Origin of the sequence: Nocardiopsis sp. FR4, assembly GCF_009830945.1 — a bacterium.
Lineage (GTDB): Bacteria > Actinomycetota > Actinomycetes > Streptosporangiales > Streptosporangiaceae > Nocardiopsis.
In genome coordinates this window covers 1-55221 of the sequence record NZ_VWVV01000030.1, presented here as the reverse complement: position 1 = coordinate 55221, position 55221 = coordinate 1, and the positions used below count along the sequence as shown (strand labels likewise).

Here is a 55221-nt window from a genome sequence, read left to right as displayed (position 1 = left end):
CGGTCCGCCGTCACATCATTCCCCGGCTGGGGCGACATCGCATCGATACGGTCACGCCCGAACACATCGAGGACTTCTACCACTGGCTGTCGGACGAGAAAGGACTGGCGCCCCGTACGGTTCTGAAGGTGCACTGGCGGCTCTTAGCCGGATTTCAGGTTGCGGAGGATCGAAACCTCATCACCCGTAATCCGGTCCGACTGGTTAAAGCACCCAGTGGAGGGCCAGTTACCCGATACGAGCCCCTCTCGCGCGCTGAGGCCCGCACAGTACTCAAGGCATGTCGGAACCGGCGTAACGGCGCTCGTTGGTCGGTTGGTCTGGCCCTGGGAGTCCGCCAGTCCGAGGCACTCGGACTGCGCTGGTCGCGCATCAACGGGATCTGTGACGACTGCCGCCTCTTCTACCCGCTCCGGGAGCTCTTCGCCGCCGAAACCGAAGCATGCGAAGCCTGCCGCCGTGCGTTGCGGTTCGAGATGCAGGCCGGATGGCAGATCAAACAGAAGCCCTTCCGCCACGGTTGTGACGACATCGCCGCCTGCACAAGGGATCGCCACCGTCGCCCCTGCCCCAAGAACTGTGGCGGCCACCATGCAGAGCGCTGCAAACCGGGATGCACCCTCAAATCCCACCGCTGCCCCGAGGTGAGACGACCCTGCCCTGAGATGTGTCAGGGCCACGCACGCGAATGTCCGGAGCGCACCGGCGGCGACTACTACTTCGCGAGGCGCAAGGGTGTCAGGGACGACACCGGCCTGGAGGAGTTCGTCCTACCGGTTCCCCGACAGTTGATCAAGGAACTGCGAAACCACTGGAAACACCAGCAGAAGGAGCGGGAGACCGCCGGAGTGGCCTGGGACGATACCTGGGATCTGGTGTTCTGCCGTCCAGACGGCCGCCCCATGGGTAAACGCGCCGACTGGGCGGACTGGAAGAGCGTGCTGCGTGCCGCAGGTGTACGCGACGCCCGTGTCCACGACGGGCGCCACACTGCGGGAACGCTGCTGGCGGCGCTGGGCATCGACCCCAAGACGATCCAGCAGATCCTGGGGCATTCGCAGATGTCGCAGACCGCCCGCTACATCCACGCCAGTAACGAACTCACCCGCGGAGCGGTGGACCGGATGGGAGAAGCACTATGGGCATGACTCGCGAACTGAGACCAGAACTGAGACCAGGCCATTGGCCTGGGGCCTCTCCCGCAGGAGAAACCCCAGGTCAGCAGGGCGGCCCCGGCAGGATTCGAACCTGCGACACCCGCTTTAGGAGAGCGGTGCTCTATCCCCTGAGCTACGGAGCCATGGGTCGTGCGGAGGTATGACTTACCCCGCCACCGGGCCAAGCCTAACCCAGGATGACAGTGGATGGGGTGTTGATCCGGCTCCGGCGGGCATCACTGGGGGACTCTGCGAGCATGGAGCAGTACGCTGACCTACGATTGGTTGTCCTGGTCCGGTGTGATGTTGTTCATGGCACATGTCGGCTTGCTGGCGTATGTGTACCCCCGGAGGGTGTGGAAACCGGGGTGTGGCTTCGGCCCACGCGCCGATGACCAGGTGTTTCGCCGAGGGCGGGAGCAGAGGGCGGTACGGCGGGCCGGGGCCCGCGCGACACCCGCTCCGTCCGGCGGAGCGATCTCGTGTGGCCGCTTGTGGACATGTAGTACGTTGCGTTGCGGCCACGGGTAGGTGTTCGAGGAAAGCAGCCGGAGGATCATTCGTGCCGTTCACTTCTGATGCGGCGCGGCGCAGGTCCCGCGTACCGGGTAGCAGCGGGGTGCTGACCGCCTTCGCGATGTCCTACCGCGTCCGCCTCGCCCAGGCAGTCACGCTGGTGCTGGTCACCGCACTGCTCGTGGCTCCGATCCCTGCCGCCGCGCTGGACCCGGCCGAGGCCAGTCTGGAGGAGCTCCGCGAGAGGGCCCAGGCCGCCGCCGACGAGCTTCAGGAGGCCACCGACGAGCAGGTCGAGCGCCAGGAGGCGCTGGAGGAGGCCCAGGAGGAGCTGGTCGGGACCCTCTACGACCTCCAGCAGACCGAGCTCGAACTCAGGGAGATGCGCGAGCCGCTGGCCCAGCTGGCCAGCACCCTCTACAAGCAGCCCGACGGCGGCATGCTCGCCGTGCTGGCGGCGGGCTCGCTCGACGACGACCTGCAGACGCAGTCCTACGCGGCCAAGATCTCCGAGGACAACCAGCTGCTGATCCAGGACGCCACCGACCTGCGCGAGGAGCAGGTGGAACTGGCCCGTGAGGCGCAGGAGCTGCAGACCAACACCCAGTTGGAGGAGGTCGAGCTGGCCGCGGACATCGAGGCGCTGCGCCAGCGGTCCGAGGAGACCACCAACGAGCTCTACGGCGAACTGGAGGAGCGCGGCATCGACCCGGAGGCCTACCTGGCCGCGGGCAACTGCGACCCCGCCGCCGCCGCCAAGGCCAACGGCGCGCCCAACGGCCTGCTCCCGGGCGAGGCCCTGTGCGACCTCTACGACGACAAGCAGCTGCGTGCCGACGCCGCGGTGGACTTCCTGCAGCTCAACCAGCGCTACGTGGACACCTACGGCGAGAACATCTGCATCACCAGCGCCTACCGCGACCTGCCCAACCAGCACCGGGTCTACGCCCAGGTGGCGCCCGGCTTCGCCGCGGTCCCCGGGACGAGCAACCACGGTCTGGGGCAGGCGATCGACCTGGGCTGCGGCATCCAGAACTACAGGTCCGAGCGCTGGCTGTGGATGGAGGCCAACGGCGCCGACTTCGGATGGATACACCCGGCCTGGGCCAAGTCCAGTCCCTTCGAACCCTGGCACTGGGAGTACACCGGCTGACACCGCCCCGGGGCGTCTCAGACGGTCTCGGGCACGACCTCGCTGGTGCAGTTCGGGCACCGGGTCGCCTTCTTGGCGATATCGCTGAAGCAGTGCGGGCACGCGCGGGTGGTGGCCTCCTCGGCCTTGACGAACCCTTCCACGACCTTGGCCACGGGCAGCACCACGAGGAAGTACAGCACCGTGGCGGTGATGAGGAACGAGATCAGCGCGTCCACGAACGCGCCGTACATGAAGCGGCTGCCGTTGATCTCGAAGTAGAGCTCTCCGAAGGTGGGGACGCCGCCGAAGATCCCGAGCAGCGGGGTGATGAACCCCTCGGTGAACGCGGTGATGAGGTTGGCGAAGACCGAGCCGATCACGACCGCGACCGCCAGCTGCACCAGGTTGCCCTGGAGCAGGAACTTCTTGAAGCCTTGCATGGAACAGCCCTATCGAACTCGGTGGCGCGGGGAACCCGGGTGCGGGCGACCGGGACGCCTGATTACTGTGCGTGGTGATGATGTCACCGGGTCGCGCGCGTCGTGTCCGTGGGGAACGCGGCGCCGGCACCCTCGGTGCCCGGCCAGCTTGGCCGACCGGGGATGCGCGGTCAACCGCGAATGGTGATGGACAGCCGGGCCGAGACGGCGTGGCCCGCCAGGGCCCTGGCCTCGGCCGGGGTGGCGGCGAGGAGGAGGAGCGCCCCGCCCTCCCCGCCGTGCTCCGCCTCGCGCGGGAGGGCGAGCACGGGACGGTCGGTGACCACCTCCACGGCGGGCCCCGCGCGGGCGGGGGCGAGGTCGTCGTGGCCCCGGGCGGCGAGGACGTCCACCCTGCTGCCGGGGGAGAGCAGGCCCACGGCGCCGGGGTCGGCCACGCGCACCGGGACGGCGACCAGGTCGGGGCCGTAGGGCCGTGCGGGCGGGTCGGACAGGCGGGCGTCGGTGATCACCTCGCCGCGGCGCACCGGGGCGTTGAGGAGCAGGCCGGCCGTGTCGGTGCCCGGGGGCACCGCGCCCTCGGGGACGGCCCCGGCGGGCAGGGAGAGCGCGGTGAGGTCGTGCTCGCCGAGGGGGGCCGCGGCGTCCAGGTCACGGGAGGCGGCGAGGACCGGTGTGGTGGACACCGGGGGAGGGCGCAGGGCCCAGGCGGCGCTGACCAGGGCCGCCGCGGCCAGCAGGGCGGCGACGGCGCGCCGGTGCCGGTTGAGGAGGCGGACGGCCGCCCGGTGGTGCCGGTAGGGGGGCGTGGCTTGGGTCATACGTCAACGCTAGGCCGCGCGGGGGGCCTCGGGGCGTTGTCCACAGGCCCGGTTCGGCCGGGGCGGGCGGAGCCGGACACGCGGCGCGCCGCCGAGGGGTCGGCGGCGCGGTGATCGGTCAACGGCCCCGCGGCTCAGCTGGCCGCGGCGGTGCTGCCGGCCGTGCTGGCGGCGGCCGGGGCGCTCGTGCCGCTGGTCTCGGAGGAGGAGCTCTTGGCGTCCGATCCGGAGGAGTCGCCGGAGGACGCGGAGGCGCCGCCGTCCTTGCCCTCGCCGGAGTTGGAGCCGGTCAGGACGGAGCTGTTGGAGCTCTTGCCGCTGTCGGTGCGGTAGAAGCCGGAACCCTTGAACACGATGCCGACGGCGGAGTACACCTTGCGCAGGCGTCCCTCGCACTCGGGGCAGACGGTCAGCGCGTCGTCGCTGAAGCTCTGCACGACCTCCATCTGGGCTCCGCACTCGGTGCACGCGTACTGGTACGTAGGCACTGTTCGGGTCCTCCTTGCTGGCACTCTCGCCCGTTGACTGCTAAATAGTACGCGCTCGCCGACCGGAGCGGTGACAGGGACCCGTACCGAGGGCGGACGCCGGGGCCCGGGGACCCGGCCGTGGGCGTCGCCGCGCGACCGCCAGCGTCAACGCTTCCGGGGGCCCCGTTAATCCCCACGGGGGTTCCGCGGGCGTCCGGGGGGCTCTGCGCGCTTCCCCCTCCGGGCTCAGGCGCGGGCCCCGCCCGGCCACACACCGGCGTCGAACACCCGCACCCCGCCCCCGGGGGTGACCACGGCGTCCACCGGCCGGTCGTGCGGCTCGGCGGGCAGGGACTCCACGAACTCCTCGTCGTGGACCAGGGCGATCGCCGGGGTGTGCGGACCCCTGCGGTCCAGGGCCCGGTCGTAGCACCCGGCGCCCCGGCCCAGGCGGTTGCCCCGCCGGTCCACGGCCAGCGCCGGGCACACCACCGCGTCCGCCGACCCCAGCGCACCGGGTCCGTAGCGGTGCCCGACCGGCTCCAGCAGGCCGTGCCCGGCCGGGGCCAGGCTGTCCGGCCCCTCGAAGGCCGCCCAGTCGAGGTCGCCCCCGGGCAGGAACACCGGGAGCAGCACGTACGTGCCCCGCTTCCACAGCGCCGTCACCAGCCGGCGGGTGTCGGGTTCCGTGCCGACGGAGTAGTAGCAGGCGACCGTTCCGCCCATGGCCAGCCACGGCAGGTCCATGAGCGCGTCGCGCAGCGCCGACCCGGCCCGCGCGCGCTCCCCGGCGCCGCGTGCGCGCCGCCGCTCCAGGATGTCCTCGCGCAGCCGCCGCTTGGCCCCGCGCCGCTCGCTCTCGTCCATGGCCTCAGTGTGGCACCGGCGGGGCGCCCCCCGCCCGGCGGACTACCGCGCGCGGTGAACACCGCGTGGCGCCCGGTCTTCCACCACGCGAAACCATCGGGACTTCTCGCGTCCGACCGTGTGTGCGTACGCCGAGTCGGCGGGGGACTGGCCTAGAGTGCCGACATGAACGACTCCACCGACCAGAGGCGGTCCTCCGGCCCCGTGCCCGTCACGAAGGCGGTCGTACCCGCGGCGGGCCTCGGCACGCGGTTCCTGCCCGCGACCAAGGCCACGCCCAAGGAGATGCTGCCGATCGTGGACAAGCCCGCGATCCAGTACGTCGTGGAGGAGGCGGTCGCCGCCCGCCTCAACGACGTCCTGATGATCACGGGCCGCAGCAAGCGCTCCATCGAGGACCACTTCGACCGGGCCTACGAGCTGGAGGAGGCGTTGGAGGCCAAGGGCGACGACGCCCGCCTGCGCTCGGTGCGCGAGTCCAGCGACCTCGCCCAGGTGCACTACGTCCGCCAGGGCGAGCCCCGGGGCCTGGGCCACGCGGTGCTGTGCGCGGAGGCGCACGTGGGAGACAACCCGTTCGCCGTGCTGCTGGGTGACGACCTCATCGAGTCGGCCGACCTGCTGCGCCGCATGATCGAGGTCCGTGAGAGGCGCGGCGGCAGCGTGGTCGCGCTCATGGAGGTGGAGCCCGAGCAGGTGTCCCTGTACGGGTGCGCGGGCATCGAGCCCACCGACGAGGACGACGTCGTCACCGTCACCGACCTGGTGGAGAAACCCGCCCCCGACCAGGCGCCGAGCCGCTGGGCGATCATCGGCCGCTACGTCTGCGACCCCACGATCTTCCCCGTGCTGCACGAGACCCCGCCCGGCCGCGGCGGAGAGATCCAGCTCACCGACGCCCTGCTGGAACTGACCCGGCGCAAGCCCGAGGACGGCGGCACGGTGTACGGGGTGCTGTTCCGCGGCCGCCGGTACGACACCGGGAACAAGGCCGACTACATCCGCACGGTGGTGGACTTCGCCTGCCGCCGCCCCGACCTCGCCGAGGAGCTGCTTCCCTGGCTGCGTGACTTCGTCGGCTGCGGCGGCCACGGGGTCTCCTGAGGGACGCGGACCGGTGGTCCCGCCGCCGGGGGCCGGTCGCGGCGAGAATGGGGCGCAGGACGTCTCCCGGGGCGCGGGAGACGGACGCACCACAGGAACCGCGAACCGGGAGGGAACCCAGTGAAGAGCGTCGAACAGCACGTCGCCGATGTCCTGGCTCTGATCAACGACCCCGAGCCGACCCAGCTGGATCTGCTCCAGGCACACGGCGCCGTGCTGGCCGAGGCCGTCACCTCACCCGTGTCCCTGCCGGGCTTCGACAACTCCTCCATGGACGGCTACGCCGTGCACGCCGCCGACCTGGCGTCGGCCTCCCCGGACGCGCCGGTGCGGCTCCCGGTGGTCGCCGACATCCCGGCGGGCGACCCCTCACCGGTCGCCGTCCTGCCGGGCATGTGCGCCCGCATCATGACCGGGGCGCCCATGCCCTCCGGGGCGGACGCGGTGGTCCCGGTCGAGTGGACCGACGGCGGCACGGCCAGAATGACCGTCGACCGGCCGGTCAAGCCGGGCAACGCGGTGCGCCGCGCCGGGGACGACGTCGTGGAGGGAACCACCGTCCTGCGGCCGGGCGTGCGCATCGGCCCGGGGGAGATGGGCGTCCTGGCGGCCGTCGGCCGCCGCTCGGTTCCGGTCTACCCGCGTCCGCGCGTGGTGGTGCTCTCCACCGGTGAGGAGCTGGTCGAGCCCGGGCGCCCGCTCGGCCCCGGCCAGATCTGGGAGTCCAACAGCTTCATGGTCGCGGCGGCGGCGCTGGAGGCCGGCTGCGAGGTCCACCGCCACGGTTTCGTCGGCGACGATCCGGCGACGGTGCTCGACACGCTGGAGGGCCTGCTCGTGCGCGCCGACGTCGTCGTGACCACCGGAGGGGTGAGCATGGGCGCCCACGACGTGGTCAAGGAGGTGCTCACCCGGCAGGGCACCGTGGAGTTCACCCAGGTGGCGATGCAGCCGGGCAAACCGCAGGGCTTCGGGACGGTCGGCCCCGACCGGACCCCGATCATCACGCTGCCGGGCAACCCGGTGAGCGCCTTCGTGTCCTTCCAGATCTTCGTCCGCCCCGCGCTGCGCAAGCTGCGCGGCCTGGCCCCCGATCCGCTGCCGTGGACGCGGGCCGTCCTCACCAGTCCCGTGACCTCGCCCAAGGGGCGCCGCTCCTACCTGCGCGGGGTGCTGGAGGAGTCCCCGCACGGCCGGGCCGCCGAGGCCACCGTGGCCCCGGCCTCGCACCAGGGGTCGCACCAGCTGTCCGCGCTGGCCGGAGCGAACGCGTTCGTGGTGGTGCCCGAGGAGGTGACCGAGGTGGCCGCCGGTACCCTCGTCCAGGTTCTGCGCCTGCCCGACCTCCCCTAGGGGCCGGCACGGCCGTGGCCGCGACGTGCCGCCACGGTCCGAAACCGAGGGGTGACTCGAAAGTCGGCGGTTGGCGGGCTGACCGGAAACGTTACGGGTGTGACCTGTGTGACGCGCGGAGTATGTTTCTCTCCTTGCCGGCGGACGGTGGCCAGCGGCGAACGGTGACGGTGGGAGACCCGGCCGTTCCGGTGCGCGGCGACGAGCGCTTTTCGGTCGCTCTGGAGGTCCGTCCCGGCACGGGGCGCGGCGGCGGTCTCCCCGGGCCGTCCGGGCCCGTCCCCGGCACCGCGCGCACCGGGCACGGACCGCCCCTCCGGTGCCGTACGGTCGTGGTGGCGCGCCCTCCCGCGCGCCCGGGCGCGGTCGCCGGCCGCGTCCCCGTCCGTGTGCGATCCGAGAGGCGGCGCCATGACCCACACCCCACCGCCGGAAGGGGCCGAGCACCCGTCCGGGTTCACCCACCTGGACGAGACGGGTGCCGCGCGTATGGTCGACGTCTCCCAGAAGCGGGTGAGCGCGCGCACCGCCACCGCCACCGGCCGGGTGCTGCTCAGCGGGGAGGCCGTCGCCGCGCTGCGCGGGGGGACGGTACCCAAGGGGGACGCCCTGGCGGTCGCGCGGATCGCCGGGATCCAGGGCGCCAAGCGCACCCCCGACCTCGTGCCGCTGTGCCACCCCATCGCGGTGCACGGCGTGGACGTCGGCCTCACCGTCGTCGACGAGGGCGTGGACATCAGCGCCACGGTGCGCACCGCCGACCGCACCGGGGTGGAGATGGAGGCGCTCACCTGCGTCATGACCGCCGCCCTCGGCCTGGTCGACATGGTCAAGGCGATCGACCCCTCGGCCGAGGTCACGCGCGTGCGGGTCGAGGAGAAGACCGGCGGCAAGAAGGGCGACTGGAGGCGCGGTGAGTGAGACGCCGGGGAACGGGACCCCTGACGGAGCGACGCGGCGCCCGCTCCGCGTCGCGGTCGTGACCGCCTCCAACCGCGCGGCGGCGGGCGTCTACCCGGACCGCTCCGGGCCGGTGGTCGCCGATCGCCTGCGCGCCATGGGCTGCGAGGTCGCGGGGCCCTGGGTGGTGCCCGACGGTGAGCCGGTGGCGGAGGCGATCGGCCGCGCCCTGGACGAGCGCGCCGACGCGGTCCTCACCACGGGAGGGACCGGCCTGACCCCGCAGGACCACACGCCGGAGGTGACGCGCCGGCTGCTGTCCTTCGAGGTCCCCGGGATCGCCGAGGCCCTGCGGGCCGCGGGCCGGGACAAGGGGGTGCCCACGGCCATCCTGTCGCGGGGCCTGGCCGGGGTCGTCGAGCGCGGCGGCCACCGGATGCTCGTGGTGAACCTGCCCGGGTCCAGGGGAGGCGCCAGCGACGGGATGGACGTGCTGGAGCCGGTGCTCGGCCATGCGGTGGACCAACTGCGTGGCGGGGACCACACCCGTCCTGAATGAGGCCGAACAATGACCGGAATCACATCTCGGGCATTCCGTCCGTTGGGAAATTCTTGGGATGCGGTCAGTTTTCGGTGCGAGAGTATTGGGGTTAGGAATCAGCCGATTCCTGCTCCGTCAGGGTGACGCCCGACACGTCGCACCCGGGGAGTGGAATACTGGAAGCCGTCACCGGCGACGGGAGCCCGGCGCCCGCGCGCCGGTGTCGTACCGGTCGGCTACGGTGCCGAGGGCGTCGAAGGGACGGTCGTGAATCGCAGACAAGGGTGGCCCGTCACCCTGCAGGAGGGACCGGTCGCGCTCCGGCCCCTGCGCCTGCGCGACGCCACCGCGCTGCGGGACACCCGGGCGCGCAACGAGCAGTGGCTGCGCCCGTGGGAGCCGACCTATCCCGAGATGCCGCTGCGCACCACGGGGCTCACGCCCTACGTCTCCATGCTCCAGTCCATCCGCCGCGAAGCCCGTCAGGGCCTGTCCATGCCCTGGGCGGTCACCTACGACGGCCGGTTCGTCGGACAGCTCACGGTGGGCGCCATCGTGTGGGGTTCGGCCAGGTCAGCGCAGGTGGGGTACTGGATCGACAGCGCCTACGCCGGACGCGGGATCACCCCGACGGCGGTCGCGCTGGCGGTCGACCACTCCTTCTTCCACGTGGGACTGCACAGGATCGAGGCCAACATCCGCCCCGAGAACCGGGCGAGCAGGCGCGTCGTCGCCAAGCTGGGTTTCCGGGACGAGGGGGTCCGCAGGCGCCAGCTGCACATCGACGGCGCCTGGCGCGACCACATCTGCTACGCGATCACCGCTGAGGAGGTGCCCCAGGGCCTGCTGCACCGATGGCGCCACGGAACGCCGCCAGGGTCGGCCGTGGAACCCGGTTCCGGTCCCGGTTCCGCTTTGGGGCCACACGGCCCGAACGTCGGCCAGGATCCGCGCGATCCGGCGAGTCCGCACCCGGGGCCGAACTGAACGTGGCACCATCACGGATGCATCCGGAACTTAAACCTCGCTTTAGTGACATTGATTCATTACTTTGCGTGGAATTGGTACTGCGCTCCGCAGTCGATGTTTGACCTGCGTTTTCGCACCCAAGCGCGTGACGGACGAAACTGAAGGTCCACAATCTTGCGACACTCCGGTCAGAATGTGGCGCATTTATGGACACGGGGTCGTACCGTGCGGAACATAGACGCATTGACGATGCGGGCAACGCGTGGTTATGGCGCACGGGAATCGTCCCGGAAGGGGGCGGCTGGTTCCCCGGCGGCCACGCGCGGCGCGGTGTCGGCGACGTGTCGACCAACGTTCAGTGGCCGTCATCGTGAGGAGGGGTGATGAGCAGCTCCCCTCTGTACCTCGCCATCGTGGTGGTGTGGCTCATCGTCCTCGTCCCGATGCTGCTGCGTAAGGACTCCGTGGACCCCGTGGACCACCGCCGCGAGGACGAGGAGCCCGAGGCGGTCGAGGAGCTCGACGCCGGGTACGGCACCGGTGACGAGGACCCCGACGCCACCGAGACCCAGGTCCTCCGGCGCGGTGAGCACGGCACCGGCCTCGCGCACGAGTCCGAGGCGCGGGCGCCCTCCCCGGGCCGCTACCGGGCCGTCTCCGGGCCGCGTGCCCGCGTCATCGCCCGCCGCCGCCGACGCACCACCGTGCTGGTCCTGGTCAACGCCGCCACGCTCGTGGCCGTCGCCTTCGGCCTGGGGCCCTGGTGGGTGACCGCTCCGCCGGTGCTGCTGCTGGCCGGGCACCTGGTCCTGCTCCGCGAGGCCGCCAAGGCCGACGCCGAGCACAGGCAGGCGGTCCTGCGCGCCCGCCGCCGCGCGGCCCTGCGCGCCCGCCGGGCCGAGGAGGAGCGGCGGCGCGACGCCGAGCGCGAGGCCGAGGTGATCGCGCTCCAGGAACGGCGCAACCAGGTCTACGACCAGTACGCGGACGCCCGGCTCCGGGCGGCCGGGGACTGACCGCGGACCGGGGCACACCACCGCGTTCGGAGCACCCCGGGTTTGCTGCTAGTCTGGTTCTCGTCTTCAGGGGCTATGGCGCAGTCCGGTAGCGCACCTCGTTCGCATCGAGGGGGTCTGGGGTTCAAATCCCCATAGCTCCACCGAAGGTAGAAGGCCCCGTCCCACCCGTGGGACGGGGCCTTCGTCGTGTCCCGGGCGCCGCGGTCCCCCGGTCCCGGAAACGCGAAGATCCCCGGGGGAGGGAGGTCCCCCGGGGATCGGGCGGGCTCGGGCCGGGATGCTGCTGTTCCCTGCGACGGGCGGTCCGGACCGGAGCCCCGAGTGTCACCGGCGAAGCGGCTATCCCCTGCGGCGGGGAGGGCCGGTGCCCCCCCCAGCGTACTCCCCGGACCCCCGCGGCGCCGCCCGTTCGCGTCTTCGCGGCGGCAACTTTCCGGCGTAGGGTTCGGGCCATGGCAGACGGATACCACCATGGCAACCTCAGGTCCGCGGTGCTGGAGAAGGCGGCCGAGGTCATCGGCAGGGAGGGCCCCTACGCCTTCAGCCTGCGTTCCCTGGCGGCCGAGCTCGGGGTCAGCCACACCGCCCCCCGGCACCACTTCGGCAGCCGTGAGGGCGTGCTCAACGCCCTGGCGACCGAGGGGTTCCGCGAGCTCGCCCGGCGGCTGCGGGCCAACCGCGAGTCCGGCGGGGACTTCCTGGACGCGGGCGTGGAGTACGTGCGCTTCGCCACCGACCACCCGGCGCACTTCGACGTGATGTTCGCGCCCGCCCTGCTCAACGGGGAGGACGGCGAGCTGGCGGACGCGCGGACGGCCGCCTTCGCCGAACTGCGGGCCGGGGTGGACTCCCTGGCGGAGGAGGGCCGGGAGACGGAGGACGCCGCCGCGGCCGTGGTCGCGGGGTGGTCGATCGTGCACGGCATCGCCACGCTGGCCCTCACCGGCAACCTGGACAGCGCCGGGGTCAGGCGGCTGTTCCGGGACACCGACCTGCTCACCATCACCCGCCGCAGCGCCGGGCTGCTCTTCGGGCCGCGGGCCTCCGGGCGGTCCGGGGAGGAGGGCGGTCCCGCGCCCGGCTCGTCTCCTCCCGGGTGAGCCCGGCCGGCCGCCGCCGCGCACGCGCCCGTCCGGGACTGCCGGTCCGGGCCGGCGCGGACCGGGTCTGGGAGACGGCCCGTCGACGGGGCCACGGCGGCCTGAGGGCGCCCGGGGCCCGGGCGGGTTCAGCGCCCGGAGACGTACTCGGCCCGGACGGCGTAGATGGCCGCCTCGGTGCGCGAGTGCACCTGGAGCTTCTCCAGGATCTTGCGCACGTGGTTCTTCACCGTGTTCTCGGTGATGAACAGCCGTTCGCCGATCTCCCGGTTGTTCAGCGAGCGGGCCAGCAGCTTGAGCACCTCGGTCTCGCGCCGGGTCAGCTCCGGCAGGGCCGGGCGGCTGGGCGGGGCGCTCTCCTGTTTGGCCAGCGCGGCGAACTCCCCGATCAGCTTGGTGGCCATGGACGGGTTGATGAAGGACTGCCCGTCGGCGATGGAGCGCACCACCCGCGCGATGTCGGTGACGCCGATCTCCTTGAGCAGGTACCCGGTGGCCCCGGCCTTGAGCGCGTCGAAGAGGTCGGACTCCTCGTCGCTCATGGTCAGCATGACGAACCTGGCGTGCGGGACGGCCTCGCGGATGCGCGAGCAGGCGTCGATCCCGCTGGACCCCGGCATCATCACGTCCATGAGCACCACGTCCGGCCGCAGCCCGGCGGCGAGGCGCAGGGCCTCCTCGCCGTCCCCGGCCTCGCCCACGACGTCGATGTCCGTCTCGTCGCCCAGGACGGACACCAGGCCCCGGCGGAACAGGGCGTGGTCGTCCACGACCATGACGCGGATGGGACGGGAGCGGCCGGCGTCGGACGGGTGGTCCTCCACACCCGGGGAGAGGGTCACGGGGCTGGGGGGGTGCGGGCTCACGACGGTGCCTTCCTCACGTACGACGGCCATACGAGCGCCAAAAGGAGACTCCACGTCCCCGTTCGCGGTGTGCGGACACGCCCGCACTTCCCGGCTTGGGGTGGCTTCTTTCCACTTTAGGCGGGCTTTCGGGTGGGTGCGGGGCAGACGAGCGAACTTACCGCCCGGTACCGCCGGCGCATGTCGGGAAAACGGTGCGAAGCCCGCCCCCCGGGGAGGCGTCGGCGGCCTCTTCCGAAGGAGAGGGGTAACCAAAAGGCGGGCCAGATACTTCTTTTTCTCGTGTCCGAAACAGGTGCCCCGGGGGAGCGGGAAAGCTCGCCGTGGGGTGTGTTGGCGCAACCTCCTCACGGAGAGTGATGAAGCGCTCGATCGGGTGCCTGGTAGCAAAGGTGGGCAAACCACCGTTTTCCACACCTTGGTTGGGTGGATCTTGCCTGGTATTCACCCATTGGTCCGCTCTGGAGGGGGACCGGGTGGCCCCCGGGCATATCCGGTTTTCTGTGGGGGCAATAAGAAGCCCGTCGCTCTCCGTTATACGGGAGCGGGGACTTTGCCTTCCGCTAGGCCTTGTTTTGGCAGGCCAGCACTGGGGATACCTTCTGCAAAAGGTAATGTAAACCTCTCTGAACTGCGAAAACGTCGGCCTCTGGGCTATTGCTGCCGTGCCGGTTGGGGCTTTGGCGGGGTCCGTGCCATAAAACGGTGAACATTCGACTCCGGGTCTTGCGGACGGAGAGTGTCCTACGTCATCGTGGTCGTGGGATGGGCTGGAGGCCACAGAAAGGTAGATGCCATGACCACGCTCACGATTACCGCCCGTAGCAACGGGTGGTCTTGGCTGTAACCAGCCGGCCGGACGGGTTCCGCCGAACCCCGGCATCGGGCCTGGTCGGTTGTCCAACCGGTCGGGCCCTTTCCCGCACCCTCCCCGCCCCTTCCGTTTCCCGCGTTTTCCCGGGGACGCGGTCCACCGTTTCCCCTTCGCCGGCGCGTCGCCGGGACGCCCCGGCTTTGACCGCGGACCGCACCGGGTAGGGACCTGGACACGACCCCCGGCTCCGTCAGGGCCGGACCGCGCGACCGTGAAGGGGCGGATCCCCCGTGTCCGACTCCCCCGAGTACCCCGGCGGATACCAGACCCCCGAGGAACCCGTCCACCCCTCCCCCGAGGGGAGGCCTCCGGTCGGAGGGTACGAACCGCCTCCGCCCGATCCCGGGCCGCCGGAGGAGACCACGGTCGAACCGGTGGAGGAGGAGCCGCCCGTGGCGGCTGAACGCTTCCGGCGCACCACGCCGGCGCGGCTCAAGGCCATACCCCCGCAGCGGGGGGGCGGGCACTGGCGGCTGCTGGCGGGCACGCTGACCTACGTGATGGTGGTCGGCGGTATGGCCGACTACGTCGAACCGCGCACCCGCGCGCTCGCCCACCTGGTGTTCTGGCTGCTCACCGGGCTGGCGTTCTTGGTCGCCCTGGCCCGGGAGCACCGCTACGGCTGGGAGCCGGGGCCGCGCTGGCCCTGGCTGGCGGGGGCCTTCGGCGGCGCGCTGCTGGTGGAGGTGCTGGTGCTGACGGTCGGTTCGCCGGTCATCATCACCGGCTCGCTGATCCTGCTGGGCCTGGCCCTGTTCGTGCTCATGCTCGTGGGCTGAGCGGTTCGCGCACGGCCGCCCGGACCACCGGGGGCGGGCGGCGGGGCGGGGCCGGGAAGGGCTCAGGTGGCCTCGTCGTCGAAGGGCGGGCGCTTGCCGTTCAGCCTGGCCACGGGCTTCTTCTCCGGCTCCTCGTCCTCCCAGAAGTGCTTCTGCACGAAGCGCCTCGGGTTGAGGTCCTGCACGTCGAAGTCCTTGAACTCCGGTCCCAGGCCCTCCTTGATGTCCTTGGAGGCGGTGTTGGCCATGGTGCGCAGCTGGCGCAGCACCCGGCCCACCTGCTGGGCGGCCTTGGGCAGCTGGTCCGGGCCGAAGATCAGCAGCGCGAGCAGGAGAAGGACGACGAACTCTCCTCCGCTGATGTTGAACATGCGCCACCCTCGTCCCTCGGTGTACTGACCGGCACCAAGCAGGTTAACCGGTATCGGGAAGCTTGGGTAACCCTGCCCCGATTGCCGGGAGGCGAACGCCGGGCGGCCCCCCGCTCGTCGAGCGGGGGGCCGCTGAGGACGTTCCTCGTTCGGACGCCGGGCCGGGGGCGGCGTCCACCGGTGTGCCGGCCGGTCCGGGGCCCGGGCGGACAGCCCGGACGGTGGGACCCGGCCGTGTCAGTCGAACCCGACCCCGGCGGCTCGGGCGTACTTACAAGAAGCGCGGACGCGCGGTGGAACAGGCGGGCCTAGACCGCTCTGACGTCAGCCGCCTGGGGGCCCTTGGGGCCCTGGATGATGTCGAACTCGACCTTCTGGTCCTCTTCCAGGTTCCGGAAGCCGCTACCCGAGATCGCCGAGTAGTGGACGAACACGTCGGGCTGCCCGCCATCGACGGCGATGAACCCGAAACCCTTTTCGGAGTTGAACCACTTCACGGTGCCCTGAGCCATGTGCTCTCCCTTGGGAACTACTTCGGGGCCGCACCCTGCTGGCCCCGGGTCGCCGGGCACCGAGCCGACGAGTAATCCCCGTATCGACGGGCGCCCACGTGAAGTTCCGCGAGGCGCCTCGGGCATCCATGGAAACTACAACAGCAACCAGTTGCCGACAGTACCAGGGAGGGTGGTGCCCTGCCGAGAGTTTCCACGCCGGAATCGCGCTGACGCCGTGTCCTGTTTCGGCTACTCCGGACTGTTGATTTCCCGGCGTATGCCCACTATTGGGAAGTGCTGGAATGGCGTGTCGTTAAGGACGGGTTCAGGAACCCCCGCTGCCGTAGATCCACACGTCGAACCACATGAGCTCGCGCCACACCGTCTCGTCGATCGGATAGGCCGCCAGCACCGGGTAGAAGTAGGCGAAGCACGCCACGATCAGGAGCAGCACCACGCCGTAGACGATGCCGCCGACCGCACGGAGGTAGGGCGCGAAGCGCGGACTGTCCTCCCCGGCCCCCAGTACCAGGCCCAGCGCCAGCACGATCGCCAGTACCAGGAACGGCAGCAGCGGCAGCGCGTAGAACAGGAACATGGGGCGGTCCGGGTAGGCGAACCACGGCAGCCACCCCGCCGCCACGGCCAGCAGCACCGCGCCCGCCCGCCAGTCGCGGAAGGTCACCCACCAGCCGAACACCACGGTCAGGGCGAGCAGGCTGAGCCACCAGATGATCGGCGTGCCGATGGAGACCACCGAGGTCACGCAGTCGCCGGTGCCGCACCCCACGGCCTCGCCGTTGTAGTGGAACATCACCGGGGTGCGCATGATCAGCCACTCCCACGGCGCGGAGATGTAGGAGTGGTCGCTGGTCAGACCGGTGTGGAAGTTCATCATCCGGTCGTGGTAGTTCACCAGGCTCGCCAGCGCCTCCACGGGCGCGTGCAGGAAGCCGGGCAGCCACTCCGGCGCCGTGCCGTCCGCGTAGTCGCGGTTGTAGCCGCCACGGGTGAACAGCCACCCCGACCACGAGGCCAGGTAGACGACCGCCGCCACCACCACGGTCTGGACGAAGGCCGGGACCGCGTCGATTCCCAGCCAGCGCCCGAGGGGGCGCTGCTGGCCGACGCTGGTCCGGGCCCCGTAGTCCCACGCCACCGTGAGCAGACCGAAGGCCGCGACGAAGAACAGGGCCGACCACTTGGTGCCGACGGCCAGACCGAAGCACAGGCCGGCGGCCAGGCGCCACCACCGCATGCCCAGCCAGCCCACCGACACCAGGTTAGTCCCGGCCTCCGCCAGCCGCACCAGCCGCTCCCTGGTCCGGTCCCGGTCGATCACCAGGCAGGTGAACCCGGCCAGGATCCACAGGGTGAGGAAGATGTCCACCATGGCGATGCGGCTCAGCGTGAAGTGCAGGCCGTCCACCGCCATGATCAGGCCCGCCGTGCACCCCAGCAGCACCGAGCGGGTCATCCGCGTGGCCAGGCGCACCAGGATGAGCACGGAGACCATACCGGCCAGGGCCGCGGCGAACCGCCAGGCCTCCGGGGTCATGCTCTGGCCGAAGGGGAACAGCGCCCACAGCCAGTCGCCCAGGGCGATCATCCACTTGCCGACCGGCGGGTGCACGACGAAGTCGCCCGCCCCGGTGAAGATGTCCTGGTAGCCCTGGCCGAGCAGGTCGTCGGCGTCGACCGGCTCCTCCACGGTCTCGTGCTCGTAGCCGAACTCCTGGAGCCCGTAGGCGTCCTTGGCGTAGTAGGTCTCGTCGAAGTAGATCCGGTCGGGCTCACCGAGGTGGAAGAACCTCAGCGCGCCGGCGAACAGCGTGACGAGGACGGCGCCCAGCCACCCCACCCAGCGGGGGGCGGGGTCCACGGGAAGGAAACGGGAACGGATCCGCGCCGACCGCGGTGGGGACGAGGGCGGGGCCTCGGAGGAATGTGCGGTGGTGGTCATCTCGGCTCGTAGGTTGGGGACGGAGATGGTTGTCCTTTGCGGACGGACCACGAAACCAGGTTTCGGGTGGCGTGATAGAGCCCACCGTAGCGCGACAGGACGGGGATGACAGTGGTTGAGGGCGGAGCTGGGACGGGGGCGGCGGGAACCCTGACGCTCGCCGGGGTGCCCATCGGAAACCTGGAGGACGCGCCGCCCCGGCTGCTGCGCGCGCTGGAGGGCGCGCGCGTCATCGCCGCCGAGGACACACGCAGGCTACGCCAGTTCGCCTCCCGCGCGAACGTACGCCTGGGCGGGGAGGCGGGCGCGCGCGTGGTGTCCTACTACGACGCCAACGAGAGCCGCCGCACCGACGAGCTGCTCGCCGACCTGCGCGGCGGGCGCGACGTGCTGGTCGTCACCGACGCCGGGATGCCCGGGGTCTCGGACCCGGGCTACCGGCTGGCCGCCGCCTGCGCCCGGGAGGGCATCCCGGTGACCGCCATTCCCGGGCCCTCCGCGGTGACCACCGCCCTCGTGGTCTCGGGCCTGCCCACCGACCGCTTCTGCTTCGAGGGCTTCCCGCCCCGCAAGGGGCTGGCGGGCTACCTGGCCGACCTGGCCGCCGAGCGCCGCACCATGGTCTTCTTCGAGAGCCCGCACCGCCTCGCGGCCACCCTGGAGGCGATGGCCGCGGCCTTCGGGGCCGACCGGCGCGCCGCGGTGTGCCGTGAGCTGACCAAGACCTACGAGGAGGTGCGCCGGGGCGGCCTCGGTGAGCTGGCGGAGTGGGCCGCGCCGGGGGTGCGGGGCGAGATCTCCGTCGTGGTGGAGGGCGCCCGCCAGCGCCCGGAGGAGACCACCGACGCCGACCTGCTGGCCGCGGTCGCGGCCCTGGAGGAGGAGGGCGTGCGCCGCAAGGAGGCGATCACCCGCGTGGCCAGGGAGACGGGCGTGCCCAAGCGCCGGGTCTACGACCTCGTGCACGGGATCGCCGCCGGGGGGTGACCCGGGCGGGCCGGAACCTTTTTCCCTCCGGCGCGTCCTATTCGATGCGTGCGCCCGTCGGTGCGCGTGTTGCCGGTGTTCAGCCCGACCGTCGATGAGGAACGTTCATGAGAAGTCAGCTCTTCCAGCAGGCGCAGGAGACCAGCCAGCCGGGGATGCACCTGCAGAACCACAAGATGCTCAGGGTCGGCCTCAACGGCGAGTTCCTCGCCCGGCAGGGCACCATGGTGGCCTACCAGGGCCAGATCGACTTCTCCTACGAGGGGGCGGGCAGCGTCGGCCGGTTCCTGAAGAAGGCGTTCACCGGCGAGGGCATGCCGCTGATGCGGGTGACCGGGCGCGGGGACGTGTTCCTGGCCCGCGACGCCTGGGACGTCCACCTGGTGGACCTGGAGGGCGACCAGATCACGGTCAACGGTGAGAACGTGCTCGCCTTCGAGCCGGGGCTGAGCTGGGACATCCGCCGGGTCGAGGGCGCCGGGATGATGACCGGAGGCCTGTTCAACACGGTCTTCTCGGGGCACGGCAGGGTGGCCATCGCCTGCCACGGCGCCCCGGTGCTGCTCAACATCGACCAGCCGACCTTCGTGGACACCGACGCGGCGGTCGCGTGGTCCAGCACGCTGCGCACGGGCGTGCGCCGCACCGCCAAGGCCGGGGCGCTCATCGGCCGCGGCAGCGGCGAGGCCTTCCAGCTCTCCCTGGAGGGCCAGGGCTTCGTCCTGGTGCAGGCCTCCGAGGGCGCCCCGCAGCCCGCCCAGGCGGGCTGACCTCCCCACACGGGCCGGACTCCCACCGGACCGGTCTCCCGGCTCCCGGTCCGCCGGGTGCGCCGGACACGACGGGGCCCCGGGGACGAAACCCGTCCCCGGGGCCCCGCGCCGTGCGACCGGGTCGCCACCCGGCCGCCGCGGCATGCGGCGACCGCCGCTACACGACCGCGCCGTCGTCGGCCTCGCGGGCGGCCTTGGCGGCCACCCTCTGCCTGGCCTTGCGCTCCTTGACCACGTGCGGCGGATCCGTCCGGTCCCACCTCTGCAACCAGATGGCCAGCGGGACGGCGACGAACACCGTGGAGAGCACACCCGTGCTCAGACCGACCAGCATCGCGATGGAGAAGTCCTGGAGCGAGGACCCGCCGAGGAAGGTCAGGAAGCCCAGGATGATCAGCGCGCCGACCGAGGTGTTCACGGTACGCGGCAGGGTGTTGAGCACCGCGCGGTTGGCGATCTCGGCGAAGGACGACTTCTCGTCCCTGGCCCACTCGTCGCGCACCCGGTCGAACACCACCACCGTGTCGTTGACGGTGAAGCCGATGACGCTCAGCAGGGCGGCGAGGAACACGCCGTCGATCGGCTTGCCCAGCCAGATGAACAGCCCGATCACCAGGACCAGGTTGAACGCCAGCGACAGCATGGTGGACACCCCGAACGACCAGCGGAACCGCCAGGCCAGGTAGGCCATCTGCAGCGCCAGGGCCGCGCCCAGGGCGATCAGCGCCCGGTTGCGCAGCTCGTCGCCCATGCTCGGCCCGATCAGCTCGTCGCTGACCAGTTCCACGCCGCCGGTCTCCTCGTCCAGCGCGTCGGCGATCTGCGCCGCGTCGGTGTCGGAGATGTTGCCGGTGCGCACCGAGATGTCGCCGTCCCCGGCCTCCTGGACCACCGCCGTGTCCGAACCGGGGAAGCCGAGCCCGGAGATGACCTCGCGGGCCCCGTCCACCGAGAGGTCCCCGTCCCCGGTGATCTCGTACTCCAGCACCCGGCCGCCGGTGAACTCCACGCCCAGGTTGGCCTCGCGGACCAGGGGCGCGGCCACGGCCGCCACCACGATCAGGGCCGCCACGATCAAGCCCTTGGCGCGGTGCCTCATGATGTCGGGGCTCTTCTCGACCAGCCAGCGGCGGATCCCGCCGACCCTGTTCAGACCGCTGACCGCGGGGTGCTTGCGGATGACCGCGCGGCGCACCGCCCACTCGACGAACACGCGCGCGATGACCAGCGCGGAGAACATCGAGACCAGGGTGCCGATGCTCAGCGTCACACCGAAGCCCTGGACCGTGCCGGAGGCGAAGAGGAACAGCAGGGCCGCGGCGATGAGCGTGGTGATGTTGGTGTCGATGACCGCGCTCCACGCCTTGCGGGAGCCCTCCACGAAGGCCTTCTCCAGGCTCGGCGGGATCGCCCGGCGGCGGCGCCGCGTGAGCACCCCGGCCTCGGCCCTGGCCGCCTCGTCCTCGGTGGCGTCGCGCATGCCCGCGGACTTGTTGGCCTCGTAGACCCTCGTCTGCCGCTGGTGCTCCTCGCGTGCGCGTTCGAAGATCAGCACGTTGGCGTCGATGGCCATACCGATGGCCAGCACGAAGCCCGCCAGGCCCGGCAGGGTGAGCGTGGCGTTGATGGCGACCAGCGCCCCGTAGGCGATCAGCGTGTAGAACCCCAGCGCCAGGGAGGCCAGGAAGCCGACCAGACGGTAGACCAGGGTGATGTACAGCGCGGTGAACGCCAGGCCCAGGACGGCGGCGATGGCGCTGGCCTGGATCGCGGCGGCACCGAGGGTCGGGCCCACGGTCTGGCGCTGGACCTCGGTGACCGGCAGCGGCAGCGAGCCGCCCTCGATCAGCACGGCCAGTTCGCTCGCGCTCTCACTGGTGAAAGACGGGCTGGTGATGACCATGGAGCTGCCCGGCATGCCCACGTCGCAGGAGAACTCCGGGTTGACCTCCGGGGCGGAGATGATCTGGTCGTCCAGCACGATCGCCACCCGGCGGCGCGGATCGCCCTGCTCGTAGCAGGCCGCGTCGGCGGTGAGGTCGGTCCACTGCCTGCCGCCCTCGCGGCGGAAGTCGACGTTGACCGTCCACTGGGTGCGGTTGACGCTGTCCAGCACCGCCTCGGCGCTGGCGACCTGCTCGCCCTTGAGCGCGGTCCCGCCCAGCTGGAGGTAGGTGCCGTCCTGGTCCGGGAGCGTCATCACGACGTCCTCGGGGTTCTCCGCGGTGGGGCCGGCCTGGCCCTGCTGCTGGCCGCCCATGCCGCCCAGCAGCTCCTCCATCTGCTCGGGCGTCAGCTCCTCGCCGCCGCCCCCGGTGCCCTCGGCCCCCGGGTCGGCGGCCTCGTCACCGCCCTCGGTGTCGGCCGGGGCGCGTGCCTCGTCCGCGCTCGGGGCGTTGGCGAAGTCGCCCGCCGGGGCCTGGACGCCCTGGCCGCCCGCCTGGCCGACGCCGAGCACGGGGTGGAAGGACAGCTGGGCGGTCCGGCCGACGATCTGCGCGGCCTCCGCCGGGTCCTGCACGCCGGGCAGCTCGACGATGATCCGGCTCTCGCCGGAGCGCGACAGGGTCGCCTCGGCCACGCCGAGGCGGTCGATGCGCTGGCGCAGCACCTCCACGACCTTGTCGGTGTTCTCGGAGTTGGCGGGTGTGCCGTCGGGTCCGTCCTGGGTCTCCAGGACGATCTGTGTGCCGCCGCTGAGGTCGAGCCCCAGGCGCGGCGGGATGAACCACGCCGCGCCGAACGCGACGAGGATGACGAGAAGGGAGATGAGGGCGCGTGTCCAGCGCCCTCCCGCTCCCGTTTGACTGGACAAGGGGTCGGTACCTCTCACTGCGAATACGGGTGGTCCCGGCGCATGCCCGGTGGGACCCGGGCGGGGGGTGTCCGGGGATGGTCAGACGGTGGTGTTCGCGGTGAGAGGGGGAGCCCGTGTCGGCGGCAGCTCCCCGGCGGCGACCTGTTCGGGAACGGGGTCGGCGGTCGGGGGAGGCAGCGGCCACCAGGGCTGGTCCCACACCGCCAGGCGCAGCGCGCAGCTGGGCACGGCGTCCGGGAGGTCACGCAGCACCGAACGTTGGTCGCAGGTGGAGGCGGGCGGCCCGACGGTCAGCATCGGGTTCTCGGCCAGGTCCGCGCGCTCGCGCGCGGTGCCCCGCTCCCGCCGGTCCGGCTCGGCTGACGCGTGTGCGGGGGCGCTCAGCCAGCCGTGCGGGGGCAGGGCCGACGCGGACGTCCGCTCGCCGCCGGAGGCGACGGGGAAGGAGAGGACGACGAGCAGCACCACGCTGGTCAGCAGCGCGGTGGTGTGCCGGGCAGGACGGGGTAGGGCACCGGTAACCATGGTGACCACCGCCTCGGGTCGGGACCGGGCAGGGGCGTCGTCCGCCGCCGGTGTCCCGGTTCGCACATCTCGTCCAGCAGAGCATACGGGTAGGGGCAAGCCCCGGGGAATGTCCCTTCGCTCCCCGTTCGCTGTCCCCCGTCCCCGGGATCCGGTGCCGCCGCCCCCCGATCCGGTGCCGCGCCGACCGGCCGCGGGCGGCGCCGTGAGGTGCGCGGCAGGCCCCCGACCCCTTTAGGCTTGGACCATGTCGTCGAATCGCCACATCCTGACCGCGGTCGCCTGGCCCTACGCCAACGGACCGCGCCACATCGGCCACGTGTCCGGCTTCGGAGTGCCCTCCGACGTCTTCTCCCGCTTCCAGCGAATGTCGGGCAACCACGTGCTGATGGTCAGCGGCACCGACGAGCACGGCACCCCGATCCAGGTGCTGGCCGACCAGGAGGGCGTCACCGCCCGGGAACTGGCCGACCGCTACAACCGGATCATCGCCGAGGACCTGGTCGGGCTCGGGCTGTCCTACGACCTGTTCACCCGCAGCACCACAGGCAACCACTACGCCATCGCCCAGCAGCTGTTCACCGCGCTGTACGAGAACGGGTACGTCTTCGCCCGCACCACCAAGGGCGCGGTCTCCCCGTCCACCGGCCGCACGCTGCCCGACCGCTACATCGAGGGCGTCTGCCCGATCTGCGGTTACGACGGCGCGCGCGGCGACCAGTGCGACAACTGCGGCAACCAGCTCGACCCCATCGACCTCATCTCGCCCCGCTCGCGGATCAACGGCGAGACGCCCGAGTTCGTGGACACCGAGCACTTCATGCTCGACCTGCCCGCCTTCGCCGACGTGCTCACGGACTGGCTCCGGGGCAAGGAGGGCCAGTGGCGGCCCAACGTGCTCAAGTTCTCCCTGAACCTGGTGGAGGACCTGCAGCCGCGCGCGGTCACCCGCGACCTCAACTGGGGCGTGCCCGTCCCGTTGGAGGGCTGGAGCGACAACGACAACAAGCGCATGTACGTGTGGTTCGACGCGGTCATCGGCTACCTGTCGGCCTCCATCGAGTGGGCCCGGCGGATCGGTGAGCCCGAGGCGTGGCGACGCTGGTGGCAGGGCGACGAGGCCCGGTCCTACTACTTCATGGGCAAGGACAACATCGTCTTCCACTCGGTGGTCTGGCCCGCGATCCTGCTGGGCGCCAACGGCGAGGGCGACCGGGGCGGCGACCCCAGCCCGCTGGGCAGGCTCAACGTGCCCACCGAGGTGGTCTCCAGCGAGTTCCTCACCATGGAGGGGCGCAAGTTCTCCTCCTCGCGCCGCGTGGTGATCTACGTGCGCGACTTCCTGGAGCGCTACTCGGCCGACGCGCTGCGCTACTACATCATGGCCGCCGGGCCCGAGACCCAGGACACCGACTTCACCTGGGCCGAGTTCGTGCGCCGCAACAACGACGAGCTGGTCGCGGCCTGGGGCAACCTGGTCAACCGCTCGATCTCCATGGCGGCCAAGAACCTGGGCGAGATCCCCGAGGCCGGAAAGCTCACCGACGAGGACCGCCGCGTGCTGGACGACTCCCGCGCCGCGTTCGCCCGGGTCGGCGAGCGGCTGGAGCGGTCCCAGTTCAAGGCGGGCCTACAGGAGGCCATGCGCACCGTGGCCGAGGCCAACAAGTACATCTCCGACCAGGCCCCGTGGGCGCTGAAGAAGACCGACCCCGAGCGGATGGCCACCGTGCTGCACGTGGCCCTGCAGCTGGTGCAGGACGCCAACACGCTGCTCACGCCCTACCTGCCCGAGTCGGCGAACAAGGTGTACGCGATGCTCGGCGGCACGGGCACCTGGACCGGTATGCCGCGGATCGAGACCGGGCACGACCGGATCGGCGGCTCCGAGGAGGAGGTGGACTACCCGGTCGTCACCGGGGACTACGCCGGCGACGAGGCGCGCTGGGAGTCCCGGCCGATCGTGCCGGGGACCCCGCTCAGCCGCCCGGAGCCCCTGTTCGCCAAGCTCGACCAGTCGGTGGTGGACGAGGAGCTGGCCCGCCTGGAGCGGGCCGCCGGCTAGGCCGGGGAGCACACCGGAAAGCACAGCGACCGCGCCGACGGGCACCGCCCGCCGGCGCGCCTTCGTGGAGGAACGTGAACATGGGCAAGCGCAGCGGGAGAGCGGTCCGGGAGCGCAACAGCCAGACGCCCCCGCCGGCACCCGAGCCCCTGCGTGTCCCCGTGGCCGACAGCCACACCCACATGGACATGCAGGCCCCCGAGGTCGGGGAGGTCATCGCCACCGCCGAGAGCGTCGGCGTGACCCCGCTCGTCCAGGTGGGCGTGGACCTGTCCTCGTCGCGGTGGGCGGCCGAGGTCGCGGAGCGCCACCCGGGGAAGGTGTGGGCGGCCGTGGCCCTGCACCCCAACGAGGCGCCGCGCATCGTGCACGGCGACGGAGCACCCGGCGTGGAGGTCGACGACACCGACTGGGCGGGCAAGACGCGTCCGGCCGGGGGAGCGGCCGGACTGGAGGAGGCGCTGGCGGGGATCGACGAGCTCGCCGCCCTGCCCCAGGTGGTGGCGGTCGGCGAGACCGGTATGGACGCCTTCCGCACCGGCCCCGAGGGGGCGCGGGCCCAGGAGGAGTCGTTCCGCCGCCACATCGCCATCGCCAAGCGGCACGGCAAGGCCGTGATGATCCACGACCGCGACGCGCACGAGGACGTGCTGCGGATCCTCGCCGAGGAGGGCGCACCGGACACCGTGGTCTTCCACTGCTTCTCCGGTGACGCCGCGATGGCCAAGGTGTGCGCCGAGCACGGCTACTTCATGAGCTTCGCGGGCAACGTCACCTTCGCCAGCGCCGAGTCGCTGCGCGAGGCGGCGGCCGTGGCCCCTCCGGAGCTGATGCTGGTGGAGACCGACGCCCCCTTCCTCACCCCCAAGCCCTACCGGGGCCGTCCCAACGCGCCCTACCTCATCCCGCACACGCTGCGGACGCTGGCCGGGGTCAAGGGCCTGGACGAGGACGAGCTGGCCGGGACCATCGCGGGCAACGCGCGGCGGGCCTTCGGCTTCTGAGCGGACCGGGCCCTCCCGCCCGGAGGGGCGGGGAGGGCCCGGCCTCAGCGGCCGCCTTCGCGAGGGGCCGCGCGCGGGCGTTCCCGCGCGCCCGGCGGGCCTACCGGCCGCGTTTGAGCCAGGCGTTCTCCCTGGCCTTTCGCTCGGCGGCCTTCCACTCCCTCCTGCGCTCGGCGCGCAGGCGGGCGTCACCGCGGGCGCGGTTCCACTCGGCCTCGCGCCGCAGCCGGTTCCAGCGCTCCAGGCGGCGCGCGTCCAGCTCGCCCTCGTCCACGGCCGCGGTGACCGCGCAGCCGGGCTCGGCGCCGTGCGCGCAGTCGCGGAAGCGGCACCGCCCGGCGAGCTCCCGGACGTCGGCGAAGGTCCGGTCCACGCCCTCCTCGGCGCCGGGCACGTCGATGCGCCGCACGCCGGGGATGTCGAGGACCAGCGCGCCGCCGGGCAGCCGCAGGAGCTGGCGGGAGGTGGTGGTGTGCCGTCCCCGCCCGTCCTGGCGGATTTGGCCGGTGTCCGTCAGCGCGCGCCCGGCCACGGCGTTGACCAGGCTGGACTTGCCCGCTCCGGAGGTGCCCAGCAGCACCCAGGTGGTGCCGGGCAGCAGTCGCGCGGACAGCTCCGCCAGGCCCAGGCCCGTGTGCGCGCTGACGGCGTACACGTCGGCGCCCGTGGTCACCGACGCGACGAGTTCCACGGTCTGGGCCAGGCGGTCCCCGGCGAGTTCGGCCTTGGTGACGGCCACGACCGGGGTCGCCCCGCTGGCCCAGGCCAGGCTCAGGAAGCGCTCCAGGCGCCCCACGTTGGGTCCCTGGTCGGCGGCCTCGCAGACGAGGACCGCGTCGACGTTGGCGGCCAGCACCTGGTCGTACGAGTTCCTGGCCACGCCCTGGCGGACGAGGCGGCTCGCGCGTTCGAGGACGGCCTCGACGGTCCAGGCGTCCCCGGACCGGCGCAGCGCGACCCAGTCGCCGCCGCACGGGGCGGTGGACGGATCGGCCTGCGCCGCCCTGGTGACGGCGGGGGAGTAGTCGGCGGTCGCCTCCTCGGGCAGGTGGACCACCGCCGCGCCGCGGCGGGCGGAGGCCACGCGCCCGGGGACGAGGGGGTGGGCGCTCGCGGCGGCGACGGCCCCGAAGGCCGACTCCACCCGCGGATTCCACCCCAGCGCGGTCAGCGGGTGCTCAGGGGGCGTGTCTGTGCTGTGGTGCGTACTCACGACGGACTCTCTGTACGGCGAGCCGTCCGGAGGGATGCCCTTCTCGCTCCCTCAGGGCTCGCGGACGATCACGGAGACGGGGTGGGAACCAGTGGCAGGCATGGCTCTTCTCCTCTCGTTCGTCGCGGGCCGCCGTGGTCGCGGCGCTCCGGCCCGGGCAGCTTAGAACCCCGCGGGAGGCCGGGGCCAGTGGTTTTTCCGGCGGTGGGCTCAGCGGCGCCTGGTCCACACGTCGTCGGAGCCGCCCGCCGCGGGCGGCGCGGCGTTGGCGTGCCGGGGGAAGTAGCCCGGAGGGGCGGTGTCCCGCGCGGCCGTGGCCCCGGGCGGGGCGGAGTGGACGGCGGGTCGGGCGCCGTAGGAGGGGCGCTCCTCCTCCACCCCCAGCAGCAGGAAGAGGCTGCAGATGAGCAGGAACACGAACAGGCCGACGATCAGGGGCAGCGCCAGGTCGGCCGCGGTGGACCCGTCGGGGGCGCCGAAGCGCACGAACCGCGGCGGCTCGATGCGCACGCCCGCCATGCCGGTGTAGTGCATGCCCGTCAGTGCGACCGCCATCGCCGCGGAGGCGCCCATGATGGCCAGGTGGCCGCGCAACCGGGAGGCGGACCACAGGGCGGCGGTGGCGGCCACCAGCGCGATGGCACAGGCCAGGATCACGTACAGCGGGTCGTGGTGGATGCTGCCGTGCACGTTCATCGAGGCCATGCCCGTGTAGTACATCCCGGCGACGCCCCCTCCGGCGATGACCCCGGCGGCCAGGAGTCCGACGGTCGTCCTGCGCAGGAGCGAGACGGTCAGCGCGGCGGCCATGGCGGCGGTGGCGAGGAGTCCGCTGGCCAGGGTGAGCAGGGGGTCGTAGCGGACGGCCACCCCCGGCGGGGAGAAGCCCATCATCGCGATGGAGTGCATCGACCACACGGCCATGCCGCCGAGCGCGACGGAGGCCATGGCCAGCCACTGCCACCGGGAGATGCCTCTCACACGGTGCGCGCGGGAGGCGAAGGAGAGTCCGAGGAAGGCACCGATCGCGGAGACGGCGAAGGCGAAGACCGGGGTCATCCAGTCCTGGGTGAGGAGGTCGAGCACGGCTCCCGCTTTCCATGACCTTGGTCACATCGTGGTCAGGTTATGGATAGTAGGCAGGGTTGCCGGTGGGGGCCAGGGGATGAGGGATCCTCTTTGTCACGATGTGATCAGGGACGACGCAGCGAATCGAGTGCGTGACGATGGGTCCGCACAGTGTTCCCGGGCGTGCCCGAGGCGTTACTGCGGGTTATGGAAGGGGGTGGCGATCGGGTCCCGGGATTCCCGTTCGCGGACCGGGGTCTCCGGAACGCGTCGTCATCTGGCCCGCGTCCGATTCGTGCCCGGTACGGCCGCGGTGACGGCCGACGGGTCGGCCAAGGCGATCGAGGCCGGAGACGCGGTGACCGCGGCTGAGGAGCACCCTCTCCGGGGCTGGCCCGGGAGAGGCCGCTCAGGCGGGGCGGGCGAAGGTGATGATCTCCTCGCTGGCGGCGGTGAGCGGGCTTCGGTCCCAGTACCCGTACTGGGCGCTCACCCGCAGCCCCGCCTCCTCCAGGAACCCGTTGAGGGCGGCGGCGTCCAGGAAGCGCAGGGTGCTGCGGCTGCTCCTGGGCCGGCTCCAGCCCTCGACGACGTAGTCGGAGGTGAAGGTGACCAGGTCGCCCTCCACCGCGTTCAGGCGGTGCACACAGGTGGCCCCGCGCCCGCCGGGGCCCTCCACGGTGCGCACCCGCTCGGGGCTCCACGCCTCCCAGCCCCTCGCTCCCGGGTTGCGGGTCTCGAAGACGAACCGGCCGTCGTCCGTCAGCACCCTTCGGACGGCCGCCAGGTTGGCGCGCAGCTCCTCGTCGGTGGTGAACACCTGGAAGGCGTGCCCGGACATGACGACCAGGTCGAACCCGCCGGTGAGGGGGGCGTCCCCCTCCGCGCCGTGGGGACCGGAGACCAGGTCGCCCGTGATCCACTCGATGTCGTCCCGGTCCCGCCGGGCGACCTCCAGCATCGCGTCGGCCGGGTCCAGCCCCACGAGGCGCCCGGTGTGCCCGCGTTCACGCGCCACCCGCTGGAGTTTGCCCGTCCCGCAGCCCACGTCCAGGACGGCGCGGGCGTCCATGACCAGGTCGAGGTAGAAGTCGTCCTGGGGGGAGCACCGCCAGAAGCTGAAGTAGTCGTAGAGCTCGGCCAGGTCCGGCTCGGAGAAGTGTCGATCCACCATGCGGCCATGGTGGACGTTCACCGGCGCGCGGTCACGGGGTTTTCCGTGGGGTCGGCGTTCAGTTCCGGGAGGCCCGGCGGCGGCCGGAGCGGTGGCGCCCGCCGTAGCGCCCGGTGTCCTTGCCGCCGGCCTCCTCCGCGGGCGCGAGCGCGGGAACCGCGTCCTCGTCCGGCGCGGCGGTGGCGCGGCGCGGTGCGGGCTCCTCCTCGCCCAGCAGCAGGAAGAGGCTGCACACCAACAGGAAGACGAACAGGCCGATGACCGTCGGCAGCAGCAGCTCCGCGGCGGTCGAGCCGGGCAGCGGGGCCGCGCCCGGCGCCTCCTCCAGGGTGACGTGTACGCCGAACATGCCGGTGTAGTGCATGCAGGTGACCGCCACGCCCATGACCAGGGAGGCGGCGATGATGGCGAGCACGCCCCGCAGCCGCAGCGCGAACCACAGGGCGACCGTCGCCGCGACCAGGGCGATCACCGCGGCCAGGACGACGTGCAGCGGGTTGTGGCCCAGGTGGCCGCGCATCTGGATGGAGGCCATGCCGATGTAGTGCATGCCGACGATCCCCGCTCCGGCGACCGCCCCGCCCGTCAGCAGGGAGGCCCGCGTGCGGCGGACGGTGTTCAGGTACAGGGCCGATCCCATGGCGGCGACGGCCAGCAGCCCGCTGGCCACCGTGAGGACGGCGTCGTAGCGCAGGGCCACGCCGGAGACCTGGAAGCCCATCATGGCGATGAAGTGCATCGACCACACGGCGGTTCCGCCGAGGCAGACCGCGCTGAGCGGCAGCCACGTCCAGCGGGCGGCGCCGACGGAGCTCCGGGCCCGCACGGCGAACATCAGCCCCACGAAGGAACCGGTCGCGGAGACCGCGTAGGCGATCGCGGGGGTCAGCAAGCCGTAGCTGAAGTGGTCGATCACGGTGGCACTTCCTCAGGCCCGGGGGATGCACTGACAGTCAGGTTTCCTGCGCGGGGCCCATCCTAGGGAGTGCGGTCCGGATTCAGGTGCGCAGGCCCGCGAAGGCGATCCCGGCCAGGGTGTCGGCGATCTCCTCGGCGTCCAGCCCGCGGTCCGGCTTGTACCACTCGGCGATCGAGTTGACCATGCCGAACAGCAGGCGGGCCGCCACCGCCGGGTCCACGTCCGCGCGGATGTCGCCGTCCGCGGCGCCCTCGCGCACGAGGTCGGCGACGAGGCGGTCGAACTCCCGGCGCCGCTCCAGCGCGCGCTTCTCCACCTCGGTGTTGCCGCGCACCCGCAGCAGCAGGGTCACGTGGGGCAGTTCCGCCACCAGCACGCGGACACTGCCGCGCAGCACGTGCTCCAGCCGGTCGATGGCCGGTCCGGTGGTCGCGGCCTCCTCGCGGGTGACCGCGAACAGCGCGTCCATGGCCAGGTCCAGTGAGCGGCGCAGCAGTTCGGTCTTGCCGGTGACGTGGTGGTAGATGGCCGACTTGGTCACGCCCAGGGCGCGCGCCAGGTCCTCCATGCTCGTGCCGTCGTACCCGCGCTCGTTGAACACGCGCGCGGCCACGCGCAGGACGGAGTCGGCGTCGTGGCCGGGACGGCCGGAGCGCCGTCGGCCCGCCGCCCCTCGGCGGGCGGGCACTGGTTCGGCAGAGGAAGATCGGGACACGGTTGTCGAATCTACCTGGTGGGCGCGGTCCGGTGGGCCGCCGCCAGGGTTTCTTAATGAACGGTCGGTCAGGAACGCATTCTAGCCCCGCTCCGCCCGGGGTCCTCGTCGCCCCCGGCGCCGCGCTCCGGTCCGCGTCCGCGCGGTCCCGGCCGGGGCCGGGGCCCTTGTGGAGGGTCCGTCGGGCTCGCCGTGAAGAACGTGAAAAACAAGATCAGAAATACACGAAATGGCCCTCCGGTGCCTCCGGTGGGTTTCTTCGTGGGCGCCATCACGGCGTGTTAGGGCGGCGTTAAAGGCCCTTGAACTGATTTGCGGCACAAGAGTAGCTTGGCCCTCGTTTGAAGGCAAAAATCCTTATTTGCCCGAGTTCAGAATGAGAGCCCCCATGGCTATCACCCGTCGTGGCGCCCTGCGCGCCTCGCTCGTCGGAGGAGTCGGAGCCGCGGTCACCGCCGCCGCGGCCGCCCCCGCCTGGTCCGCCTCCGTGTCCTCGTCGGTCCAGGGGGACGCCAGGCAGGCGCTGCGCCTCCTCAAGGAGGGGAACAAGCGCTGGCGCCGGTACGCCTCGCGCCACCCCAACGAGGGGCCCGCGCGAAGAGCCGAGATGGTGCAGGGGCAGAGCCCCTTCGCCGTGATCCTCGGCTGCGCCGACTCCCGGGTCCCGCCCGAGCTGGTCTTCGACCGCGGCCTCGGAGACCTGTTCACCATCCGGTCGGCGGGCCAGGTGCTGGACGAGTCCGTGCTGGGCAGTATCAGCTACGCCGCCGAGCACCTCGAGGTTCCCCTGATCGTCGTCATGGGCCACGCCTCGTGCGGCGCGGTCAGCGCCGCCGTGGAGGCGCACCGGACCGGCGAGGTCCCCCACGGCCACGTCGGCTACCTCGTCGAGAAGATCCTCCCCGTGGTCGAGTCCACCCCCGGCGGCGGCGACGACTTCGTGGACGCCTGTGTGCGGGCCAACGCCGGGTACATCGCCGACCAGCTCCGGGTCGACGCCGACCTGCGCGAGCGGGTGGACTCCGGAAGCCTGACCATCGTCCCGGCCCGGTACGACCTGGCCTCCTCCGAGGTCGTCTGGCTCTGAGTTCCCCTCCCGGAAAAGGAACCCTTTTTCCAGGCCGGGACCCAGGGCCCGAGCAGCCCATACGGCGCGAGAAGTGATCGACCGGAGCGTTCCGGTCGATCACTTCTCTTTTTCTCGGCCACAGAAAACAAAAACCCCCCACGTGAGGCAGAAAGCAAAAAAACACCGAAAGGCCTGCGGAGTGAACGTGCGGTCCCTATTCTCGTGGTGTCCGCAAAGGACAGTTCGCCTGATTCATCGCGGGACGTGGACAGATCCGGTTCCGCCTTCACAAAGGACCACCGTGCGCTTCGACCAGCAGTTGCGGGAGATGCTCGAAACGCCGGGGGTGCGCAGTGTCTGCCTCGTGGACTGGCGGGGCGGTCGCACCCTCGTCCGGGTCGGAGCCGACGACCGTGCCACGGACACCGCGGCGATCCTCCACGCCATCCACGCGGGTCCGCTGTGCGCGACCCAGACCCTGGAGGACGTGGTCGTCACCGAAGCCGACCACCACCTGCTCTTCGCCGCGCTGAAGGACTCCGACCTGTGCCTGCGGGTCCGGATGTCCCGCGCCGAGGGCAACCTCGCCTTCGCCCTGCGGCGGCTGCGCCGCCTCGCGCGCACCGCGCGCGTGCCGCCGCCGGCCCCCGGAGGCGGCGGCCAGCCGCCCCGGCGCGACCGGGACCGGCCCCGCACAGGAGCCCGCGCCGCCTCACCCGTGGACCGCAGAGTCCTGGAACGCGTGCTCACCGCGCTCCGCGCACTGCCCGTCGACCGGTCCCGGTCGGTGGCCGCGTGACCCCCGTTCCGTCCCGTCGAAGCGTCGCGGGGCTGCGGCGCTGGATGACCGACAAAGGGTTGCGCCGACGTATTCCAAGGAGAGAGAACGCTATGCCGAACATCGAGACCGGCCTCAAGGAAATGATGGCGATCGAGGGCGCGGTGGGCGCCGCCGTCGTCGACTACAGCAGCGGAATGGCCCTGGGCACCCTCGCCTCCACCAACGCGCTCGACCTCAACGTCGCCGCGGCCGGGAACACCGAGGTGGTCCGCGCCAAGATGCGCACCATGGACCAGCTCGGGCTCAACGACGCGATCGAGGACATCCTCATCACCCTGTCGGGTCAGTACCACATCATCCGACCGCTCACCAGCCGCAAGGGGCAGGGGCTCTTCCTCTACCTGGCCCTGGACCGCGCGCGCGGCAACCTCGCCCTGGCCCGGCACCGGCTCAGGTCCATCGAGGGGACGCTGGAGGTCTGACCAGGCCCTCGGCAGCCGGGGGAGGGGCGCCCTCCCCCGGCCACGGCGCCCTCCCGGGACCGTTCCCACGTCCGAGGCGAATGCGGGACAATGCCGGTGTCAGCCCCCCGACGCCGCAGGGAGACCCGGTATGTTCCGGATCGTGATCAGCAGCCTCACCGACGACGGTCGGCGCGTGACCCCCGAGCGCAGAGACACCGCCATGTCCGTCGACGAGGCGGTGCGCGCGGTCAAGGAGCACCTGCCCACCGTGGACACCGCAGCCTTCGGCAGCGACGCCGTCCAGAGCTCCGTCAACCGGGTCAACGACTTCCGGCGCGACGTCTCCACCGAGGACGGCGGCCGCTACCGGGTGGTCATCGCCCCCATGATGTAGGCGCCGCCGCCAGGAGGGCCCCGGCGCCCCCGGTCAGCCCGACCCGAAGGCGGAGTCGAAGGAGGCCTCCGGCGGGTCGTAGGCCCGGGACCGGACGAACTCCACCGCCTCGGCCGCCCCGACCAGCCGGTCCATCCCGGCGTCCTCCCACTCCACCGAGATCGGACCCGTGTAGCCGATCGCGTTCAGCGTGCGGAAACAGTCCTCCCAGGGCACGTCGCCGTGTCCGGTCGAGACGAAGTCCCAGCCCCGGCGCGGGTCGCCCCAGGGCAGGTGGGAGCCCAGCCGCCCGTTGCGGCCGTTGCCCACCCGCTTGCGGGTGTCCTTGCAGTCCACGTGGTAGATCCGGTCCCGGAAGTCCCACAGGAACCCGACCGGGTCGATGTCCTGCCACACCATGTGGCTGGGGTCCCAGTTCAGGCCGAACGCGGGCCGGTGGCCGACCGCCTCCAGCGCCCGCTGGGTCGACCAGTAGTCGTAGGCGATCTCGGAGGGGTGCACCTCGTGCGCGAAGCGCACGCCCACCTCGTCGAACACGTCCAGGACCGGGTTCCAGCGGTCGGCGAAGTCCCGGTACCCGGCCTCGATGACCTCCTCTCCCACCGGCGGGAACATCGCCACGTACTTCCAGACCGCCGAGCCCGTGAAGCCGACCACGGTGGACACGCCCAGCCGCGCGGCGGCGCGCGCGGTGGTGCGCATCTCCTCGGCGGCCCTGCGCCGCACCCCCTCGGGCTCGCCGTCGCCCCACACCCGCGCGGGCAGGATGTCCCGGTGGCGGTGGTCGATCGGGTCGTCGCACACGGCCTGTCCGAGCAGGTGGTTGGAGATCGCCCACACGCCGAGCCCGTGGCGCCTGAGCACCTCCAGCCGGTCGTGCACGTAGTCGTCGTCCTCGGCGGCGCGGACGACGTCGAGGTGGTCGCCCCAGCAGGCGATCTCCAGGCCGTCGTAGCCCCAGGAGGAGGCCAGGGAGCACACCTCCTCGAAGGGCAGGTCGGCCCACTGTCCGGTGAAGAGGGTCACGGGTCGCGGCATGTCGGTGTCTTCCTCTTTCGATGCGGGTGTGCGCCGAGCCCGGGGCTCCGGGCTCAGTGGTCGTGTCCGTCCCCGGCGTCCCCCTCCCCGCCGCCGGGGCGCGGGGCCGTCCCTCCGGCGGCGGGCAGGTCCAGGTCGACGCGGCCGTGGCCGGTGTCCGCGCTGACCATGTCGAGGTGGGCGGCTGCCACCGACCAGGACCGCACCGCCTGGTCGCGCAGGTCCATCGCGATGTGCAGGACGTCCATGCGCAGGTCCTGGTCCTCCACCAGCGCGGCCCCGGAGTAGGCCTGGACCGCCATCGACAGCAGCTCGACGGAGGAGACCAGCCCCGCGTGGGCGAGATCGTGGGCCTCGGTGCCCTCGGGCGGCTCGCCCAGGTGTGCCGCGGCCGACTGCACACCGGTGCGCCAGGAGTGGACGGTGGAGGCGTCGGTCATGTCCAGGGGCGGGTGGGAGCCGTCCGTGGGCAGGAACTCCTCCATCTCCAGCAGCACGGGCACCAGTCCCGCACGGGCCGCGCTGGCGTGCGGGACGAGCTCGCCGACCCGGTCGGCGTCGGGCTGGTAGACGAGGGTTTCGGCGGCCGGGATCCCGGCTCCGTCCGCCGAGGGGTTCCCGCCGCCGTGGAGGGCGACGGAGGCGGCGACGACGGCACCGGCCACCGCGAGCGAGACCCCCGTGAGCCACCAGGTCGCGGCTGTGGCCGCCACCGGGTCGGGGTCCCGCGGCTCCCGGCCTGGGGAGGGCGGGCGGCCGGAGGAGGGCAGGCGGCCGAAACGGGACGACGGGCCCCGGGGCCCGGGCCGTTCCGTGCCGGCGGACGGGGGCCCGCCGGGGGAGCGGTCCCCGCCGGGAGGCTGTGACTGTGACGGGGACCCGGACCGGGACCTGGAGCCCGGAGTGGACTGTTCGGACATGGTGACGTCTCCTTCGCGGAGGGAGCCGCCCTACTGCAGCATGCGCTTTCCGGTGGGCGCGGCACCGAGCGGGGGGTGGGGACTCGGCCCTCCCGTTCCCGGACGGCCGCCGACCGTGGTGCGGACACGGCGGCGGACGGGCCGGCCGGGGCGCGGACGCGCGCGTGGGCGCACCGCTCCGGACGGTCACCGGCCGACACGAGGGGGAGCCTCGGCGCGCGTGCGGTCACGGGGACCCCTCCCGTCGGGTCAGGGAACGAAGGAAGGCCAGGCCGTCGACGGCGATCGCGTCCTGGCTCGCCGCCAACGGTCGCCAGACGGAGGCCGCCGTGGCGATGCTGGCATTGTCCGCCGTGAACGACTCGATCACCAGGGGCCCCCGGTACCCCGATTCGTCCAGGGCGCCGAGGATCCCGCTCCAGTCCAGGTGGTCGGCGCCGGGGGTGCCCCGGTCGTTCGCGCACACCTGCACGTGTCCGATGCGACCGGCGGCCCTCCGGACGGCCGCCGCCACGTCCCGCTCCTCGATGTTCATGTGGTACAGGTCCAGGGCCAGGGCGCACTGCCCGTCCGGCAGGGCGTCGATCAGCTCCAGCCCCTGGTCCACCGTGTTGAGCACGCTGGTCTCGTACCGGTTGAGCGGCTCCACCGCGAGCAGGACCCCCGCCTCCGAGGCGTACCCGGTCACGGGGGCCAGCGCCTCGGCCAGTTCGGCGACCATTCCCGCCCGCTCTCCGGGGGAGGTGCGCCACGTGCGGCCGACCGAGGCGTAGGCCGGGCCCGCGGCGACGGGGGAGCCGACCGCCGCCGCGGTGTCCGCGACCCCTCTGAGGTAGTCCTGTGTGGCCGAACGGGTGGCCGCGTCGGTGGCGACCAGCTCCCGGCCCGGCTTCATGACCAGCACGACGCCGGCCGCCAGGCCCAGACCGTCCAGCAGGTTCCGGGCGCGCCGGGGGTCCCAGTCGCCGACCTCCTCCACGGGCAGCTCGATCAGGTCGAATCCCCACGCGGCCACGCGGGGAGCGATCCGCTCCAGGGCGGCGTCGGTCAGCGGCGACGTCCACACCCACGTGTTGACCCCCAGCGTGCGCACCTACCGCTCCGTCCAGGCCTCGGGGTAGCCCGGCAGGTCCTCGCCGCCGAACTTCGCGTAGTGCAGGGCGGGCATGTCCGCGTTGCGCTCCAGGTACTCGTCCAGCTCGTCCTCGCGGACGGGCTCCTGGGGCAGGACCCACTCCGCGGGGACCTCCTCACCGGCCAGGATCATGCCCGCGGCCAGCACCGGGGTCCGCCACTGGAAGTTGGAGTAGACCGGCGCGACGGCGGTGAGGCCCTCCTCCTTCCACATGCGCATGAAGCTCAGCTCGTCCTCGCCCGAGATCACCGGGTAGGGCTGCCCGGCGTCCTCGAAGGCCTCCAAGGCGGCCACGGCACCGTCCCCGGCGTCCATCCAGACGCCGTCGACCTCGCCGCGCTGGAGGTGCTGGGAGACCAGGTCCTTGATCCGGGCGCCGTCGCCCTCGGTGAACTCGTAGCCGAGCACCTCCAGCTCGCTGTCGCCGAAGACCTCCTGGGCCGCCGCCCAGCGGTGTTCGAGCACGTCCACGCCGGGCAGGATGCGCAGCGCCAGCACCGTCGACCCGGGCTCCAGCTCCTCCACGAGGAACTCGGCCGCGTCCGCGCCGAAGGCGTAGCCGCCGATCGGGTGGATGAACGTGACCATGCAGTCGGTGTTGACACCGCGGTCGAAGACGATCACCGGGACGCCGCTCTCACAGGCGGTCTCCACGGCCGGGGTCAGCGTGGCGGTGGTGGAGGGCGAGATGATGATGGCGTCGCAGTCCCCGGAGTCCACGAAGGCCTGGATGTCGGAGATCTGCTGGTTGTCGTCGTCGGCGGCGTCGGAGACCCGGAACTCCCCGATCCTGCCCTCCTCCTGGAGCGCCTCCACCTGCTGTTCCATCGTGATGAAGCCGGTGACGCGCCAGGGGTTGGACACCGAGGCGTTGGAGAAGCACACCGTGGCGTCCCCGGGGGAGTCGTGGACGAAGGCGGAGGTGTCGGTCCACTCGGGGTTGATCGCCTGCATCCAGGGTTCGTCCTCGGGCCCCTCCGGGGTGGCCTCGCGCTGGGCGAGCTGGGCCTCGAACTCCTCCCGGTCGAACCACTCCGCGTCCGGGGTCAGGCCGGCCGCGCCGCCCCCGCCCTCCGGGGAGTCGTCGGGCGCGTCGGTGGTACACGCGGTGAGCATCAGGGTCAGGCCGGCGGCGCCGGCGAACAGCACGCGGGGGACGCGCATGGTTACCTCCTGGAAGTACCGAGCTCCGGCTCGGCGGGATGGTCCGGTCGCCGTCGCGGGCGCTCCGGCAGTCGAAGGCCGCCCCGGCGGGCCGCATAGGCCACCGCGGCGATGATGATGAGCCCCTGCACCGACGGCTGGATGGTCGAGGGCAGGTAGAGCTGGTTGAACAGGGTGAACAGCGCCTCCACGGTCAGGGCGCCCAGGACCGCGGCCAGCACCGTGCCGCGGCCGCCGCCCAGCACGACCCCGCCCAGCACCACGGCGGTGATCGCGGTGAACTCCAGCCCCTCCCCGACCTGCGCGGTGACCCCGGCGAACCCGCCGATGAGGACGGCGGCGACGGTGGCCAGCAGGGAGGAGCCGACGAAGGCCAGGGTGCGCACCCGCCACACCCGCACGCCCGAGAAGGCCGCGGCGAGGTCGTTGTCGCCCGTGGCCACCAGCGTGCGGCCCCACGGGGAGCGCATGAGGAGCACGGCAGCCACCGCCAGCACCAGCGCGACGACCAGGGCCCAGGGGATCTGGCCGAGGAGGGGTACACCCTCGATCCCGCCGCGGCCGGGGACCCGGAAGGACTCCGACAGGGCGCCCGTGGGCGCGCCGCCGGTCCAGTAGCGCACGGCGCCGAACAGGATCAGCATCGTGCCGAGCGTGGTGATGATCGACGGGACCCGCAGCAGCGTGGTCACCAGGCCGTTGACCAGGCCCACCACCAGGCCGAAGGCCAGCATCAGGCCGATCACCGGCAGGGTGTTGGACTCCTCGCCGTCGATGAGCCGCGCCGCGACCACCACCTGCGCGCCCACCAGGGAGCCCACCGACAGGTCGAACTCGCCGGAGACGATCACCAGGTACTGGCCGATCGCCAGGATCACCAGCGGCGCGGCCTTCTTGGCGAAGGCCATCAGCGGCGGGCCCTCGAAGAACGACGGGTTCTGGGTGGCGATGACGACGAACACCAGGGCCAGCAGCAGGGCGACGGTGGCGGTGCCGCCCCGGCCCGCGGCGGCGAGCGCGGACCACGGGGAGCGCGCGGGCGGGTCTTGGGGGGCGCGCGTGCCGGGGGAGGGGGTCGGGGTCATCGGGAGCCTCCGAGGGGCTGCGCGGGGGCGGCGGGGCCGGTGCCGGAATCCGGCCCGGGGGCGGGCGGCGGCGCCCCGCCGGGGGGGAAGCGCACCCGGACGGCCGCCCGGGAGTGCTGGCCGCGGGCGTAGACGGCCACGGCGGCGATCACGATGACGCCGCGCAGCACGTCCTTGACGAACGGGTCGACCCCCAGCACGTTGAACACCGTGTCGAGCGTGGCGAGGATGAACACCCCCGCCAGGGTTCCGGCCACGCCGCCGCGCCCGCCGAGCAGGTAGGTGCCGCCCAGGACCACGGCCGCGATGGCCTCCAGCTCGTAGCCGTTGCCGTAGACGGTGGCGCTGCCGGTGCCGAAGCGCGCGGCCAGCAGCAGACCGGCGGTTCCAGCCGCCACCGAGCACAGCACGTGCGCGGTGACCGTGGGCACCCCGGCGCGGATGCCCGAGAGCCGGGCCACCTCGGCGTCGCCGCCGACGGCGTACATGTGGTAGCCCATCCGGGTGCGCCGCAGGAACACCACCGCCGCCACCGCGGCGCCCAGCATCACCAGCGTGGACACCGGCAGCACGCCGATCCGCGTGTAGCCCAGGGCCTGGAAGGCGGCCGGGACCGATCCGGCCGGACCCTGGAAGTTCGTGTCCAGGTACCCCTTGATGACCAGCCCCGTGCCCAGGGTGGCGATGAACGGGTTGACCCGCAGACCGGTGACCACCAGGCCGTTGACCAGCCCGATCAGTCCGGCCAGGCCGAGCGCCGCGCCCACGCCCAGCAGTATGCGGGACGGGTCGCCCGCCATGGTGGTGGCCGCGACCACCGTGGACAGGGCGGCGACGTAGCCCACCGACAGGTCCAGGGAGCGGCACAGGATGACCAGCGTCTGGCCGATGGCCAGGAACCCCAGCAGGCTGCTGCGGGTGAACAGGTCGACCGTGGTGGCGGTGGTGAACAGGCTGCCGCCCCGCGCGGCCACCAGGGCCGCGCCGAGCGCGAGCAGCACCGCCAGGGCCAGGTAGACCAGGCCGGTGGTGCCCGGCCTCGGGACCGGTCCGCGGGGGAGGAGGGAGGGAAGGCGGGTCACGGGGCGGCCTCCTCGTGCCGTGACGGGTGCGGGGGCGGTCCGTCGGAGGGGGAGGCGGCCGGGTGCGTGCGCGGGTCCACGGCCTCCGGTGCGGGCCCCCCGTGCGGGGAGCCGGTGGCCATCGCCATGACGGCCTCCTCGCTGGCGCCGCCGGGGAGCTCGCCCGCCACCCGCCCGTCCCGCAGCACGAGCAGCCGGTCCGCCATCCCGATCAGCTCGGGCAGCTCCGAGGAGATGAGCACGACGGCCACCCCGGCCGCGGCCAGCTCCCGCACCAACCGGTAGACGGCCTGCCGGGCGCCCACGTCGATGCCGCGCGTGGGCTCGTCGAGCACCATCACCCCGGGTTCGGCGGCCAGCCACTTGGCCAGCACCACCTTCTGCTGGTTGCCGCCGGACAGGTAGCGCACCTCCTGGTCGTGGCCGCCGCGCGCGACCAGCTCCACCGAGGACAGGATGCCGGGCAGCCGCCGCGCCCGGCGGGCCGAACCGAAGGGCCAGACCGCGTCCAGGACCAGGCGTCCGTTGGCCGCCACCGACTGGTGCAGCGCCAGCCCCCGCGCCTTGCGGTCCTCGGTGACCAGGGCCAGCCCGGCGCGCACGGCCCGCAGCGGCGAGCGCGGATCGATCCGGCGCCCGTCCACGCGCACCTCGCCCCGGGTGAAGCGCTCCACCCCGAACAGCGCGTGCGCCACCTCGGTGCGCCCGCTGCCCTGGAGCCCGGCCATGCCCAGGATCTCGCCGCCGCGCACCTCGAAGCCGATCCCGTCCAGCTGGGCGTTGCCGCCCCCGGAGACCGACAGCCGTACCCGGCCCACGTGCTCCCCGTGCGGCTCCAGGGGTTCGGGGAAGACCGCCGAGACCGGACGGCCCACCATCCGGCGGACCAGTTCGGCGGGGGTGATCTCCCCGGCGGGGACCGTGGTGACCCGGTGTCCGTCCTTGAGCACGGTGATCGTGTCGGCCAGGTCGAAGATCTCCCGCATCCGGTGCGACACGTACAGCACCGCCACCCCGCGCTCGCGCAGGCGGCCGATGATCCGGTAGAGCGCCTCCACCTCGTGGTCGGCCAGCGCGGCGGTGGGTTCGTCCATGGAGATGACGCGCGCCTCCAACGAGAGCGCCCGGACGATCTCCACCACCTGCTGCTGGGCCACCGACAGCGAGCGCACCCGGGCCCCGGGGGCGATCCCCTCCAGGTCCAGTCCGGCGAGCAGCTCACCGGTGGCCCGCTCCATGGCGCGGCCGTCCACCAGCCCGCGGCGGCGGATCTCGCGGCCCAGGAAGACGTTCTCGGCGACGGTGCGCTCGGGCAGGAGGTTGAACTCCTGGAACACCGTGGCCACGCCCGCGCGCTGGGCCTGCACCGGGTGCTCGAAGGCGACCGGCTCCCCGTCGAGTTCGACGGTGCCGCCGTCCGGGCGGTGCACCCCGGCCAGCACCTTCATCAGCGTGGACTTGCCCGCGCCGTTCTCACCGACCAGGGCGTGCAGCCGTCCGGGGTACAGGTCCAGGTCCACGCCGTGCAGGACGCGCACGCCCAGGAAGGACTTGGTGATGCCGCGCATCCGGAGCAGGGGCGCGCCGCTCACGTCGCAGCCACCTCGACCCAGCGGCGCTCGCGCGCCGAGGTCAGCACGGCCTCGGCCAGGACCGCGGCGCGCAGGCCGTCGGCGAACACCGGCAGGCCCTCGGGCGCACTTCCGGCTATCGCGGCTCCGGTGTCGGCCACCAGCGCGTTGAAGCAGTCCTGGTAGCCCTGCGGGTGCCCCACGGGGACGGTGGCCAGACGCGCGGCGTCGGCGCTCAGGGCCGGGTCGTCGCGGGAGATCACGGTCGAGCGCCCCCGGCCGCCCGCCCACAGGGTCTCGGGGCGCTCCTGGTCGAAGACCAGCGACCCCTCGGTGCCCGTAACCTCCAGCACCAGCTGGTTCTTGCGTCCGGGCGAGACCTGGCTGACGACCGCGTTGCCGATCATCCCGCCCGCCGTGGCGAACTGGAGGGAGACCAGGTCCTCGGTGGCCACCGGGCGCCCGGCCCGGGTGTCGTTGGTCCGCGCGGTCAGGGCGCTCACCGCGCTGATGCGGTCGCCGGTGACGAACTCCAGCATGTCGCACCAGTGCGAGCCGATGTCGCCGAAGGCGCGACTGGGGCCGCCGAGCGCGGGGTCGACCCGCCAGTTGTCCTCCTCGGGGCGGAGGAGCCAGTCCTGGAGGTAGCCCCCGTGGGCCAGGGTGAGGCGGCCCAGGGAGCCGGCGGCGACCAGGGCGCGCGCCTCGCGGGCCATCGGGTGGAAGCGGTAGGCGAAGGGGACCACGGCGATCCGGTCGGCCTCGCGAGCGGCGTCGACCATCTCGCGGGCGGTCGCGGCGTCGGTGGCCAGGGGCTTCTCGCACACCACGTGTTTGCCGGCGGCCAGGGCGGCCAGGCTCAGCGGCGCGTGCAGGTGGTTGGGGACGCACACGTGGACCACGTCCACGTCGTCGCTGCCCAGGAGTTCCAGGGCGTCGGCGTGGGCCCGGCCGGCCCGGTGGGCGGCGCGGAACCGCTCGGCCTTGTCGGGCGAGGAGCCCGCCACCCCGACCACCTCGCCTCCGGCGGCGCGGACGGCGTGGGCGTGGACCCGGCCCATGAAGCCGGTGCCGATCACCGCGGCGCGGTAGGCGTGCGGGGCGGAGTGCTCGGCGTCCGCCACCTCGCCCAGACTTGTGACCTTGCTCACTGACATGCCCGGAACGGTACGCCGGACTTCTGTCGACAGTCAAGCATAAGTTGTTAGATCTGGACACATTAGACGGTTGTCCACCGATCAATAGGTCCTGTGCTTCACTGTTCGCATGACGGAAGACGCGCTGACTCGTGCGGAGGGACCCGGCTTGACCGTCGCTCCGACCACCCCGCCGGGTGCGGGAACCCTGCTCCGACTCCTGCGGGACGGCAGGCCGCGCACCCGCTCGGAACTGGCCTCGGTCACGGGGCTGGCCCGCTCCACCGTCACACAGCGCGTGGACGCCCTGTTGGCCAGCGGGCTCATCGGACCGGCGGGCGAGGCCGTCTCCACCGGGGGCAGGCCGCCCACGACCTTCTGCTTCCGGCCCGACGCCCGCGTCGTGCTGGGCGCCGACCTGGGCGCCACCCACGCCCGGCTCGCCCTCACCGACATGTCGGGGAGCGTGCTCGCCGAGGAGCGCGCCGACCTGGAGATCGCGCTGGGGCCCGAGGCCGTCCTGGACTGGGTGGCGGACCGGGGCCGGGGCCTGCTCGCGGGCGCGGGGCGGGGCGCGGACGAGCTGCTCGGCCTGGGCATCGGCCTGCCGGGGCCGGTCCAGCACTCCACCGGGCGCGCGGTCAACCCGCCGATCATGCCCGGCTGGGACGACTACGACGTTCCCGGCTACGTGCACAGCCGACTGGACGTGCCGGTGCTGGTGGACAACGACGTCAACATCATGGCGGTCGGGGAGCACCACACCGCCTGGCCGGAGGCCAGCCACCTGATGTTCGTCAAGGTGGCCACCGGCATCGGCTGCGGCATCGTCAGCGAGGGCCGCGTCTACCGGGGGGCGCAGGGCGCGGCCGGGGACATGGGCCACATCCACGTCCCCAGCGGGGCCGACCGGCCGTGCCGCTGCGGCAACACCGGCTGCCTGGAGGCGGTGGCCAGCGGCGCCGCCCTGGCCGAGGTGCTCACCGCCCAGGGGGTGCCCGCCCGCGGGGCGCGCGACGTGGTGGAGCTGTCCCGCAACGGGTCGGTGCCCGCGCTGCGCGCGCTGCGCCAGGCGGGCCGCGGCATCGGCGAGGTGCTCGCCGCGTCGGTCAACATGTTCAACCCGTCGGTCATCGTCATCGGCGGGGCGCTCGCCCTGGCCGGGGACCACCTGATCGCCGGGGTGCGCGAGGTCATCTACCAGCGGTCGCTGCCGCTGGCCACCGAGCACCTGAGCATCGCCTCGTCGGTGGCGGGCGAGCGCGCGGGTGTGATCGGCGCGGCCGTCATGGTGATCGAGCACTGCCTGAGCCCCGAGCACGTGGACGCCCTGGTCAGCCGGGCCTGAGCCGCGCCGTCACCTCCCCGGCCGCGTTCTGGTTCTCTTGCCCGGGGACACCAGGGGAAACCGCGACGGGTGTTCCTTCGGTGCCGTATGGCTCCACGAGCTTGCGGACCGGGGAACCGGATTAATTGTTCCTCTTCTTTCCTGGTTTCAGTTGTTTCCTTCCTCGCGCTTGATCATCTCCAGAGCCCGGACAAGCTTGCCCTGCATCCACTCGGGAACGGTCTCGAACGGCCGGGGGAAGTACTCGAGGTCCTCATAGTACGTTCGCGGATCGACTTCGAAAGCGAACTGTGGCTCACTCTCGTAGTCGAAGTCAACGGAGAAGCTCCCTGGCCTTGTGATCTTATAATCAGCGATGTACCAGGTTCCCTTTTCGTCCTCGTGCATCTCTTTGCGGAGTTCATAGAAGAGAGTCGAGGCCTTAAGTGGTATGTCGCCTCTCCTGGTTTCTCCGTTTTTGGTCGTGATGATGGTCCTGGTCGTCGACGTGGTGGAGAGGCAGGAATACCTCACGATGATCTCCTGCCAATCGTCTCCCGCCTCGTCGAGTATCAGGATACCGATCCTCTGGAGGATTTCATTCTGTCGTTCCGGAGAAATCGTCATGAAGGATGGCTCGTCTCTTGGTTTCTGGTTTCGGAGGCCACGCTCGACGCCTGCTCGGAGCCGCCGAGACCAGCGTACGGGTTCGCTTGTTCGTCATAGACATCGTATTCGCCTATCCCCATGAGCAGAGCAGCGCCGAGTGCCGTAGCGGCGACGCGTTCGGCGTAGGAACGTGCGGACGCGGAACCCCGTTTCACATCCGGTTGGTTGTGGTAGGTGATGGGTTCCTGAGGCTCTCCGTCGATCCAGTACTTGACCTTGATGGCCGTTGGGACCTCGCCTCTGTCACCGTAATCCGCCTCGAAGTCGACCCTGACTGCTTGTCCGGCGTCGAGGGCCGCTCTCCACTCTCTTTCGAGAGCGAAGAAGTTGGTCTCAGGTGTGCCACCGGTGACCTGCTGGTTGAGTTCCCGCAGTTGCGCGTACAGGTTGAGTCTGTGGCCACTGCCGCCGAAGCCGGTGCCGATGAAGTGGCCTCCGTCCCAGTCGGTCTTGTGGTACTCCTCGTCACCCTTGTAGACCCTGTTGCCCTTGCGGCCCTCCTGGCCCTGGTCGTCCGCGCGGTAGATCTCGTTCTTCTCCTCCAGGCTCAGTCCGCCGTTCTCCGCATCGGACTTGATCCTCTGGAGCTCTCCGTGGGCATGGGCGGTCCTGCTGTGGCTGTCGGTCTCGTAGAAGTACTTCTTGCCCTTGTTCTCCAGGACGTCGACCGCGTAGGTGACATTCGGCCGCGGCTTTCTCAGCTCGGGGTTGCGGTCGCCCTTCTCACCCGCGTGCGTGTCGATGTAGCTGACCTTGCCCTCACCATCGGTGTAGAACTTCCCCCGTCCGGGGAGTTCGTACATCCAGTTGGCTTTGAGGCCGCCCTTGGGGGCGAAGACCGAGTTGGGGCCGGGATAGCCGGGGCCGTTCCTGCTCGCCCGGGCGCCGGGCTCGATCGTGGTGCGGTTCTCCTCCGGCACGACCGGCGGCCGGTAGCGATCGTCCAGGCTGTCGTTGTTCCAGGGGTCGGAGCTCTCTCCGTTTCCGCTGCCGTCCGAGGAGTTTCCGTTGCCGGAGTCCCCGTTGCCGGAGCGCCGCGCGGGTCCGTCGGTGTCGGCATCCCGGTCCCCGGTCGGAGGATCGGCGTCGTCGTGGCGGCCCGGGCGCTCGGGAAGCTCACCGGTGACCCTGGTGCGCTCCGCGGTCGTGTCCTGGCGGGGCCTGTCGGAGACCTCCGTGGGCCTCTGGTTGCCGTTCTCGCCGCTGACGGGGTCGGTGCCGGGTGAGTCGTCGGCTCTGTTGTGGACTCTGGGGGAGTCGTCACGCATCTCGGGGCCGCGGTCGCGGGAACCGGTGTCGCGATGGGTGTCCGGTGTGTCGGGGAAGCGGTCGCCGCCGATGTCGGTCAGGTCGAGGCGGGAGGGCGAGGAGGAGGACGGAACGTCCCGGGCGGCGGTCAGGGTGTCGGGGTTTCCGCCGCCGACGTGGGCGGGCACCCTGTCCCCTTCGGGGCCGTCCCTGAGCGGGCCCATCTCCCAGGCCGGGTAGTCCGAGGCCAGGGCGCGGCCCTCGGCGAAGACGGAGTCCAGGGAGGGGTCCAGCCCCGCTTCCTCGGCCTGGCGGGAGCCGCTGGACTCCGAGCCCCGGGAACCGCCTTCGGCCAGGACGTCGCGCTCGGTCCGCTGGAGCTCCGCCACGTCGGCGGGGCCGAGCTGGGACAGCAGGTCCTCGGTGTCCTTGAGCTGTTGGGCGGTGGGGTCCGTGCCCGCCTTCCTGGAGACGTTCTCCTTCTCCTTGTCCCGGTTCGGCGAGGACACACGCGGGGCCTGCTCACCGGAGGTGTTCTGCGTCCTGGGGTTGTCCCCGCCGGTGGAGGTCGAGGACTCACCGGTGCTGGCGAGCAGCCAGTTCAGCGCGGAGTTGGCGTCGGTGAGCTGGGCCGAGAGCGCACCGCTGCCGCTGAACCGGCTGGTGTCGATGTTGATGACGGGCGAGCCCTGGCCGCCGAAGGCGGGGAAGTTCTGGGGCACGTCCACGTCGATCCCCGAACCGCCGCCGGAGCCGCCTCGGCCTCCGCCCATGCTGTCCAGCATGGCCATGCCGCGCCAGGCCATCAGCGGCACGCCGACCACGGCGCCCACGCCGGTGGCGGTCAGCAGGGCGCCGCCCACGGTGGCGCCGATGTTGAGCAGGGCGGTGCCGATCACGTAGCCGGGCCGGTCGCCCCACTCCTCCCAGGGCACCACCGCGTGCGCGGCGTCCTTCCAGGCCGATCCGACGCTGTCCCAGCCCGCCCAGCCGTAGCTGTCGGACTCGGCGTCGTACATGCCCACCATGCTCAGCGCGGACTGGACGTTGCCCTCGTGGTACTCCCACAGGGCGTCACCCCACGAGGCCTGGAACCAGCCCTCGGAGCTGTGCATGCCCAGCATCGCGCCGGTGCCCTCGACCGCGTCGACGCCGAAGTCCCACACCGCCGACCCGACGTCGACCACCCAGTTCGCGTCCATCTCGGCCCCGCCCAGCTCCCACTCGGTGGCCAGGTCCGACAGGTCCTGCTCGTAGCCGTGGTAGAACACGCCGGGATCGAGTGCGCCGTCGCCCTTGGGCGCCGCCTCGAACCTGGTGCGGTCGGGAACGAACTTGTTGACCCCGTTGGCGCAGACGCGCTCGGCCTCCTCGTACTCCTCGATGAGGTTCTGGCCCCGTTCGATGAGGCGGTCGTTCTCCTCGACGTTGGCGCTGTCGCCGAAGCCGAACCACCCGTCTCCCTTGCGCCAGTCCTCGCCCTCGGCGTCGATGCGGGCCCGGAACTCGTAGGCCTCCGCGCGCAGGGTGGACCAGCGGGACTTGATCGAGCGCAGGTCGGCGGCGAAGGTCTCCAGGGCGGTCGCGGCCTGGCCCATCCCGGTCGAGACGTCGTCGCCGTTGCTGGCCACGGGGGCCAGGACGGTGTACAGCTCGGCTGCCTCGGGGGCCTTGTAGCAGTTGGTGAGGCCGCTCCAGGAGCCGTTGATGTCGTTGCCGGTGTCGGCCACCGACTCACCCGCGGTGCGCAGGTCGGCGGCCAGACCCTCGATGTAGTCGGGGGAGGCGTTGGGGACGGGGAAGGTGGAGGGGCTGACCTTCCCCTCGCTGTTGGTGAGCATCTCCACTTGCTGGAAGGTGCTCAGGGGACCGGAGGAGGGCGGGTGGCCGGCAGGGGGCATGGGGGTTCCTTGGCGGGGGAGGGCCGGGGGTCAGACGAGCGTGTTGGGGCCGCCGCTCGACGGCGGGGGCGGCGGAGGGGGAACGACGTCGGCGTTGCGCTGGGCCTCCAGCGCCATCTCCTCGTTGCCCTCGACGTAGGCGGTGGTGGCCTCGCTGGTCTGCGTCACGGCGTTGCCGGTCAGGGAGAGCATGTCGCCCATGACACCGAAGTAGTGCTCGGCGAACTCCCCCAGGGCGACGCGGATGGGGGTGCTGTTGACGTGGTCGCTGAGCGCGGTGACGCGGTCCTCGATGGTCTGCATGTCACCGAACAGCCCGTCGGAGCCGCCCTCCTCACCGATGTGGGAGTAGGTGTTGGTCAGCACGGCGCCGACCTCCGAGGGCTGGATGTTCCAGGCGGTCACGGTGTCCTCCGGTCGGTGCGGGATCGGAAGGCGCCCGGGCGGAAGTGCTCCGGCTCCTCGGGCGTGCTGGGTTCGGCCCGGTCGGCTTCCACCGTGTGGAGCATCTGGTTCAGGGCCGAGCGGACTCGGGTGAGGTCGGTGCGGGCGCGCAGGTGCATGTACTCGGAGGCGCGCCGGAGCCTGAGGGCGGAGGGCGGTACCGGTTCCCGCGCGGGCGGATCGTCCGGTACGGGCTGGGCGGGGGCCGCCGGCTCGTCGGGCCCGGGTTCCACGATGTCGAACTTCACGACCGTCCTTCTCCTCGCGCCGCCAGGAGGACTCCGCTCCGCACGGAACCCGCTTCCTCACTCCCGGTGTTCGATGCGCAAGGTGTCCCGATGGTTCCATTCCGTCAGGGTTCGTACGCTATCGGGCCCTGGTGACGGTCAGCGGGGAGTATCCGGGGAGGGCGCCACGAAGGCGCTGTTCGGGGCTGGCGGTGTGATGTGCGCTACACGGACTCGGGGCGGGTCCAGCGGTAGTTGCGCATGGGGCGGCCGCTGTGGGGGCAGGCGCCCCCACCGGCGGGCACGAACTCCCGTCCGGTCCGGCGAAGCACCCTTCTGGTCATCTCCGCGTTGGCGGCCACATAGATCCGTGGATGGAATTCCCAGAAGTCGCCGAAGCACTCCGTTCTGGCGGCTTTTGCGGTGATTGGTGGATCTCCGGGGCACGCGGAAGGGGGCGGAGCCGTCCGGCTCCGCCCCCTCGGGGCACCGGGGTCAGGGGCGCCCCGGTCCATCGGCGCCCTGGGTCATCCAGCGTGCTGGTCGCCCGGGGACTGCCCGCCGCGCCTGGCCCGCTCCGCCTCGGCGTCCATCTCCTGGGCGCGGACCTGGTTCCTGCGGTACTCGTCCTGCGAGACCTCGGGCAGGACGCCCTCCGAGCGGAGGACGGGCTCCTCACCCTGCACGCGCCGGTCGGCGTCCACGGGTTCGGTCTCGTCCACGGGCATCGGCTCGGTCTGCCCCACGGGACGCACGGTCGCCTCTGACCCGGCGGACGTGTACCCCCCGGGAGGCGCCGCGCGGCGGCTCAGGGTGGAGGCGCGCCCCACACTCCGCAGGAGGGTGATGATCGCGATCCCCGTGACCAGGTTGATCACCGCCGTGGCCACCTGGCTCGACACGTCGGCCGCCTCGGTGAACGGGGCCACGGTGGCGATCGCGGTGGCCAGTCCCAGGATCCAGCCGAAGAACTTGGTCGCGCGCGGAGCGCTGACCAGCAGCAGGTGCAGCAGCCCGGTGGCCACCAGTGCCGCCGCGGCGGCCATCAGGGCGTAGGCGACCGTGCCCACGTCGCCCAGGTTTCCCGCGTCCTCCGGCGCCAGCACCGGAACCCCGAACACCCCGCGGAAGACCAGGGTGCCCGCGAAGATCACCAGCGCAGCGACCACCGCGGTGGCCAGCCCCCCGGACCAGAGCCGTGTGGTGTTGACGGGTCGTTCGCTTCCTATCTCGGTCATGCCAGTACCCCCAGATACTGCGTCACTGCCGCTACTACCCCGCATCCGCCCGTGTACTACGGGTCGCTGGGGAAACCCGTGTGTGCGCAGGTCAGCCCGCACGCCCTACTACGCCGTGGATTCGGCTCAGCGGCGGACGCGACTCACACCCCGGAGCAGCCGCCCCGGTGACGTGCACGTGGAACACTGGAAACATGTCTGACTTCGCGCACGCCCGCGTCGACCTGGACGCGATCTCCGCCAACGCGCGGCTGCTCCGTGAGCACGCCGGCGGCACACCGCTGATGGGGGTGGTCAAGGCCGACGGGTACGGGCACGGCATGCTCCCCGCCGCGCGCGCCCTGATCGCGGGCGGCGCGACCTGGCTGGGCACCGCCTTCGTGAAGGAGGCCCTGGAACTGCGCCGGGCCGGGATCACCCTCCCCGTCCTGGCCTGGATCCTGCCTCCCGGCGAGCCGGTGGGAGCGGCCGTCGAGGCCGGGATCGACCTCGGGGTGAGCGACATCGCGGTCCTGGACGCGGTGGCCGCCGAGGCCGCGCGCCTGGGCCGTACCGCCCGCGTGCAGCTCAAGGCCGACACCGGCCTCAACCGCGGCGGGGTGGGCCCGGCCGACTGGGGCCCGCTGGTGGAGGCCGCGGCCCGCGCCGAGGAGGGGGGATCGGTGCGGGTCGCCGGGGTCTGGTCGCACTTCGCCTGCGCCGACGAGCCCGGCCACCCCTCGATCGGGCTCCAGCTCGACCGGTTCCACGAGGCGCTGGAGGCCGCCGACAAGGTCGGCCTGACCCCCGAGGTCCGGCACATCGCCAACTCCGCCGCGCTGCTCACCCTCCCCGAGGCCCGCTTCGACCTCGTGCGCGGCGGCATCGCCAGCTACGGCCTGTGCCCCATTCCGGACTTCCCGGTTCCGGGACTGCGGCCCGCGATGACGCTGCGCTCCCGGATCGCCCTGACCAAACGCGTCCCGGCGGGCAGCGGCGTCTCCTACGGCCACCGCTACACCACCGACCGGGAGACCACCCTGGCCCTGGTGCCGCTGGGCTACGCCGACGGCGTCCCCCGCGCCGCCACCAACAAGGCTCCGGTCCTGGTCGGCGGGCGCGTCCGCACCATCGCGGGAACAGTCTGCATGGACCAGTTCGTTGTGGATGTGGGTGACGACCCCGTGGCGGCCGGGGACTACGCGGTGCTCTTCGGCGACCCGGGCGAGCACCCGGACACGCCGACCGCCGAGGACTGGGCGCGGATCCTGGACACCATCCCGTACGAGATCGTCACGCGGGTGGGCCCGAGGGTCCCGCGCACCTACGTCGGCGCCCTGGCCTGAACGACCCGTTCGGGCTGACCGGCCCGTACCTTCCGTACGTTCCGCAACGGCTGTGACCGGTCCCCGCGTTCCGGTCACGGCCCACTCCCGCCCCGCCTAATCTGGGGACGGGAACCGTTCCGGTACGCCCGACGCCATGCCCCGTTCACCCATCAGACACGAGCAGCGAGCCCGATGACAGACGTGACAGCAACCACTCCAGGCGCGTCCACCGTCGGTGCGGTCACCGCCGCCACCGACGACGCCATGCGCGCCCTCGGCCGCGACCTCGCCGCCCTCTCCCGCCCCGGTGACCTGCTGATCCTGTCCGGGCCGCTCGGCGCGGGCAAGACCACCCTCACCCAGGGTCTGGCCGAGGGGCTGGGCGTGCGCGGACCGGTCACCTCACCGACCTTCGTCATCTCCCGCATCCACCCCTCCCTGACCGGCGGTCCCGCCCTGGTGCACGTGGACGCCTACCGGCTGGGCGGCGCGGACGAGATCGACGACATCGACCTGGACATGACCCTCCCCGACTCCGTCACCGTGGTCGAGTGGGGCGAGGGCGTGGCCGAGGGGCTCTCCGACGAGCGGCTGGAGATCCGCATCGAACGGCACCCCGACGACACCCGCACGGTCCACCTGCGGGGCGTCGGTGCCCGCTGGACCGGCACCGACCTGCCCGGCACCGGTGCCGGGCGCGGACAGAGGCGATAACCCCGTGCTCCTCCTGGCCTTCGACACCGCCACCCCGGCGGTCACCGCCGCCATCGGCGAGAGCGACCCCGACGGCTCCTTCACGCTGCGCGCCAGCGCCGGCTCCGTGGACGCCCGGCGCCACGGCGAGCTGCTCAGCCCCACCATCGCGCGGCTCACCGGGGAGGCCGGGGTCGCCCTGGCCGACCTCGACCGCATCGCCGTCGGCATCGGCCCCGGCCCCTACACCGGGCTGCGGGTCGGACTGGCCACCGCCCACGCCCTGGCCGACGCCCTGGGCGTGCCCTGCCACGGGGTCACCACCCTGGACGCCCTGGCCTTCGCCACCCGGCGCACCGAGCCCTTCCTCGCGATGACCGACGCCCGCCGCAAGGAGGTGTTCTGGGCGCGCTACGAGGACCACCTCACCCGCACGGGCGAGGTGGCCGTCGACCGGCCCGCCGAGGTGGACACCGCTGACCTGCCGCTGGTGGGCGACGGCGCCCGCATGTACGCCGACGTGTTCGGGACCGGCGGGGCCCCCGTGGAGCCGCTGCACCCCGACGCCGCCGCCATGGCCGAGCTGGCCCTGCTGCGTCTGCACCGGGGCGAGAAGCTGCCCGAACCCCACCCGCTGTACCTGCGCCGCCCGGACGCCGTGGAGCCCGGTGCCCCGAAGAAGGTGCGCCAGTGGGTGAAGTGACCAGGGCGACCGGTGCCACGGGGGTACGCCTGCGCCCGATGACCGCGGACGACGTTCCGGCCGTCATGGACCTGGAGCGCACGCTGTTCCCGCTCGACGCCTGGAGCGAGGGCATGCTCCGCGACGAGCTCGCCGAAACCACCCGCCACTACGTGGTGGCCGAGTCCGGGGACGCGGTCGTGGGCTACGCCGGGCTGCGGTTCGTGCCGCCGGAGGGTGACGTGCAGACCATGGCCGTGGCCGAACAGGTCTGGGGCCGGGGCGTGGGCTCCGCGCTGCTCACCGAACTGCTCGACCAGGCCGGGCGGCGCGGCGTCACCCACATGTTCCTTGAGGTGCGCTCGGACAACCCGCGCGCCCAGAGGCTCTACGAACGGTTCGGCTTCGTGCAGATCGGCGTGCGGCGCGGCTACTACAACGGGGCGGACGCGCTCGTGATGCGGCGTGTCGCCGGGGAGGGAAACCATGAGTGACCTGCCGCTGGTCATGGGGATCGAGACGTCCTGTGACGAGACCGGCGTGGCCCTGGTGCGCGGCTGCGAGCTGCTGGGCGACTCCGTCGCCTCCAGCGTCGACCAGCACGTGCGCTTCGGCGGCGTGGTGCCCGAGGTGGCCAGCCGCGCGCACCTGGAGGCGATGACCCCCACGGTGCACCGCGCGCTGGACCAGGCCGGGGTCGCGCTGGCGGACGTGGACGCCGTCGCGGTGACCGCCGGACCGGGCCTGGCGGGCGCCCTGCTCGTGGGCGTGTCCGCGGCCAAGGCGTACGCGATGGCGCTGGGCAAGCCGCTGTACGGGGTCAACCACCTGGTCGGCCACGTGGCCGTGGACCAGCTGGAGCACGGGCCGCTGCCCAAGCCCGCGATCGCCCTGCTGGTCTCGGGCGGGCACACCTCGCTGCTGCTGGTCAACGACCTGGCCACCGACGTGGTCTCGCTCGGCGACACCGTGGACGACGCCGCCGGGGAGGCCTACGACAAGGTGGCCCGGCTGCTGGACCTGCCCTACCCGGGCGGTCCGCCCATCGACAGGGCCGCGCAGAAGGGCGACCCGCGCAGCATCCGCTTCCCGCGCGGCAAGTGGGGCGACGGCACCTACGACTTCTCGTTCTCCGGCCTGAAGACGGCTGTGGCCCGTCACGTGGAGGACGCCGACCGCCGGGGCGAGCCCCTGGTGGTGGCCGACATCGCCGCGGCCTTCCAGGAGTCGGTGGTGGACGTGCTCACCCGCAAGGCCGTGGACGCCTGCGTGGAGCACGGTGTGGGCACCCTGGTCATCAGCGGCGGTGTGGCGGCCAACTCCGCGCTGCGCGCCCTGGCCGAGGAGCGCTGCCGGGAGGCGGGCGTGGAGCTGCGCGTGCCGCGCCCGCGCCTGTGCACCGACAACGGCGCGATGATCGCCGCCCTGGGCGCGGAGGTGGTGGCCGCCGGGCTCCCCGCGTCCTCGTTGGACCTGGCCACGGACACCTCGCTGCCGGTGGGGTCCCCGCTAGCGGTGTAGCCGGACGGGACCGTGCACGCGGGGGTGGGAAGCGACCGCTTCCCACCCCCGCGTGGTCTCGGAGCCCGCTGTCAGTCGAAGAGTTCCTCGGGGCTGTTCACCTTGGCGGCCTTCTGGGCCCAGGCCCTCAGGGTGTCGAGGTCGTCGCAGGATCCGATGCGCTGACGGACGGTGTCAGAGACCTCGAATCCCCGGGCCCCGAGAAAGAGGACCAAGCCCTGGGCGAGGCCTTCCGCCCGGCCCTCCCCGCGGCCGATGCCGACGTACTTACGGGCGAAGTCGCTCTGCCACCCGTAGGTTCCCACGGACATCAGGTCCTCCGGTGTTTCCGGGTGGTGCTCGGGCGGCGCTTCCGCGACGTACGTGATTCTGTACAATGAACCTGTTCTTACGTTACTACGCTGGAAGGACACGGGGATGAAGACGATGAGCTACTCGGAGTCCCGTGCCAACTACGCGGCCACGCTCGACTCCGTCGTGAACGACCGCGAAGAGGTGGTGATCACCAGAGCCGGGCATGAGCCGGTGGTCATGATGGCGCTGTCGGAGTACGAGACCCTCAAGGAGACCGCCTACCTCCTGCGCAGCCCCGAGAACGCGCGTCGCCTGGTCACCGCCATCGAGGAACTGGAGTCCGACCAGGGAATCGAGCGGGGGCTGGCTGAATGAAGCTGGTCTGGGCGCAGAGCGCCTGGGAGGACTACGTCTGGTGGCAGGGCCAGGACCGGACGATCCTCAAACGGACCAACACCCTGATCGAGGACATCGATCGCAACGGAAACGACGGTATGGGCAAGCCCGAGCCGTTGCGCCACGGCTTCCAGGGTTACTGGTCCCGCCGCATCACGGGCGAACACCGGCTCGTGTACAAGATCAGCGGTGATGAGATCCGGGTCGCCGCCTGCCGTTACCACTACGGCAAGTAGCTCGCGATGACGCGGCCCCGTCCCGGGAGGGAAGGGGCCACGTCACGTAGGTGGCGGAGGGTTCTTCAGGCCTCAGTGTGTGAAGAGGTAGGGGCGCAGGCCCCGGGGGACGGCGGACGGGTCCACGTCGAACTCGGCCCAGACGTTGGTGCCCAGGTCCGCCCAGGGGGCGAGCGGGTGGTGGCCCCAGGCGCGGGAG

At 72.1% G+C, this 55221-nt stretch carries 55 protein-coding genes, 2 tRNA genes and 1 pseudogene (1 of these 58 only partly in view); 27 read left to right on the top strand and 31 right to left on the bottom strand.

The window, feature by feature from the left end:
* A protein-coding gene (locus FYW95_RS23130; protein ID WP_160050810.1) for a tyrosine-type recombinase/integrase crosses the window boundary here: on the top strand, positions 1–1148 show its 3' portion. The gene continues 316 nt to the left of window position 1, outside the view; only the last 1148 of its 1464 coding nucleotides appear in the window; the start codon falls outside the window, past its left edge; the stop codon is at positions 1146–1148.
* A 79-nt stretch (positions 1149–1227) separates the two neighbouring features.
* On the opposite strand, the gene FYW95_RS23125 is transcribed toward FYW95_RS23130, so the two are convergent.
* Positions 1228–1300, bottom strand: a tRNA-Arg gene (locus FYW95_RS23125).
* Between the two features lie 419 nt (positions 1301–1719).
* Between FYW95_RS23125 and FYW95_RS23120 the strand changes: the two genes are divergently transcribed.
* Positions 1720–2826: a D-alanyl-D-alanine carboxypeptidase family protein gene (locus FYW95_RS23120; RefSeq protein WP_160050809.1), complete on the top strand. Its 1107-nt coding sequence runs from the start codon at positions 1720–1722 to the stop codon at positions 2824–2826.
* 17 nt (positions 2827–2843) lie between these two features.
* On the opposite strand, the gene FYW95_RS23115 is transcribed toward FYW95_RS23120, so the two are convergent.
* The 4 genes from FYW95_RS23115 to FYW95_RS23100 all read right to left on the bottom strand — a co-directional run bounded on the left by FYW95_RS23115 (position 2844) and on the right by FYW95_RS23100 (position 5406).
* A complete protein-coding gene (locus FYW95_RS23115) occupies positions 2844–3248 on the bottom strand; it encodes an MscL family protein (protein ID WP_160050808.1) in 405 nt (134 codons plus the stop codon).
* Positions 3249–3418: 170 nt separating this feature from the next.
* The gene (locus FYW95_RS23110; protein WP_160050807.1) at positions 3419–4069 is read right to left on the bottom strand and encodes an SAF domain-containing protein; all 651 of its coding nucleotides are present in this window, start codon (positions 4067–4069) and stop codon (positions 3419–3421) included.
* 134 nt (positions 4070–4203) lie between these two features.
* Positions 4204–4557 carry an FmdB family zinc ribbon protein gene (locus FYW95_RS23105; RefSeq protein WP_160050806.1) on the bottom strand — a complete coding sequence of 118 codons (354 nt, stop codon included), beginning with the start codon at positions 4555–4557 and terminating at the stop codon, positions 4204–4206.
* Positions 4558–4785: 228 nt separating this feature from the next.
* The gene (locus FYW95_RS23100) at positions 4786–5406 is read right to left on the bottom strand and encodes a 5-formyltetrahydrofolate cyclo-ligase (RefSeq protein ID WP_159943993.1); all 621 of its coding nucleotides are present in this window, start codon (positions 5404–5406) and stop codon (positions 4786–4788) included.
* Positions 5407–5571: 165 nt separating this feature from the next.
* Here FYW95_RS23100 and galU point away from each other — a divergent pair, with 165 nt between their 5' ends.
* The 8 genes from galU to FYW95_RS23060 all read left to right on the top strand — a co-directional run bounded on the left by galU (position 5572) and on the right by FYW95_RS23060 (position 12392).
* Positions 5572–6510: a UTP--glucose-1-phosphate uridylyltransferase GalU gene (gene galU / locus FYW95_RS23095; RefSeq protein WP_160050805.1), complete on the top strand. Its 939-nt coding sequence runs from the start codon at positions 5572–5574 to the stop codon at positions 6508–6510.
* Between the two features lie 120 nt (positions 6511–6630).
* Complete coding sequence (glp, locus tag FYW95_RS23090) at positions 6631–7863, top strand: molybdotransferase-like divisome protein Glp (RefSeq protein ID WP_159943991.1); 1233 nt, start codon at positions 6631–6633, stop codon at positions 7861–7863.
* 411 nt (positions 7864–8274) lie between these two features.
* The gene (moaC, locus tag FYW95_RS23085) at positions 8275–8784 is read left to right on the top strand and encodes a cyclic pyranopterin monophosphate synthase MoaC (RefSeq protein ID WP_159943990.1); all 510 of its coding nucleotides are present in this window, start codon (positions 8275–8277) and stop codon (positions 8782–8784) included.
* A complete protein-coding gene (locus FYW95_RS23080) occupies positions 8777–9322 on the top strand; it encodes a MogA/MoaB family molybdenum cofactor biosynthesis protein (protein ID WP_159943989.1) in 546 nt (181 codons plus the stop codon). Before moaC ends, FYW95_RS23080 begins: the two co-directional genes overlap by 8 nt.
* A 249-nt stretch (positions 9323–9571) precedes the next feature.
* Entirely contained in the window at positions 9572–10291 is a 720-nt protein-coding gene (locus FYW95_RS23075) for a GNAT family N-acetyltransferase (RefSeq protein ID WP_159943988.1), read from the top strand.
* A gap of 365 nt (positions 10292–10656) precedes the next feature.
* Complete coding sequence (locus FYW95_RS23070) at positions 10657–11289, top strand: divisome protein SepX/GlpR (protein ID WP_159943987.1); 633 nt, start codon at positions 10657–10659, stop codon at positions 11287–11289.
* 69 nt (positions 11290–11358) lie between these two features.
* Positions 11359–11432 (top strand) — tRNA-Ala (locus tag FYW95_RS23065).
* A 312-nt stretch (positions 11433–11744) separates the two neighbouring features.
* Positions 11745–12392, top strand: a complete 648-nt coding sequence (locus FYW95_RS23060) for a TetR/AcrR family transcriptional regulator (protein ID WP_159943986.1) — start codon at positions 11745–11747, stop codon at positions 12390–12392.
* Positions 12393–12520: 128 nt separating this feature from the next.
* On the opposite strand, the gene FYW95_RS23055 is transcribed toward FYW95_RS23060, so the two are convergent.
* Positions 12521–13258 carry a response regulator gene (locus FYW95_RS23055; RefSeq protein WP_370462414.1) on the bottom strand — a complete coding sequence of 246 codons (738 nt, stop codon included), beginning with the start codon at positions 13256–13258 and terminating at the stop codon, positions 12521–12523.
* 1104 nt (positions 13259–14362) lie between these two features.
* On the opposite strand from FYW95_RS23055, the gene FYW95_RS23050 reads away from it, so the two are divergent.
* A complete protein-coding gene (locus FYW95_RS23050) occupies positions 14363–14911 on the top strand; it encodes a hypothetical protein (RefSeq protein WP_159943984.1) in 549 nt (182 codons plus the stop codon).
* Positions 14912–14973: 62 nt separating this feature from the next.
* On the opposite strand, the gene FYW95_RS23045 is transcribed toward FYW95_RS23050, so the two are convergent.
* The 3 genes from FYW95_RS23045 to FYW95_RS23035 form a co-directional block, all read right to left on the bottom strand.
* The gene (locus tag FYW95_RS23045) at positions 14974–15282 is read right to left on the bottom strand and encodes a sec-independent translocase (protein ID WP_159943983.1); all 309 of its coding nucleotides are present in this window, start codon (positions 15280–15282) and stop codon (positions 14974–14976) included.
* Between the two features lie 308 nt (positions 15283–15590).
* Positions 15591–15794, bottom strand: a complete 204-nt coding sequence (locus FYW95_RS23040) for a cold-shock protein (RefSeq protein ID WP_159943982.1) — start codon at positions 15792–15794, stop codon at positions 15591–15593.
* Between the two features lie 307 nt (positions 15795–16101).
* The gene (locus FYW95_RS23035; RefSeq protein WP_159943981.1) at positions 16102–17739 is read right to left on the bottom strand and encodes a dolichyl-phosphate-mannose--protein mannosyltransferase; all 1638 of its coding nucleotides are present in this window, start codon (positions 17737–17739) and stop codon (positions 16102–16104) included.
* Between the two features lie 105 nt (positions 17740–17844).
* Here FYW95_RS23035 and rsmI point away from each other — a divergent pair, with 105 nt between their 5' ends.
* Both rsmI and FYW95_RS23025 read left to right on the top strand, forming a co-directional pair.
* Positions 17845–18726, top strand: coding sequence for a 16S rRNA (cytidine(1402)-2'-O)-methyltransferase (rsmI, locus tag FYW95_RS23030; RefSeq protein ID WP_159943980.1), 882 nt, complete (start codon positions 17845–17847; stop codon positions 18724–18726).
* 107 nt (positions 18727–18833) lie between these two features.
* Positions 18834–19496, top strand: a complete 663-nt coding sequence (locus tag FYW95_RS23025) for an AIM24 family protein (protein ID WP_159943979.1) — start codon at positions 18834–18836, stop codon at positions 19494–19496.
* Positions 19497–19656: 160 nt separating this feature from the next.
* Here the strand turns inward: FYW95_RS23025 and secD are convergent, their stop codons facing one another.
* On the bottom strand, positions 19657–22314 hold the full coding sequence (gene secD, locus FYW95_RS23020; RefSeq protein ID WP_159943978.1) for a protein translocase subunit SecD: 2658 nt from the start codon (positions 22312–22314) through the stop codon (positions 19657–19659).
* 81 nt (positions 22315–22395) lie between these two features.
* The gene (locus FYW95_RS23015; RefSeq protein ID WP_159943977.1) at positions 22396–22842 is read right to left on the bottom strand and encodes a hypothetical protein; all 447 of its coding nucleotides are present in this window, start codon (positions 22840–22842) and stop codon (positions 22396–22398) included.
* Between the two features lie 247 nt (positions 22843–23089).
* Between FYW95_RS23015 and metG the strand changes: the two genes are divergently transcribed.
* Both metG and FYW95_RS23005 read left to right on the top strand, forming a co-directional pair.
* Entirely contained in the window at positions 23090–24907 is a 1818-nt protein-coding gene (metG, locus tag FYW95_RS23010; protein WP_159943976.1) for a methionine--tRNA ligase, read from the top strand.
* 80 nt (positions 24908–24987) lie between these two features.
* Complete coding sequence (locus FYW95_RS23005) at positions 24988–25911, top strand: TatD family hydrolase (protein WP_159943975.1); 924 nt, start codon at positions 24988–24990, stop codon at positions 25909–25911.
* Positions 25912–26011: 100 nt separating this feature from the next.
* Here the strand turns inward: FYW95_RS23005 and rsgA are convergent, their stop codons facing one another.
* The 5 genes from rsgA to FYW95_RS22980 all read right to left on the bottom strand — a co-directional run bounded on the left by rsgA (position 26012) and on the right by FYW95_RS22980 (position 30898).
* Positions 26012–27124, bottom strand: coding sequence for a ribosome small subunit-dependent GTPase A (rsgA, locus tag FYW95_RS23000; RefSeq protein ID WP_159943974.1), 1113 nt, complete (start codon positions 27122–27124; stop codon positions 26012–26014).
* Positions 27125–27334: 210 nt separating this feature from the next.
* Positions 27335–28210 (bottom strand): MHYT domain-containing protein, encoded by an 876-nt coding sequence (locus tag FYW95_RS22995; RefSeq protein WP_159943973.1) that lies wholly within the window; start codon positions 28208–28210, stop codon positions 27335–27337.
* Positions 28211–28601: 391 nt separating this feature from the next.
* Positions 28602–29366: a class I SAM-dependent DNA methyltransferase gene (locus FYW95_RS22990; RefSeq protein ID WP_159943972.1), complete on the bottom strand. Its 765-nt coding sequence runs from the start codon at positions 29364–29366 to the stop codon at positions 28602–28604.
* Positions 29367–29424: 58 nt separating this feature from the next.
* The gene (locus FYW95_RS22985) at positions 29425–30282 is read right to left on the bottom strand and encodes an MHYT domain-containing protein (protein WP_159943971.1); all 858 of its coding nucleotides are present in this window, start codon (positions 30280–30282) and stop codon (positions 29425–29427) included.
* Between the two features lie 82 nt (positions 30283–30364).
* Positions 30365–30898, bottom strand: a complete 534-nt coding sequence (locus tag FYW95_RS22980) for a TetR/AcrR family transcriptional regulator (protein WP_160050844.1) — start codon at positions 30896–30898, stop codon at positions 30365–30367.
* 490 nt (positions 30899–31388) lie between these two features.
* Here FYW95_RS22980 and FYW95_RS22975 point away from each other — a divergent pair, with 490 nt between their 5' ends.
* From FYW95_RS22975 to FYW95_RS22960, 4 genes are all read left to right on the top strand, one after another.
* The gene (locus FYW95_RS22975) at positions 31389–32087 is read left to right on the top strand and encodes a carbonic anhydrase (protein ID WP_159943970.1); all 699 of its coding nucleotides are present in this window, start codon (positions 31389–31391) and stop codon (positions 32085–32087) included.
* Positions 32088–32370: 283 nt separating this feature from the next.
* A complete protein-coding gene (locus FYW95_RS22970; protein ID WP_159943969.1) occupies positions 32371–32868 on the top strand; it encodes a hypothetical protein in 498 nt (165 codons plus the stop codon).
* A gap of 92 nt (positions 32869–32960) precedes the next feature.
* The gene (locus FYW95_RS22965; protein WP_159943968.1) at positions 32961–33332 is read left to right on the top strand and encodes a hypothetical protein; all 372 of its coding nucleotides are present in this window, start codon (positions 32961–32963) and stop codon (positions 33330–33332) included.
* Positions 33333–33462: 130 nt separating this feature from the next.
* Entirely contained in the window at positions 33463–33708 is a 246-nt protein-coding gene (locus FYW95_RS22960; protein WP_159943967.1) for a hypothetical protein, read from the top strand.
* A gap of 33 nt (positions 33709–33741) precedes the next feature.
* Here FYW95_RS22960 and FYW95_RS22955 read toward each other — a convergent pair whose 3' ends face one another.
* From FYW95_RS22955 to FYW95_RS22920, 8 genes are all read right to left on the bottom strand, one after another.
* Positions 33742–34746 (bottom strand): sugar phosphate isomerase/epimerase family protein, encoded by a 1005-nt coding sequence (locus FYW95_RS22955; protein ID WP_159943966.1) that lies wholly within the window; start codon positions 34744–34746, stop codon positions 33742–33744.
* A 53-nt stretch (positions 34747–34799) separates the two neighbouring features.
* Complete coding sequence (locus FYW95_RS22950) at positions 34800–35459, bottom strand: hypothetical protein (protein ID WP_160050804.1); 660 nt, start codon at positions 35457–35459, stop codon at positions 34800–34802.
* 433 nt (positions 35460–35892) lie between these two features.
* Positions 35893–36759, bottom strand: a complete 867-nt coding sequence (locus FYW95_RS22945) for a sugar phosphate isomerase/epimerase family protein (RefSeq protein ID WP_160050803.1) — start codon at positions 36757–36759, stop codon at positions 35893–35895.
* On the bottom strand, positions 36760–37965 hold the full coding sequence (locus tag FYW95_RS22940; protein ID WP_159943963.1) for a substrate-binding domain-containing protein: 1206 nt from the start codon (positions 37963–37965) through the stop codon (positions 36760–36762).
* Positions 37966–37967: 2 nt separating this feature from the next.
* Positions 37968–39050, bottom strand: a complete 1083-nt coding sequence (locus FYW95_RS22935) for an ABC transporter permease (RefSeq protein WP_159943962.1) — start codon at positions 39048–39050, stop codon at positions 37968–37970.
* Complete coding sequence (locus tag FYW95_RS22930) at positions 39047–40132, bottom strand: ABC transporter permease (RefSeq protein ID WP_159943961.1); 1086 nt, start codon at positions 40130–40132, stop codon at positions 39047–39049. Before FYW95_RS22930 ends, FYW95_RS22935 begins: the two co-directional genes overlap by 4 nt.
* Complete coding sequence (locus FYW95_RS22925) at positions 40129–41724, bottom strand: sugar ABC transporter ATP-binding protein (protein WP_160050802.1); 1596 nt, start codon at positions 41722–41724, stop codon at positions 40129–40131. The genes FYW95_RS22930 and FYW95_RS22925 overlap by 4 nt, the downstream gene beginning before the upstream one ends.
* Complete coding sequence (locus FYW95_RS22920; protein ID WP_159944042.1) at positions 41721–42854, bottom strand: Gfo/Idh/MocA family protein; 1134 nt, start codon at positions 42852–42854, stop codon at positions 41721–41723. Before FYW95_RS22920 ends, FYW95_RS22925 begins: the two co-directional genes overlap by 4 nt.
* Before the next feature lie 115 nt (positions 42855–42969).
* Here FYW95_RS22920 and FYW95_RS22915 point away from each other — a divergent pair, with 115 nt between their 5' ends.
* Positions 42970–44187 (top strand): ROK family transcriptional regulator, encoded by a 1218-nt coding sequence (locus FYW95_RS22915; protein WP_160050801.1) that lies wholly within the window; start codon positions 42970–42972, stop codon positions 44185–44187.
* A gap of 147 nt (positions 44188–44334) precedes the next feature.
* On the opposite strand, the gene FYW95_RS22910 is transcribed toward FYW95_RS22915, so the two are convergent.
* The 5 genes from FYW95_RS22910 to FYW95_RS22890 form a co-directional block, all read right to left on the bottom strand.
* Entirely contained in the window at positions 44335–44793 is a 459-nt protein-coding gene (locus FYW95_RS22910; protein WP_160050800.1) for an immunity protein YezG family protein, read from the bottom strand.
* On the bottom strand, positions 44790–47984 hold the full coding sequence (locus FYW95_RS22905) for a DNA/RNA non-specific endonuclease (RefSeq protein WP_160050799.1): 3195 nt from the start codon (positions 47982–47984) through the stop codon (positions 44790–44792). Before FYW95_RS22905 ends, FYW95_RS22910 begins: the two co-directional genes overlap by 4 nt.
* A 30-nt stretch (positions 47985–48014) precedes the next feature.
* On the bottom strand, positions 48015–48389 hold the full coding sequence (locus tag FYW95_RS22900) for a DUF6507 family protein (protein WP_159943957.1): 375 nt from the start codon (positions 48387–48389) through the stop codon (positions 48015–48017).
* Positions 48386–48676 carry a hypothetical protein gene (locus FYW95_RS22895; RefSeq protein ID WP_159943956.1) on the bottom strand — a complete coding sequence of 97 codons (291 nt, stop codon included), beginning with the start codon at positions 48674–48676 and terminating at the stop codon, positions 48386–48388. Before FYW95_RS22895 ends, FYW95_RS22900 begins: the two co-directional genes overlap by 4 nt.
* A 506-nt stretch (positions 48677–49182) precedes the next feature.
* Entirely contained in the window at positions 49183–49893 is a 711-nt protein-coding gene (locus tag FYW95_RS22890; protein ID WP_159943955.1) for a DUF6069 family protein, read from the bottom strand.
* Between the two features lie 194 nt (positions 49894–50087).
* Between FYW95_RS22890 and alr the strand changes: the two genes are divergently transcribed.
* The 5 genes from alr to tsaD all read left to right on the top strand — a co-directional run bounded on the left by alr (position 50088) and on the right by tsaD (position 54096).
* Complete coding sequence (gene alr / locus FYW95_RS22885) at positions 50088–51218, top strand: alanine racemase (RefSeq protein ID WP_159943954.1); 1131 nt, start codon at positions 50088–50090, stop codon at positions 51216–51218.
* A gap of 174 nt (positions 51219–51392) precedes the next feature.
* Positions 51393–51914: a tRNA (adenosine(37)-N6)-threonylcarbamoyltransferase complex ATPase subunit type 1 TsaE gene (gene tsaE, locus FYW95_RS22880; protein WP_159943953.1), complete on the top strand. Its 522-nt coding sequence runs from the start codon at positions 51393–51395 to the stop codon at positions 51912–51914.
* 4 nt (positions 51915–51918) lie between these two features.
* Positions 51919–52596, top strand: coding sequence for a tRNA (adenosine(37)-N6)-threonylcarbamoyltransferase complex dimerization subunit type 1 TsaB (gene tsaB, locus FYW95_RS22875; RefSeq protein WP_159943952.1), 678 nt, complete (start codon positions 51919–51921; stop codon positions 52594–52596).
* 38 nt (positions 52597–52634) lie between these two features.
* On the top strand, positions 52635–53069 hold the full coding sequence (gene rimI / locus FYW95_RS22870) for a ribosomal protein S18-alanine N-acetyltransferase (RefSeq protein ID WP_201294998.1): 435 nt from the start codon (positions 52635–52637) through the stop codon (positions 53067–53069).
* A complete protein-coding gene (gene tsaD / locus FYW95_RS22865) occupies positions 53062–54096 on the top strand; it encodes a tRNA (adenosine(37)-N6)-threonylcarbamoyltransferase complex transferase subunit TsaD (protein ID WP_159943951.1) in 1035 nt (344 codons plus the stop codon). Before rimI ends, tsaD begins: the two co-directional genes overlap by 8 nt.
* 71 nt (positions 54097–54167) lie before the next feature.
* Here tsaD and FYW95_RS22860 read toward each other — a convergent pair whose 3' ends face one another.
* Positions 54168–54407 carry a hypothetical protein gene (locus FYW95_RS22860; RefSeq protein ID WP_159943950.1) on the bottom strand — a complete coding sequence of 80 codons (240 nt, stop codon included), beginning with the start codon at positions 54405–54407 and terminating at the stop codon, positions 54168–54170.
* A gap of 106 nt (positions 54408–54513) precedes the next feature.
* Between FYW95_RS22860 and FYW95_RS22855 the strand changes: the two genes are divergently transcribed.
* Entirely contained in the window at positions 54514–54765 is a 252-nt protein-coding gene (locus FYW95_RS22855; protein ID WP_159943949.1) for a type II toxin-antitoxin system Phd/YefM family antitoxin, read from the top strand.
* Complete coding sequence (locus FYW95_RS22850; protein WP_159943948.1) at positions 54762–55022, top strand: Txe/YoeB family addiction module toxin; 261 nt, start codon at positions 54762–54764, stop codon at positions 55020–55022. Before FYW95_RS22855 ends, FYW95_RS22850 begins: the two co-directional genes overlap by 4 nt.
* Before the next feature lie 72 nt (positions 55023–55094).
* On the opposite strand, the pseudogene FYW95_RS22845 reads toward FYW95_RS22850, so the two are convergent.
* A pseudogene (locus tag FYW95_RS22845) lies at positions 55095–55221 on the bottom strand (ATP-binding protein); the annotation flags it as partial.

Bases quoted from the DNA above. Each gene is read 5' to 3' on its own strand.
- FYW95_RS22935 (WP_159943962.1), bottom strand. From the start codon at position 39,050: ATGACCCCGACCCCCTCCCCCGGCACGCGCGCCCCCCAAGACCCGCCC.
- FYW95_RS23005 (WP_159943975.1), top strand. From the start codon at position 24,988: ATGGGCAAGCGCAGCGGGAGAGCGGTCCGGGAGCGCAACAGCCAGACG.
- FYW95_RS23100 (WP_159943993.1), bottom strand. From the start codon at position 5,406: ATGGACGAGAGCGAGCGGCGCGGGGCCAAGCGGCGGCTGCGCGAGGAC.
- FYW95_RS22965 (WP_159943968.1), top strand. From the start codon at position 32,961: ATGCCGAACATCGAGACCGGCCTCAAGGAAATGATGGCGATCGAGGGC.
- FYW95_RS22855 (WP_159943949.1), top strand. From the start codon at position 54,514: ATGAAGACGATGAGCTACTCGGAGTCCCGTGCCAACTACGCGGCCACG.
- FYW95_RS22915 (WP_160050801.1), top strand. From the start codon at position 42,970: ATGACGGAAGACGCGCTGACTCGTGCGGAGGGACCCGGCTTGACCGTC.
- FYW95_RS23115 (WP_160050808.1), bottom strand. From the start codon at position 3,248: ATGCAAGGCTTCAAGAAGTTCCTGCTCCAGGGCAACCTGGTGCAGCTG.
- FYW95_RS23045 (WP_159943983.1), bottom strand. From the start codon at position 15,282: ATGTTCAACATCAGCGGAGGAGAGTTCGTCGTCCTTCTCCTGCTCGCG.
- moaC (WP_159943990.1), top strand. From the start codon at position 8,275: ATGACCCACACCCCACCGCCGGAAGGGGCCGAGCACCCGTCCGGGTTC.
- FYW95_RS23025 (WP_159943979.1), top strand. From the start codon at position 18,834: ATGAGAAGTCAGCTCTTCCAGCAGGCGCAGGAGACCAGCCAGCCGGGG.
- galU (WP_160050805.1), top strand. From the start codon at position 5,572: ATGAACGACTCCACCGACCAGAGGCGGTCCTCCGGCCCCGTGCCCGTC.
- FYW95_RS23035 (WP_159943981.1), bottom strand. From the start codon at position 17,739: ATGACCACCACCGCACATTCCTCCGAGGCCCCGCCCTCGTCCCCACCG.
- rsmI (WP_159943980.1), top strand. From the start codon at position 17,845: ATGACAGTGGTTGAGGGCGGAGCTGGGACGGGGGCGGCGGGAACCCTG.
- rimI (WP_201294998.1), top strand. From the start codon at position 52,635: ATGACCGCGGACGACGTTCCGGCCGTCATGGACCTGGAGCGCACGCTG.
- tsaE (WP_159943953.1), top strand. From the start codon at position 51,393: ATGACAGACGTGACAGCAACCACTCCAGGCGCGTCCACCGTCGGTGCG.
- FYW95_RS22890 (WP_159943955.1), bottom strand. From the start codon at position 49,893: ATGACCGAGATAGGAAGCGAACGACCCGTCAACACCACACGGCTCTGG.
- FYW95_RS22905 (WP_160050799.1), bottom strand. From the start codon at position 47,984: ATGCCCCCTGCCGGCCACCCGCCCTCCTCCGGTCCCCTGAGCACCTTC.
- FYW95_RS22960 (WP_159943967.1), top strand. From the start codon at position 33,463: ATGTTCCGGATCGTGATCAGCAGCCTCACCGACGACGGTCGGCGCGTG.
- alr (WP_159943954.1), top strand. From the start codon at position 50,088: ATGTCTGACTTCGCGCACGCCCGCGTCGACCTGGACGCGATCTCCGCC.
- FYW95_RS22910 (WP_160050800.1), bottom strand. From the start codon at position 44,793: ATGACGATTTCTCCGGAACGACAGAATGAAATCCTCCAGAGGATCGGT.
- FYW95_RS23060 (WP_159943986.1), top strand. From the start codon at position 11,745: ATGGCAGACGGATACCACCATGGCAACCTCAGGTCCGCGGTGCTGGAG.
- metG (WP_159943976.1), top strand. From the start codon at position 23,090: ATGTCGTCGAATCGCCACATCCTGACCGCGGTCGCCTGGCCCTACGCC.
- FYW95_RS22990 (WP_159943972.1), bottom strand. From the start codon at position 29,366: ATGGTGGATCGACACTTCTCCGAGCCGGACCTGGCCGAGCTCTACGAC.
- FYW95_RS22975 (WP_159943970.1), top strand. From the start codon at position 31,389: ATGGCTATCACCCGTCGTGGCGCCCTGCGCGCCTCGCTCGTCGGAGGA.
- FYW95_RS23040 (WP_159943982.1), bottom strand. From the start codon at position 15,794: ATGGCTCAGGGCACCGTGAAGTGGTTCAACTCCGAAAAGGGTTTCGGG.
- FYW95_RS23015 (WP_159943977.1), bottom strand. From the start codon at position 22,842: ATGGTTACCGGTGCCCTACCCCGTCCTGCCCGGCACACCACCGCGCTG.
- tsaD (WP_159943951.1), top strand. From the start codon at position 53,062: ATGAGTGACCTGCCGCTGGTCATGGGGATCGAGACGTCCTGTGACGAG.
- FYW95_RS23110 (WP_160050807.1), bottom strand. From the start codon at position 4,069: ATGACCCAAGCCACGCCCCCCTACCGGCACCACCGGGCGGCCGTCCGC.
- FYW95_RS23070 (WP_159943987.1), top strand. From the start codon at position 10,657: ATGAGCAGCTCCCCTCTGTACCTCGCCATCGTGGTGGTGTGGCTCATC.
- FYW95_RS22955 (WP_159943966.1), bottom strand. From the start codon at position 34,746: ATGCCGCGACCCGTGACCCTCTTCACCGGACAGTGGGCCGACCTGCCC.
- FYW95_RS22850 (WP_159943948.1), top strand. From the start codon at position 54,762: ATGAAGCTGGTCTGGGCGCAGAGCGCCTGGGAGGACTACGTCTGGTGG.
- FYW95_RS22940 (WP_159943963.1), bottom strand. From the start codon at position 37,965: ATGCGCGTCCCCCGCGTGCTGTTCGCCGGCGCCGCCGGCCTGACCCTG.
- FYW95_RS22860 (WP_159943950.1), bottom strand. From the start codon at position 54,407: ATGTCCGTGGGAACCTACGGGTGGCAGAGCGACTTCGCCCGTAAGTAC.